This window comes from Pseudomonas sp. Colony2 (genome assembly GCF_019382755.1).
Lineage (GTDB): Bacteria > Pseudomonadota > Gammaproteobacteria > Pseudomonadales > Pseudomonadaceae > Aquipseudomonas.
On the sequence record NZ_CP080030.1, the window covers coordinates 3,197,434 to 3,238,783 of the forward strand.

33 protein-coding genes are annotated in these 41,350 nt (G+C 62.3%); 21 read left to right on the forward strand and 12 right to left on the reverse strand.

The genetic code is table 11. From position 1 onward, the window contains the following. The 7 genes from JV201_RS12910 to gloB form a co-directional block, all read right to left on the reverse strand. A partial coding sequence (locus tag JV201_RS12910; protein WP_219407029.1) for an ABC transporter ATP-binding protein occupies positions 1-1,590 on the reverse strand: 1,590 nt, incomplete at its 3' end. A gap of 1 nt (position 1,591) precedes the next feature. Further along, entirely contained in the window at positions 1,592-2,611 is a 1,020-nt protein-coding gene (locus JV201_RS12915; RefSeq protein WP_008435209.1) for an ABC transporter permease, read from the reverse strand. Between the two features lies 1 nt (position 2,612). Then, entirely contained in the window at positions 2,613-3,686 is a 1,074-nt protein-coding gene (locus tag JV201_RS12920) for a microcin C ABC transporter permease YejB (protein WP_008435207.1), read from the reverse strand. A gap of 1 nt (position 3,687) precedes the next feature. Continuing rightward, complete coding sequence (locus JV201_RS12925; RefSeq protein WP_102605660.1) at positions 3,688-5,526, reverse strand: extracellular solute-binding protein; 1,839 nt, start codon at positions 5,524-5,526, stop codon at positions 3,688-3,690. After that, on the reverse strand, positions 5,523-7,352 hold the full coding sequence (locus tag JV201_RS12930; protein ID WP_008435204.1) for an extracellular solute-binding protein: 1,830 nt from the start codon (positions 7,350-7,352) through the stop codon (positions 5,523-5,525). Before JV201_RS12930 ends, JV201_RS12925 begins: the two co-directional genes overlap by 4 nt. Before the next feature lie 168 nt (positions 7,353-7,520). After that, positions 7,521-8,933, reverse strand: a complete 1,413-nt coding sequence (locus tag JV201_RS12935) for a lytic transglycosylase domain-containing protein (protein ID WP_008435202.1) — start codon at positions 8,931-8,933, stop codon at positions 7,521-7,523. Between the two features lie 98 nt (positions 8,934-9,031). Beyond that, entirely contained in the window at positions 9,032-9,799 is a 768-nt protein-coding gene (gene gloB, locus JV201_RS12940; RefSeq protein WP_219407030.1) for a hydroxyacylglutathione hydrolase, read from the reverse strand. 65 nt (positions 9,800-9,864) lie between these two features. On the opposite strand from gloB, the gene JV201_RS12945 reads away from it, so the two are divergent. The 3 genes from JV201_RS12945 to dnaQ all read left to right on the forward strand — a co-directional run bounded on the left by JV201_RS12945 (position 9,865) and on the right by dnaQ (position 11,987). Beyond that, on the forward strand, positions 9,865-10,623 hold the full coding sequence (locus JV201_RS12945; protein ID WP_008435200.1) for a class I SAM-dependent methyltransferase: 759 nt from the start codon (positions 9,865-9,867) through the stop codon (positions 10,621-10,623). A gap of 101 nt (positions 10,624-10,724) precedes the next feature. Next, complete coding sequence (gene rnhA, locus JV201_RS12950) at positions 10,725-11,186, forward strand: ribonuclease HI (protein ID WP_219407031.1); 462 nt, start codon at positions 10,725-10,727, stop codon at positions 11,184-11,186. Positions 11,187-11,246: 60 nt separating this feature from the next. Next, on the forward strand, positions 11,247-11,987 hold the full coding sequence (gene dnaQ, locus JV201_RS12955) for a DNA polymerase III subunit epsilon (RefSeq protein ID WP_162835175.1): 741 nt from the start codon (positions 11,247-11,249) through the stop codon (positions 11,985-11,987). Positions 11,988-11,990: 3 nt separating this feature from the next. On the opposite strand, the gene JV201_RS12960 is transcribed toward dnaQ, so the two are convergent. Further along, positions 11,991-12,851, reverse strand: coding sequence for a LysR substrate-binding domain-containing protein (locus JV201_RS12960; RefSeq protein WP_003207477.1), 861 nt, complete (start codon positions 12,849-12,851; stop codon positions 11,991-11,993). A 239-nt stretch (positions 12,852-13,090) separates the two neighbouring features. On the opposite strand from JV201_RS12960, the gene JV201_RS12965 reads away from it, so the two are divergent. The 17 genes from JV201_RS12965 (at position 13,091) to JV201_RS13045 (ending at position 36,733) form a co-directional block, all read left to right on the forward strand. Next, positions 13,091-13,927: a transporter substrate-binding domain-containing protein gene (locus tag JV201_RS12965; RefSeq protein WP_008435195.1), complete on the forward strand. Its 837-nt coding sequence runs from the start codon at positions 13,091-13,093 to the stop codon at positions 13,925-13,927. A gap of 3 nt (positions 13,928-13,930) precedes the next feature. Further along, complete coding sequence (locus tag JV201_RS12970) at positions 13,931-14,737, forward strand: transporter substrate-binding domain-containing protein (RefSeq protein WP_102605662.1); 807 nt, start codon at positions 13,931-13,933, stop codon at positions 14,735-14,737. After that, on the forward strand, positions 14,730-16,151 hold the full coding sequence (locus JV201_RS12975) for an FAD-binding oxidoreductase (protein WP_219407032.1): 1,422 nt from the start codon (positions 14,730-14,732) through the stop codon (positions 16,149-16,151). Before JV201_RS12970 ends, JV201_RS12975 begins: the two co-directional genes overlap by 8 nt. Further along, positions 16,148-17,359 carry an aminotransferase class I/II-fold pyridoxal phosphate-dependent enzyme gene (locus JV201_RS12980; protein ID WP_219407033.1) on the forward strand — a complete coding sequence of 404 codons (1,212 nt, stop codon included), beginning with the start codon at positions 16,148-16,150 and terminating at the stop codon, positions 17,357-17,359. Before JV201_RS12975 ends, JV201_RS12980 begins: the two co-directional genes overlap by 4 nt. Then, positions 17,356-18,090, forward strand: coding sequence for an amino acid ABC transporter permease (locus tag JV201_RS12985; RefSeq protein ID WP_219407034.1), 735 nt, complete (start codon positions 17,356-17,358; stop codon positions 18,088-18,090). Before JV201_RS12980 ends, JV201_RS12985 begins: the two co-directional genes overlap by 4 nt. Further along, complete coding sequence (locus JV201_RS12990; protein WP_219407035.1) at positions 18,080-18,772, forward strand: amino acid ABC transporter permease; 693 nt, start codon at positions 18,080-18,082, stop codon at positions 18,770-18,772. The genes JV201_RS12985 and JV201_RS12990 overlap by 11 nt, the downstream gene beginning before the upstream one ends. After that, complete coding sequence (locus JV201_RS12995) at positions 18,759-19,583, forward strand: amino acid ABC transporter ATP-binding protein (protein WP_003207489.1); 825 nt, start codon at positions 18,759-18,761, stop codon at positions 19,581-19,583. Before JV201_RS12990 ends, JV201_RS12995 begins: the two co-directional genes overlap by 14 nt. Before the next feature lie 16 nt (positions 19,584-19,599). Then, positions 19,600-20,196: a cysteine dioxygenase gene (locus tag JV201_RS13000; protein ID WP_008435185.1), complete on the forward strand. Its 597-nt coding sequence runs from the start codon at positions 19,600-19,602 to the stop codon at positions 20,194-20,196. Between the two features lie 135 nt (positions 20,197-20,331). Next, complete coding sequence (locus JV201_RS13005; protein ID WP_032899376.1) at positions 20,332-20,979, forward strand: glutathione S-transferase family protein; 648 nt, start codon at positions 20,332-20,334, stop codon at positions 20,977-20,979. A 25-nt stretch (positions 20,980-21,004) separates the two neighbouring features. Next, the gene (gene metC / locus JV201_RS13010; protein ID WP_219407036.1) at positions 21,005-23,719 is read left to right on the forward strand and encodes a cystathionine beta-lyase; all 2,715 of its coding nucleotides are present in this window, start codon (positions 21,005-21,007) and stop codon (positions 23,717-23,719) included. 108 nt (positions 23,720-23,827) lie between these two features. After that, a complete protein-coding gene (gene tpx, locus JV201_RS13015) occupies positions 23,828-24,328 on the forward strand; it encodes a thiol peroxidase (RefSeq protein ID WP_134326424.1) in 501 nt (166 codons plus the stop codon). Between the two features lie 230 nt (positions 24,329-24,558). Beyond that, positions 24,559-25,869, forward strand: coding sequence for an MdtA/MuxA family multidrug efflux RND transporter periplasmic adaptor subunit (locus JV201_RS13020; RefSeq protein ID WP_178911521.1), 1,311 nt, complete (start codon positions 24,559-24,561; stop codon positions 25,867-25,869). Beyond that, the gene (locus JV201_RS13025) at positions 25,866-28,967 is read left to right on the forward strand and encodes an MdtB/MuxB family multidrug efflux RND transporter permease subunit (RefSeq protein WP_177021962.1); all 3,102 of its coding nucleotides are present in this window, start codon (positions 25,866-25,868) and stop codon (positions 28,965-28,967) included. Before JV201_RS13020 ends, JV201_RS13025 begins: the two co-directional genes overlap by 4 nt. Further along, positions 28,964-32,071: an efflux RND transporter permease subunit gene (locus JV201_RS13030; protein WP_102605669.1), complete on the forward strand. Its 3,108-nt coding sequence runs from the start codon at positions 28,964-28,966 to the stop codon at positions 32,069-32,071. Before JV201_RS13025 ends, JV201_RS13030 begins: the two co-directional genes overlap by 4 nt. Further along, the gene (locus JV201_RS13035; RefSeq protein ID WP_177044761.1) at positions 32,068-33,546 is read left to right on the forward strand and encodes an efflux transporter outer membrane subunit; all 1,479 of its coding nucleotides are present in this window, start codon (positions 32,068-32,070) and stop codon (positions 33,544-33,546) included. Before JV201_RS13030 ends, JV201_RS13035 begins: the two co-directional genes overlap by 4 nt. A 274-nt stretch (positions 33,547-33,820) precedes the next feature. Then, the gene (locus tag JV201_RS13040; RefSeq protein WP_003207505.1) at positions 33,821-35,914 is read left to right on the forward strand and encodes a bifunctional diguanylate cyclase/phosphodiesterase; all 2,094 of its coding nucleotides are present in this window, start codon (positions 33,821-33,823) and stop codon (positions 35,912-35,914) included. Positions 35,915-35,986: 72 nt separating this feature from the next. Then, complete coding sequence (locus tag JV201_RS13045; protein WP_008435175.1) at positions 35,987-36,733, forward strand: SDR family oxidoreductase; 747 nt, start codon at positions 35,987-35,989, stop codon at positions 36,731-36,733. Positions 36,734-36,782: 49 nt separating this feature from the next. On the opposite strand, the gene JV201_RS13050 is transcribed toward JV201_RS13045, so the two are convergent. From JV201_RS13050 to JV201_RS13065, 4 genes are all read right to left on the reverse strand, one after another. Then, positions 36,783-37,154, reverse strand: a complete 372-nt coding sequence (locus JV201_RS13050) for a hypothetical protein (protein ID WP_008435173.1) — start codon at positions 37,152-37,154, stop codon at positions 36,783-36,785. A gap of 188 nt (positions 37,155-37,342) precedes the next feature. Beyond that, complete coding sequence (gene mapR, locus JV201_RS13055; RefSeq protein ID WP_219407037.1) at positions 37,343-38,752, reverse strand: GntR family transcriptional regulator MpaR; 1,410 nt, start codon at positions 38,750-38,752, stop codon at positions 37,343-37,345. Positions 38,753-38,922: 170 nt separating this feature from the next. Then, the gene (gene ccoG / locus JV201_RS13060) at positions 38,923-40,338 is read right to left on the reverse strand and encodes a cytochrome c oxidase accessory protein CcoG (protein WP_177122927.1); all 1,416 of its coding nucleotides are present in this window, start codon (positions 40,336-40,338) and stop codon (positions 38,923-38,925) included. A gap of 184 nt (positions 40,339-40,522) precedes the next feature. Then, entirely contained in the window at positions 40,523-40,762 is a 240-nt protein-coding gene (locus JV201_RS13065) for a DUF3203 family protein (protein ID WP_003207514.1), read from the reverse strand. A gap of 120 nt (positions 40,763-40,882) precedes the next feature. Between JV201_RS13065 and JV201_RS13070 the strand changes: the two genes are divergently transcribed. After that, the coding region (locus tag JV201_RS13070; RefSeq protein ID WP_219407038.1) for an MgtC/SapB family protein at positions 40,883-41,350 on the forward strand (468 nt) is incomplete at its 3' end.

Below are 41,350 nucleotides of genomic sequence, written 5' to 3' on the forward strand. Positions count from 1 at the left end.
CAAAAACGCGGCCTCCAGCAGTTGCCGGGTGTAGGCATGCTGGGGGTTGGCGAAGATCGCGGGTGCATCTCCCTGTTCAACCGCCTGCCCGTGTTTTACCACCATCAGTTGGTGACTCAACGCCTTGACCACCGCCAGGTCGTGGCTGATGAACAGGTAGGTCAGGTTGTACTTGGCCTGCAGGTTGCGCAGCAGTTCCACCACCTGGCGCTGCACGGTACGGTCGAGGGCCGAGGTCGGCTCGTCCAGCAGAATCAGCCGGGGCTTGAGCACCAGGGCGCGGGCAATAGCGATGCGCTGGCGTTGGCCGCCGGAAAATTCGTGGGGGTAGCGATTGCGGGTTTCCGGGTCCAGGCCCACTTCCTTCAGCGCGGCGATAATCGCCGCTTCCTGCTCGGCGGCAGTGCCCATCTTGTGGATACGCAGGCCTTCGCCGACGATCTCGCTCACGCACATGCGCGGGCTCAGGCTGCCGAACGGGTCCTGGAACACCACCTGCATTTCCCGGCGCAGCGGGCGCACCTGTTGCTGGCTGAGCTTGTCCATCTGATGGCCTTCGAAGCGAATGCCACCCTTGCTCGCAATCAGCCGCAAAATTGCCAGGCCCAGGGTGGATTTGCCCGAGCCGCTTTCACCGACGATGCCCAGCGTCTGGCCCTGGGGCAGGCTGAAGTTGATGCCATCCACCGCCTTGACGTAATCGACGGTATTGCGCAGGAAGCCTTTCTTGATCGGGAACCAGACCTTCAGGTCATCGACTTCCAGCAACGGTGGGCCGACTTCATTGGTGGCGGGGCCGCCGCTGGGTTCCGCTGCCAGCAGCTCCTGGGTGTAAGGGTGCTGCGGCGCCTGGAACAGGCTTTCGCATTCGGCCTGCTCGACGATGCAGCCTTTTTGCATCACGCATACCCGGTGGGCAATGCGCCTTACCAGGTTCAAGTCGTGGCTGATCAACAGCAACGCCATGCCCAGGCGCGCCTGCAATTCCTTGAGCAGCTCCAGGATCTTCAGCTGCACGGTGACGTCGAGTGCCGTGGTCGGTTCGTCGGCGATCAGCAGTTCCGGCTCATTGGCCAGGGCCATGGCGATCATCACCCGCTGGCGCTGGCCGCCGGACAGCTCGTGGGGCAGCGCCTTGAGGCGTTTGTGGGGCTCGGGGATGCCCACCAGTTCCAGCAACTCCAGGGTGCGTTTGGTGGCCACCTTGCCGGTAAGCCCCTTGTGCAGGCCGAGCACTTCGTTGATCTGCTTCTCGATGGAGTGCAGCGGGTTCAACGAGGTCATCGGCTCCTGGAAAATCATCGCAATCCGGTTGCCGCGGATATGCCGGATGGTCTTTTCCTTCAGGGTCAGCAAATCGTGGTTGGCGTACTGGATCGTGCCCGACGGGTGACGTGCCAGCGGGTAGGGCAGCAGGCGCAATATCGAGTGCGCCGTGACCGACTTGCCCGAGCCGCTTTCGCCCACCAGTGCCAGGGTTTCGCCGCGCTTGATATCGAAGCTGACGTTGTTCACCACCCGCTGGTGGCTGTTGCCTACGACGAACTCGACGGAGAGGTCGCGGACTTCGATCAGATTGTCCTGATTCATCTCATTTCCTCGGGTCGAATGCATCGCGAGCGGACTCGCCGATAAACACCAGCAGACTCAACATGATCGCCAGCACGGCAAACGCACTCATGCCCAGCCACGGCGCCTGCAGGTTGGATTTGCCCTGGGCCACCAGTTCACCCAGGGACGGCGAGCCGGCCGGCAGGCCAAAACCCAGGAAGTCCAGCGCGGTGAGGGTGCCGATCGCGCCGGTCAGGATGAACGGCATGAAGGTCATGGTGGAGACCATGGCGTTGGGCAGGATATGGCGGAACATGATCGCGCCGTTCTGCATCCCCAGCGCCCGCGCCGCCCGCACATATTCCAGGTTACGCCCGCGCAGGAACTCGGCGCGCACCACGTCCACCAGGCTCATCCAGGAAAACAGCAGCATGATCCCCAGCAGCCACCAGAAGTTGGGTTGCACGAAGCTGGCGAGGATGATCAGCAGATACAGCACCGGCAAGCCGGACCAGATTTCCAGGAAACGCTGGCCGGCCAGGTCGACCCAACCACCGTAGAAGCCCTGCAACGCGCCGGCGATCACGCCGATGATCGAGCTGAGCACGGTGAGCGTCAGGGCAAACAGCACGGAAATCCTGAAGCCGTAGATCACCCGCGCCAGCACATCGCGGCCCTGGTCATCGGTGCCCAGCAGGTTGTCCCGTGACGGCGGGGCGGGGGCCGGAACTTTCAGGTCGTAGTTGATGCTCTGGTAGCTGTACGGAATCGGCGCCCACAACGTCCACGCGTCCTTGGCCTTGAGCAGCTCCTGGATATACGGGCTCTTGTAGTTGGCTTCCAGCGGGAATTCGCCGCCGAAGGTGGTCTCGGGGTAGCGCTTGAGCGCCGGGAAATACCAGTCGCCGTCGTAGTGCACCGCCAGCGGCTTGTCGTTGGCGATCAGCTCGGCGCCCAGGCTCAGGCCGAACAGGATCAAAAACAGCCACAGCGACCACCAGCCACGCTTGTTGGCCTTGAAACGCTCGAACCGGCGACGATTGAGGGGGGATAGATTCATCTCAATGCTCCCGGCTGGCGAAGTCGATGCGCGGATCGACCAGGGTGTAGGTGAGGTCGCCGATCAGCTTCACCACCAATCCCAGCAGGGTGAAGATAAACAGGGTGCCGAACACCACCGGGTAGTCGCGGTTGATCGCCGCTTCAAAGCTCATCAGGCCCAGCCCGTCGAGGGAGAAGATCACTTCCACCAGCAACGAACCGGTGAAGAAAATGCCGATGAAGGCCGACGGGAAGCCGGCAATCACCAGCAGCATCGCGTTGCGAAACACATGGCCGTACAGCACGCGGTGGTTGGTCAGGCCCTTGGCCTTGGCGGTGACCACGTACTGCTTGTTGATCTCGTCGAGGAAACTGTTTTTGGTCAGCAGGGTCATGGTGGCGAAGTTGCCGATCACCAGGGCGGTCACCGGCAGGGCAAGGTGCCAGAAGTAATCGAGGACCTTGCCGCCCCAGCTCAACTCGTCAAAGTTGTTGGACGTGAGCCCGCGTAACGGAAACCAGTCGAAGTAACTGCCGCCGGCGAACACCACGATCAGCAGGATCGCAAACAGGAACGCCGGGATCGCGTAGCCGACGATGATCGCCGAGCTGGTCCACACGTCGAAGTGGCTGCCGTGCCGCGTAGCCTTGGCGATCCCCAGGGGGATCGACACCAGGTACATGATCAGGGTGCTCCATAATCCGAGGGAGATGGACACCGGCATCTTTTCCTTGATCAGGTCGATGACCTTCGCATCGCGAAAGAAGCTGTCGCCAAAATCCAGCCGGGCGTAGTTCTTGACCATGATCCACAAGCGTTCCGGCGCCGACTTGTCGAAGCCGTACATCTTCTCGATTTCCTTCACCAGCGCCGGGTCCAGGCCCTGGGCGCCGCGGTAGCTGGAACCGGCCACCGAGACTTCGGCGCCGCCCCCGGCAATCCGGCTGGTGGCGCCTTCAAAGCCTTCGAGCTTGGCGATCATCTGCTCCACCGGGCCACCCGGGGCGGCCTGGATGATCACAAAGTTGATCAGCAAAATGCCGAACAGGGTCGGGATGATCAGCAGCAGTCGACGAAAAATATAGGCCAGCATCTCAGTCGCCCCCGCTCGCCGGATCGGCGCTCTGGTTGGTGTCCACGGTTATCGCAGGTTTCACGTCGGGTTTGCTCCACCAGGTGGCGGTGCCGACGTCATACCGTGGCGAGACCTTCGGATGGCCGAGGTGGTCCCAATACGCCACGCGGAAGGTCTTGATGTGCCAGTTGGGGATCACGTAGTAGCCGAACTGCAGCACGCGGTCGAGGGCCTTGGCGTGGGCCACCAGGCTCTTGCGCGAGTCGGAGTCGATGAGTTCTTCCACCAACTGGTCGATGGCCGGGTCTTTCAGGCCGATGTAGTTGCGGCTGCCGGGCTTGTCGGCGCTGGATGACTTCCAGTACTCGCGCTGCTCGTTACCGGGCGATGAGGATTGCGGGAAGCTGCCCACCACCATGTCGAAGTCCCGCGAACGGATGCGGTTGATGTACTGCGAGATGTCGACCCGGCGAATCACCAGGTCGATCCCCAGGTCTGCCAGGTTGCGCTTGAACGGCAACAGGATGCGTTCGAACTCGGTCTGTGCCAGCAGGAACTCGATGGTCACGGGCTTGCCGGTGGTGTCGACCATCTTGTCGTCGACGATCTTCCAGCCGGCCTCTTGCAGCAGTTGATAGGCCTCGCGCTGCTGGGTGCGGATCATGCCGCTGGCGTCGGTCTTCGATGGCTCGAAGGCTTCGGTAAACACCTGGGGCGGGATCTTGTCCCGCAGCGGTTCAAGAATCGCCAGCTCATCCGGGCCGGGCAGGCCGGTGGCGGCCATCTCGGAGTTTTCGAAATAGCTGCGGCTGCGGGTGTAGGCGCCGTTGAACAGTTGCTTGTTGCTCCATTCAAAGTCCAGCAACAGGCTGATGGCCTTGCGCACCCGCACATCCTGGAACATCGGTTTGCGGGTGTTGAACACGAAGCCCTGCATGCCGGTGGGGTTGCCGTTGGGGATTTCTTCCTTGATCAGGCGGCCCTGGGTGACGGCGGGGGTGTTGTAGGCATTGGCCCAGTTTTTCGCGCTGATTTCCAGCCAGTAATCGAACTGCCCGGCCTTGAGGGCTTCGAGGGCCACGGTGTTGTCGCGGTAGTAATCGGTGACCCGGTAATCGAAGTTGTAGAAACCCTTGTTGATCGGCAGGTCCTTGGCCCAGTAGTCCTTGACCCGCTCGTAGCGGACCGAGCGCCCGGCCTTGACCTCGGCCACCTTGTACGGGCCGCTGCCCAGCGGAATCTCCAGGTTGCCCTTGGAGAAGTCGCGGCCCTCCCAGTAATGCTTGGGCAACACTGTCAGTTGCCCAAGGATCAGCGGCAGTTCGCGGTTGTTGGTGCGCTTGAACTTGAACAGCACCCGCAGCGGGTCTTCGGCGATCACTTCGTCGACATCCGCGTAGTAGGTCTTGAAGATCGGCGAGCCGTCCTTCATCAGCGTCTGGAAGCTGAACACCACGTCTTCGGCACGGATCGGGTGGCCGTCGTGGAAGCGCGCTTCGGGGCGGATGTAGAAGCGCACCCAGCTGTTGTCCGGGGCCTTTTCGATCTTGCCGGCCACCAGCCCGTATTCGGTGATGGGTTCGTCCAGGCTTTGCTGGGCGAGGGTGTCGTAGATCAGGCCGATATCATCTGCCGGCACGCCCTTGCTGATGAATGGGTTGAGGCTGTCGAAGCTGCCCATGCTGGATACGCGGAAGGTGCCACCCTTGGGGGCATCCGGATTTACGTAGTCGACGTGTTTGAAATCGGCGGGGTACTTGGGCGGTTCGTTGTAGAGGGTCAGGGCATGTTGCGGGGCCGCATTGGCCGCGGCGCAAAACAGCAGGCTGCCAAGGATCGCAGTACGCAAAGGTATCATTGGGCTTTCTCCGAAGCTTTCAGCCACCATGCGCTCAGGCCCAGGCTGTAGGGCGGCGTGGTGACGAAGGCGAACCGGTTGCGGTACGCCAGGCGATGATAGTTGAGGTACCAGTTGGGAATACTGTAGTGCTGCCACAGCAGGACGCGGTCCAGCGCCCGGCCGGCGGCCAACTGTTCTTCACGGGTTTGCGCCGCCAGCAGTTGGTCCAGCAGGTGGTCGACCACCGGGTTGGCGATGCCTGCGTAATTCTTGCTGCCCTTGATCCCCGCCTGGCTGGAGTGGAAATACTGCCACTGCTCAAGGCCGGGGCTGAGGGTCTGGTTGAGGGTCATCAGAATCATGTCGAAGTCGAACTGATCGAGGCGTTGTTTGTACTGTGCGCGGTCTACCGTGCGCAAGCGGGCATCGACCCCGATGCTTGTCAGATTCTCGACATAGGGCTGCAGGATGCGCTCCAGGTTCGGGTTCACCAGCAGAATCTCCAGCCTCAGCGGCTGCCCGTCACTGTTGAGCAAGCGTTGCCCGGACAGCTTCCAGCCGGCGTCCGCCAACAATGCGAGGGCGCGGCGCATCGTGTCGCGAGGAATGCCGCGACCGTCGGTCTGGGGCAGGCTGAAGGGCTGGGTAAACAGGTTGGCCGGCAGTTGGTCGCGATAGGGCGACAGCATCAGCCACTCATGGCCGGTCGGCACGCCGGTAGCGGAGAATTCGCTGTTGGGGTAATAGCTGAGGCTGCGTTTATAGGCGCCGCTGAACAGGGTGCGGTTGGTCCACTCGAAATCGAACATCAGCCCCAACGCTTCGCGGACCTTGGCCTGGCTGAAGGCCGGGCGCCGGCTGTTCATGAACAGGCCCTGGCTCTGGGTCGGTATCTGGTGGGCGATCTGCGCCTTGATCACATCGCCGCGGTTGACCGCCGGGAAGTTGTAGCCATTGGCCCAGTTTTTCGCCTGGTGCTCGATATAGATATCGAACTCGCCGGCCTTGAACGCTTCGAAGGCCACGTCGCTGTCGCGGTAGAACTCCACCTCGACCTTGTCGTAGTTATACAAACCACGGTTGACCGCCAGGTCCTTGCCCCAGTAATCCTTGACCCGCTCGAACACCAGTTGTCGCCCGGGGCTGACCTTGCTGATGCGGTAAGGCCCGCTGCCCAGCGGCGGTTCGAACGTGGTGGCCTTGAAGTCGCGGTTTTTCCAGTAATGCTGGGGCAATACCGGTAGCTCGCCCAGGCGCAGGATCAGCAACGGGTTGCCGGCGCGCTTGAACACAAAACGAATGCGATGCCGGTTAAGAATGTCGACCCGGGCCACTTCCTGCAGGTTGGTGCGGTACTGCGGGTGGCCTTCGGTCAGCAGCGTGCGATAGGAAAACGCCACGTCGTAGGCGGTGATCGGCTTGCCATCGTGAAACCGCGCTTCAGGGCGCAGGTTGAACACTACCCAACTACGGTCCTCGCTGTATTCCACCGATTGGGCAATCAGGCCGTAACTGGAAGTCGGTTCATCGCCGGACGGGGCATATTGGCCGGTGCCGACCATCAACGGCTCATTGAGCTCGTTAACCCCATATTGCAGGAAATTGGCGGTGGAAACCGGGCTGGAACCCTTGAAGGTGTACGGGTTGAGGGTGTCGAACGTGCCAAACGCCATGACCCGCAAGGTGCCGCCCTTGGGCGCTGCGGGGTTTACCCAGTCGAAGTGGGTGAATTTGGCCGGGTACTTGAGCGTGCCGAACTGCGCATAACCGTGGCTCTCGGTAATGGTCGCGTTCGCGGAAAAGCTCAAGGCCAGACTTATTAGTAGAAGGAGGGGACGCTTCAAGTCAGGGATCCGATCCAGGCGGCTTGGGCTTTATGAACCGTACAGTAACAGCTTGTTCCGATTGGAAAAAGGCTGGCGCCGCAGGAGGGAGACTACAGGCTTGGATGGGGGTTGGCAGGGTGAAGAACAAAGGGGGAGCTGTTGCCAGTTCCCCCTCGTGTTTGCTGCTTAGCGCGGCCCGGAAACCACCAGCATCTGCCCAGGTTTCAGGGCCTGGCCAGTGCGTGGGTTCCAGCGCTTGAGATGTTGCATCTCGACGTTGAAGCGCTTGGCGACGATGTACAGCGAATCGCCTTTCTTGACCTTGTATTGCACCGGCTTCTTGCTGTCGGCCTTGGCCACCAGCTTGCGGGTGTCCTGCATCACCAGGGTCTGGCCGACCTTGAGCGCCTGCCCGTTGAGCTTGTTCCAGCGCTGCAGGTCATGTACATCGACCTTGTTGGCCTTGGCGATCAGCGTCAGGTTGTCGCCGCTGCGCACCTTGTAGTTGCGGGTGCGACCGGCAATGGCCTTGTGCTCAACGTCGTCGAACACCGGCTTTTTCGGACGCATGCTCAGCAATTCTTCGGGCTTCATCGCCGAAAGGCTGCTGGCCAGCAACTGCGCCTTGGACGTCGGCACCAGCAAATGCTGCGGGCCGTCCAGGGTGGTGCGCTGTTTCAAGGCCGGGTTGAGCTGGAACAGCTCGTCTTCGTCGATCTCGGCCAGCGCGGCGACCCGTGACAGGTCCATGCTGGTCTTGATTTCTACCACTTCGAAGTACGGCGTGTTGGCGATCGGGTTGAGGTTGACGCCATACGCCTCGGGGGCCAGCACCACCTGGGACAGCGCCAGGAACTTGGGCACGTAGTCCTTGGTTTCCTGGGGCAGTGGCAGGTTCCAGTAGTCCGTCGGCAAACCGAGCTTCTCGTTACGCTCGATGGCCCGGCTGACCGTGCCCTCACCGGCGTTGTAAGCCGCCAGGGCCAGCAACCAGTCGCCGTTGAACATGTCATGCAGGCGAGTCAGGTAGTCGAGGGCAGCGGTGGTGGAGGCGGTGATGTCGCGGCGGCCGTCGTAGGCGCGGGTCTGGCGCAGGTTGAAATAGCGCCCGGTGGCGGGAACGAACTGCCACAGGCCGACCGCATCGCTGCGGGAATAGGCCATTGGGTTGTAGGCACTTTCAATCACTGGCAGCAGCGCCAGCTCCAGCGGCATGTTGCGTTCTTCAAGGCGTTCGACGATGTAATGAATGTAGAGGCTGCCGCGTTCGCCGGCGTTCTCGAGGAAGGATGGGTTGCTGGCAAACCACAATCGTTGCTGTTCAATGCGCGGGTTGACGCCTAACCCGTCCTGCAATTGAAAGCCCCGGCGCATGCGTTCCCAGACATCCTGGGGCACTTCCGGGCTTGGCTTCTCTGATAGCCAAAGGGGTTTTTGCTTGATCTTGGCGGTAAGGTTTGGCTTGGGTTGCACGGTGGATTGTGCGGCAAAATGGGTCGATTGGCAGCCCGCCAGAGTAGCGGACACAGCCACCGCCACGGCTTGAGCCAGGCGGGTCAATGCGTCTGAATGGTTGGTTTTACGAATAGATGACGACATTGGCTGGAAGTAAGTTCCGGGCAAAAATGTCGGGCGATTCTAGAAAGCGCGTGGGTTGCGGTCAACCATTCAGAAATTACGTACTAAATTCCGCGCGCTTAGAACGTATCTTTCCACGACCTCAAGCTAGCAAACACCTCACTCCCGGCCCGGTTATCGCGGCCATTCCGTTCGTCCGCTTTTTCTTTAACGGATGTTTCAGAGGTCCGCAGAAAAGGGTTGGTGCGTTTTTCCAGGGCCAAAGTCGAAGGCAATGTTATCTGGCCGTTCGCCCGCAGTTGCCGCACGTTCTCCACCCGTTCGGCGATATCCGCGTTATGCGGTTCCACGGCCTGGGCGAATTTCAGGTTACTTTGTGTGTATTCGTGGGTGCAGTACACCAGCGTGTTGGCCGGCAAGGCCGCCAGGCGCTCCAGTGAGGTGTGCATTTGCTGCGGGGTGCCTTCGAACAGGCGGCCACAACCGGCGGCGAAGAGGGTGTCGCCACAGAACAGCACGCCCTCGTGATAAAAGGCGATGTGCCCCAGGGTATGGCCGGGTACGGCAAACACCTCGAAGTCCCAACCCAGCACGTTGATGCGGTCGTTATCCTGGAGTGCCACGTCCCGCGCCGGGATCTTTTCATTTGCCGGGCCGTAGACCGTGGCGCCTGAAACACTTTTAAGTTGCTCGACGCCGCCGACATGATCATGGTGATGGTGAGTCACCAGGATGTCGCTGAGGGTCCACTCGGGATGCTGCTGGAGCCAGGCCAGCACGGGCGCGGCATCACCGGGATCGACCACCGCGCAGCGCTTGTTCAGCTGATCCTGTAACAACCAGATGTAGTTATCGGTGAAGGCGGGCAGGGCACTGATCTGTATCATTCTTTGATTCGCCAAGCTGAACACATTGGTGCATCTTAGAGCTTCTTGGCGCGTTGGAGAATGCAATGACTGATAAAGCGTTCGCCCAGGCCGATCCCGAGTGGCTGGCACTGATCGGTGCCGCCCGTGAATGGCTGTCCGGGCCTGTCGGGCAATTTTTACTGGATGAAGAACGGCGCATGCTCGAAGACGAGCTGGGTCGGTTCTTTGGTGGTTACCTGGTGCATTACGGGCCGTCGGCACAAACCCCGCCGTCGGCACCCCAGGTGCAACGCAATGTGCGCCTGGGGGCGCCGCTGCCGGGGGTTGAAATCGTCTGCGAGGAGCAGGCCTGGCCGTTGAGCGAGCATGCGGCCGATGTGGTGGTGATGCAGCATGGCCTGGATTTCTGCCTGTCGCCCCACGGTTTGCTGCGCGAAGCGGCCAGCAGCGTGCGCCCTGGTGGCCATTTGCTGATCATTGGCATCAACCCCTGGAGCAGTTGGGGCTTGCGCCATGTGTTCGCCCATGACGGGCTGCGCCAGGCGCGCTGCATCTCGCCGTCGCGAGTCGGCGACTGGTTGAACCTGCTGGGCTTTGCGCTGGAGAAACGCCGCTTCGGGTGCTATCGTCCGCCGCTTGCGTCTGCCAAGTGGCAAGGCCGGCTGGCCGGCTGGGAACGCAGGGCCGGTGCCTGGCAATTGTCCGGCGGGGGTTTCTACCTGTTGGTGGCGCGCAAGATCGTCGTTGGCCTGCGCCCGGTGCGCCAGGTGCGTCGCGAGCCGATGGGCAAGCTGGTGCCGATGCCGATGGCCAAGGTCAATCGCAAGCAGAGCGAACAGTAAACATACCTTTTTGATTTCAGGTCGAGCCTCTCGACCTCGGGCACTTGTCGGTCGATTATCGGCAACCCGCTTTGATGGATCCCGCTTTAATGGACAGTGAAATGACCGATACCGTAGAACTCTTCACCGATGGCGCCTGCAAGGGCAACCCCGGCCCCGGCGGATGGGGCGCCTTGCTGGTGTGCAAGGGCGTGGAGAAGGAACTGTGGGGCGGTGAAGCCAACACCACCAACAACCGTATGGAACTGATGGGCGCGATCCGTGGCCTGGAAGAGCTCAAGCGCCGTTGCGACGTATTGCTGGTGACCGACTCCCAGTACGTGATGAAGGGCATCAACGAGTGGATGGTCAACTGGAAGAAGCGCGGCTGGAAGACTGCGGCCAAGGAGCCGGTGAAAAACGCCGACCTGTGGCAATTGCTCGATGAGCAATGCAATCGCCACAACATCACCTGGAAATGGGTGCGCGGGCACATCGGCCATCCCGGCAACGAGCGGGCCGACCAACTGGCCAACCGCGGTGTGGATGAAGTGCGCGGCACAAACAGAGCTGATGCCGTCTGACGTGTTAAGATCCCGCCCCTTGAAATGTACCAAACCGTTGAGAGCTGAACCCTGATGGCCATCCGATCTGTTGTACTCGATACCGAAACCACCGGCATGCCGGTGACCGACGGACACCGGATCATTGAAATCGGCTGTGTCGAACTGATGGGCCGCCGCCTCACCGGCCGGCACTTCCACGTCTACCTGCAACCGGATCGGGAAAGTGACGAAGGCGCCATCGGCGTCCACGGCATCACCAACGAATTCCTGGTGGGCAAGCCACGGTTTGCCGAAGTGGCGGATGAGTTCTTCGAGTTCATCAACGGCGCGCAACTGATCATCCATAACGCGGCGTTCGACGTTGGCTTCATCAACAACGAATTCGCGCTGATGGGGCAGACCGATCGGGCCGATATCACCCGGCACTGCTCGATCCTCGACACCTTGATGATGGCGCGTGAGCGTCACCCGGGCCAGCGCAACAGCCTCGACGCATTGTGCAAACGCTATGGCGTCGACAACTCCGGCCGTGAACTCCACGGCGCGTTGCTCGACTCCGAGATTCTCGCCGACGTCTACCTGACCATGACCGGTGGCCAGACCAGCCTGTCCCTGGCCGGTAATGCCTCGGACGGCAATGGTTCGGCGGAAGGCTCGGGCAATCGTCCTTCGGAAATCCGCCGCCTGCCAGCGGATCGCCAGCCCACCACGATTATTCGCGCCAGCGAGCAGGACATGGCCGAGCATGCAGCGCGCCTCGAGGCGATCGCCAAGTCTGCCGGCGCACCCGCGCTATGGACCCAATTGACCCAGCAATAACCGTCACCCCAGCGCCAGCCCCTGGCTGGCCCTGATCAGGTCATATGCCTTGCGCGCAATCGGGTTCGCCGTGTTCGGACGGATCCACAGGTAGTACGTGACCTCCGGCATCCTCGGCAATCCATCGTTTTCCCCCAATACCCGCATATCCGGCCCTAGCATCTCCATGCTCCGTGGGGTCACGCCCAGCCCTGCGCGGGTTGCCGCCTTGATCCCGATCAGGTTCGATGCCAGGTACGCCTGGCGCCACGGGATATTCGCCCGTTCCAGCGCCTCAAGGGCGTAGCGCCGATAAATGCTCGGCTCATCCACCAGAATCAATGGCAGCGGCTCGCTTGGCGAGTGAATGTATTGCGCCGAACAAATCCACCACACCGGCGAGGTGCGCAGTGCAAAGCCCTCCAGGTTGGCATCGGCGCGGGTGGAAATCACCATGTCGACCTTGCCCCGGTGCAGGTCATCCATCAGGAACGGGCTGCGCCCGACGTCGATCTCCAGGCGCAGGCGCGGTGCCGAGCGGGCGATGTGGCTGAGGATCGGCGGCAGGATGGTGTCGGCGATGTCGTGGGGCGAGCCGATACGCAGTACGCCGCTGAGGCTGCTTTCCCGCAAGGAATTGAGTGCATCGTCATTCAGCGAGAGCATCTGCCGCGCATGCCGCAACAGCTGCATCCCGGGTTCTGTCAGTTGTTTTTGCCGGCCACGTTTTTCAAACAGGCTGACGCCCACTTGTTGTTCCAGACGCTGCATATGCTGGGTGACGGAAGATTGTGTGCGTGCCAGGTGAGTGCCGGCTTCGGCAAAGCTGTGGTGGTCGACCACGGCGATAAAGGTGCGGAGCAGTTCAAGATCGAGGGTCGACATGGCCATTCCAGGGCGTTTTTATATCAAGGGTGCGAAGATAAACATTACAGATGTTTATGTTTTGTCGCGCTGGGTTTTTACGAGGGCTAATGAATTCGAGTATATGGCCAAAAGTCAGCGCGTCCATATACGGGAAGTTATAACGATATTAGATATTTGAATTTCCGTTAGCCCGGCACTCTCCCTAGCATGCCCCCACATCAGGTCGGGGTACGCCGATCGCTAATGAGGGGAGTTCCATGGGGTTTGTGCGCGCGGCGGTAAAACGAAGGTTGCCTGTGGTCCTGGGCGCGTTGATCGCCCTGGGCGGCAGCGCAGTGGCTCAGGCCGATGCGACCCTGGACAAGATCCAGCAGCGCCATGTGCTAGTGGTCGGCGTGCTGCTGTCTGGCGGGCCGTTTGGCGGCATCGACCCCACCACCCAGAAGCCCAGGGGCTTGAACGTCGACCTGGCCAACGAGCTGGGCCGTCAGTTGGGCGCCGAGGTGCAGCTGGTGCCGGTATTGCCGGCCAACCGTGTGCAGTTCCTGCAACAGGGCAAGGTCGACCTGCTGATCGCCAATATGGAATGGACCGCCGAGCGTGGCGAGATCCTCGGGTTCGTGCCGACGCCGTTCTACAAGATCGGCGGCACTGCTGCCGTACTCAAGGACAGCAAGATCACCCGCTGGGAAGATCTCAAGGACCAGCCGGTGTGCACCTCCCAGGGCAGCAGCTACGTCAAGCCGCTGACCGAACTGGGCGCGCAGATCAAGGCCTTCAAGAGCTCTTCGGAATCCCTGCTGGCCCTGCGCGGCAACAACTGCGTCGCTGCGGTGCATGACTCCACCCTGGTCAACCCGCTGATCAACGACAGCGCCGAATGGAAGGATTACCGCACCCTCAGTCCCGAGCTGAACCCGGCGCCATCGGTAATCTGGACCCGCCGTGGCGAGAGCGACACCCAGGCCAAACTCGACCCCATCGTCAAGGACCTGCACCGCAGCGGCTGGCTGATCGAAGCCCAGACCCGCAACCACATCACCCCGGCGTCCCCGGCGCTGGTGGAGTTGCAGAAACAGTTCAAGGGCGCCTGACACATGACATTGAGAACCCTGACTGCCTTGGGCCTGGCACTGTGCGCCAGCCTGGTCCACGCCGACGCCACCCTCGACAAGATCCAGCAACGCCACGCCATCAGCGTCGGCGTGATCCTCAGCGGTCCGCCGTTCGGCACCATCGACCCCAAGACCGGCGAACACCTGGGCTACAACGTCGAACTGGCCAAGGGCCTGGGCCAGGCGCTGGGTGTGGAGACCAGGACCGTTTCGGTACTGGCGCCCAACCGCGTGCAGTTCCTGCAACAGGGCAAGGTCGACGTGCTGATCGCCAACATGCAGTACACCGACGAACGCGCCGAGATTCTCGACTACGTGCCCACGCCCTATGAAGAGGTCGGCGGCGCGGCGTTGATCCGCAAAGGCGCCGGCATCACCCAGTGGGCCGACCTCAAGGGCAAGCCGGTGTGCGTGTCCCAGGGCAGCAACTTCATCAAGCCGTTGCAGGAAACCTACGGCGCGCAGATCAAGGCGTTCCGCAGCCAGTCCGAATCTTTGCTGTCGTTGCGCGGCAATGGCTGTGTGGCGGCGGTGCACGTCAGCCCGACCATGCACGCGCTGCTCGGCGATGCCGAATGGTCAGGCTACGAGATCCCGTTGCCAGGGGATTTGATCCCATCCAAATCCGTGATCTGGATCCGTAAAGGCGAACACGACACCCAGGCCAGGCTCGACGCCATCGTGCGCGACTGGCATCGCAGCGGCTGGTTGATCGCCCTCGGCGAACGTACCGGCATGGCTCCGTCCCAAGCCCTGCGTGATCTGCACGAGCAGTACAGCCATGAGTGAAGCGCTATTCGCCACCCTGCAACAACTGCTCGGCGCCGCCCATGTGCAGCGCAGCGAAGACGCCGCCCAGTACCTGACCGACAAACAGGGCCGCTACACCGGCCGGGTGATCGCCGTGGTGCACCCGGCCAACACCGAGGAAGTGGCCGCCGTGGTGCGTGCGTGTGTCGCCCTGGAAGCGCCCATCGTGGTCCAGGGCGGCAACACCGGCCTGATGGCGGGTGCCACACCGGATGCCAGCGGCCGCGCGGTATTGTTGCTGCTCGACCGCATGAACCGGGTGCGCGTGATCGATACCGACAACGACACCCTGACCGTCGAAGCCGGCTGCATCCTGCAAAACATCCAGGACGTGGCCCGTGAAGCCGGTCGCCTGTTTCCATTGAGTCTGGGCGCCGAAGGCAGTTGCACCATCGGCGGCAACCTTGGCACCAATGCAGGCGGCACCGCCGTGCTGCGTTATGGCAACACCCGCGAGTTGACCCTGGGCCTGGAAGTGGTGACCGCCGAAGGCGAAATCTGGAATGGCCTGCGAGGGTTGCGCAAGGACAACACCGGCTACGACCTGCGGGATTTGTACGTGGGCAGCGAAGGTACCCTCGGGATTATCACCGCCGCGACCCTGAAGCTGTTCCCGCTGCCCAAGGCCCAGGCGACAGCGCTGCTGGCGTTTGACGAGTTGGCCCAGGCGGTGGCGTTCCTGTCCCATGCCCGCGCCGGTTTTGGTGCAAACCTCACTGCATTCGAATTGCTCAGCGCCGATTGCCTGGCGTTGTTGCGCGAGCAATTTCCCGAGGGCCCGCAACCGTTTCTCAACGCCAGCCAACCCTGGTTTGCCTTGCTGGAGCTGTCGGATAACCACGGTGAAACCCACGCCCGCGAAGCCTTCGAAACGGTCCTCGGTGAAGCCTTCGAACAGTCACTGCTGGCCGACGCACTGATCGCCGAAAGCCTGGCGCAAAGCGAAGCGCTATGGCTGCTGCGGGAGAACATGAGCGAAGCGCAGAAGCGTGCCGGACGCAATATGAAGCACGATATCTCGGTGCCCATTTCGCAAATCGTCGCCTTCGTCGCCCATACCGATGCGCTGTTACAGACGCATTTCCCCGGTGTTCGCAACTTCACGTTCGGGCACCTGGGGGACGGCAACCTGCATTACAACGTGGCCCATCCGCTGGATTCAACGGTCGACGCGCACATGCGCAACTACGCCGAATTGAGCTTGCTGGTACATGACAGCGCCCATGCCCATGGCGGCTCCATCAGCGCCGAACACGGGATTGGCCAGCGCAAGGTCGGCCTGCTGGGCCGCTACAAAAGCCCGGTGGAACTGGACCTGATGCGCCGCATCAAGCGGGCCCTCGACCCGAAAAACCTGCTCAATCCCGGCAAAGTCATTGAGGTGCAGCCATGACCGTTCGGTTGTCCAAGCGGGTGCAGCGCGTATCGCTGTCGGCCAATGCGGCGGCCAAATCCCGCGCCACGGAACTGCGTGACGCCGGCCGCGACATCCTGGACCTGACCACCGGCGAGCCGGATTTCGATACCCCGGAGCACATCAAGCAAGCCGCCTGCGCAGCCATTACTGCGGGCGCCACCAAGTACACGCCGACACCCGGGGTAAAAGCCTTGCGCGTGGCCGTGCAACGAAAACTGGCCGAAGAAAACCACCTGGACTATTCGCTGCCGAATATCGTGATCGCCAACGGCGCGAAACAAATCATCTTCAACGCCTTCGCCGCAACCCTCGACGACGGCGATCAAGTGCTGGTGCCGACGCCTTACTGGCCGTCGTTCCCCGACAGCGTGCGCTTCAACGGTGGCGAGCCGGTTTTTATCGAGTGCGGGCTGGAGCAGGGCTGCAAACTGCTGCCCGCCCAGCTGGAGCAACACATCAATCAACGCACCCGCTGGCTGATCCTTAACGGCCCGGGCAACCCGAGCGGTGCGGTGTATAGCGAGGCTGAACTGCATGCGCTGGCCGAGGTGCTGCGTCGCCATCCCCAGGTGCTGGTGCTGCTGGATGAACTCTACGAACACATCCGCTTCGACGGGCGCCCGGCCCAGAGCCTGCTGAACGTCGCGCCGGATTTGCAGGACCGTTGCCTGCTGGTGGGCGGCGTGTCCAAGACCTACGCCATGACCGGCTGGCGCATCGGTTTCGGCGCCGGGCCGCAGGCCTTGACCCATGCAATGGCGGTTGTTCAGTCGCAATCCACCTCCGGTGCTTCCTCCGTGGGCCAGGCCGCTGCATTGGCTGCATTCACCGGCGGGCTGGGCTTTTTGGCCGAGCAGGTAGCGGCCTATCAACTGCGCCGGGACCTGTTGATGATGGCCCTCGGCACCGTCGAGGGCCTGGAAGTACTCGAACCCCAGGGCGGCTTTTTCGTGTTCGTGCGTTGCGCCGGGTTGCTTGGCCGCTATCGCCCGGACGGTCAGCGCCTGAACGATGATGGCGATGTCGTCGCGTACTTGCTGGAGGAGGGCGTCGCCGGAGTAGCGGGCAGTGCCTACGGCCTGTCGCCGTGGTTTCGCCTGTCCATCGCCACGGCGACCGACAGCGTGGCCGAGGCCGGCCGCCGTATCGCTGTCGCCTGCGGCAAGCTGCGGGGCGTCGAATGAGTCATTGGCTGGAGCTTTTTGTGCACTGGGCGGCCGGTATCGGCCTCAACTACAGCTTTCTGCTGGATGCCTATCAGCGCGGCACCCTGGAGCAGGGCGCGCTGACCACCGTGCTGTTGTGCGTGTTCACCATCGTCGGCAGTTTGCTGGCGGGGATCAGCCTCGCGGCGCTGCTGACTTCGGGCAATCCGTGGCTGGCCAAGCCGGCGCGGGTGTTTATCGAAGTGACCCGCAACACGCCTACGCTGGTTCAGCTGTACTGCGCATTCCTGGTGTTGAACATGCTGCTGACCCAGGCCGTCGGCGCGGCCAACCCGCTGACGCCGTTTGCCTGGGTGGTGATCGTGATCTCGTTGCACAAGGGCGCGTTCCACGCCGAAGCCCTGCGTGCCGGCATCGAGGCGGTACCTTCCGTGACCCTGGAAGCCGCTAGCTCCCTGGCCTTCAGCAGCCGGCAATTGCTGTGGAATGTGCAGTTGCCGTTGGCCCTGCGTTTCGCGCTGCCGTCGCTGATCAACAATCTGATCGACCTGGTGAAAATGACCGCCGTGGCCTCGGCCATCGCCGTGGGCGATATCACCTACGCCTCGATCATGATCTGGACCCAGAGCGACAATGTGCTGGAGCTGATGATTCTGATCCTGAGCTTTTTCGGCTTGCTGAGTTTTACCGTCAATTGTGTGGGGCGCTGGCTGGAAGCGCGCCTGAGGATGCCCGGCTATGGCCATTGATTCATTCCCGGTGCTGTCGGCGTTGCTGCAATGGTCGCCGGCGCTGGTCAGCGGTTTCGGCCAGAACATCCTGATCAGCCTGGTGGCGATTGGTCTCGGCTCGCTGCTGGGCCTGATAGTGGGCGCGTTGGCCCTGTCGCCATTGCGCCTGCTGCGCTTGCCGGCACGAGTCTGGGTGCAGATTTTCCGCAATGCGCCGTGGCTGGTGCTGATCTATTTCACCACCTACGTGTTTCCGTTCGAGATCCATATTGGCAGCAGCTACGTGTCGTTCCCGGACTGGGTCAAGGTGACGATTGGCCTGGCATTGCCGGCCAGCGCCAACGTGGCGGAGATCTTTCGCGGCGCCATCGGCTCGATCCCCAGCACCCAATGGGAAGCGGCGCGCTCACTGGCATTCACCCGCGGCCAGATATTCAGCTCGATCATCCTGCCCCAGTGCTTCAAGCGCATGTTGCCGCCGTGGATGAACCTCTACGCGGTGGTCACCATGGGCACCGCCCTGGCGTCGCTGGTGGGCGTGCACGACGTGATCGACACCGCACAGATCGCCAGCAACACCGTGAACATGACCGGCTTTACCGTGGTGATCTACCTCAGCCTGTTGGTCCTGTTCTTCGCCTACTGCTACCCGATTTCCCGTTTGACCCAACGCCTGGAGCGCCGTTATGCCTTCTATTGAACCCCTGGTCAGCCTGCGGGATTTGCAGCTGTCGTTCGGTGACAACCGGGTGCTCAAGGGCATCGACCTCGACGTGCATCGCGGCCAGGCGGTGTCGATCATCGGCCCGTCGGGCTCGGGCAAGTCGACCATCCTGCGTTGCATCACCGGCCTGTTGCAGCCTCAGCGCGGCACCATTCGCGTGGGCGAAACCCGGGTCGATACGCTGACCCAGGAAGCCCAGCGCATCGAGTTGCGCAAGCGTGTGGGTTTTGTATTCCAGCAATACAACCTGTTCCCGCATTTGTCCGTGCTGGAAAACCTGGTGATCGCCCCGCGCAAGGTGCTCGGTCGCAACCGTGCCGATGCCGAGAAAGATGCCCGGGCGCTGTTGGCCAAGGTGCGCATGGAGCACAAGGCCGATGCCTATCCGGGCCAATTGTCCGGCGGCCAACAGCAGCGGGTGGCGATTGCCCGGGCGTTGGCGATGCGCCCCGAGCTGATCCTGTTCGATGAAGTGACCTCGGCCCTGGACCCGGAAACCGTCGGTGAAGTACTGACGGTGATTCGCGAGCTGACCGAAGAAGGCATGACCTGCGTGCTGGTGACCCACGAAATGCGCTTTGCCGAAGAGATCAGCGACATCGTCTATTTCACCGAGAACGGCGTGATCGTCGAGCACGGCAGCGCCGAGCAGATCTTCCAGCGCCCCACCAGTGAACGGACCCAGGAATTCCTGCGCCATGCCTTGGGCGATCCCGGCCGTCGGCCGCCGATCGCCAACGATCCGTACCTGTTGACCAACCTGAGCCGCTACACCCTGTCCGTCTAACAAGAGGAACCTCGTCATGAGTACCGCAAACCGTGCCGCCGTTATCGAAGACTTCCTGCAGCAGATCCGCGTCATCAACCAGCGTGGCGTAGACCGCGCGGCCCTGGTGGAAATCGTCGGGCTGCTGGAAACCCTGGCCGAGCGCCGGGACCTGTTCAACTTCAGCGAGTTCCCCGCGCCGGTGCCGGGGCAGGGCAGTACCGCGTTCCGCTATCGCCTGAACGACGACGGCGACACGCCCACCCTGTACCTGAACTCGTTGCTGCCGGGCAAAAGCACCCTCCCGCACAACCACGAAACCTGGGCGATCATCAGTGCCGTTGAAGGCCAGGAAATCAACTACGTGTATGGCCGCAACGATGAAGGGCGTGAGGAAGGCTTCACCACCCTGACCCTTGAGAAAGAAGTCGTCGTGCAGCCGGGCACCTCTATCTCGTTCCTCGGTGAAGACCTGCACGGGATTCGCGTTGAGGGTGAGCAGGCGACCTTGCATTTCCACCTGTACGGCTTGCCGCTGGAATCCCTCAACGGCCGTTATGGCGTTGAAGCAGACGGCCGGATCCTCAACTACAACGCCTCGCAGATGGCGCCTTCAATCCGGGCCTATTCCTGAGCACAACACACATCAACTGTGGGAGCGGGCTTGCTCGCGAATGSGGTGKGTCAGCCAATGAATGCGTTTCTGACCCACCNCATTCGCGAGCAAGCCCGCTCCYACAATTAGATCCGCGTTCATCCAGGGTTTTTTATGATTGATCTGTATTACTGGCCTACGGGCAACGGCCTGAAAGTCGGCATCCTGCTGGAAGAGCTCGAGGCGGAGTACCGCCTGATTCCGGTCAACATCCGCGAAGGCGCGCAGAAGCAGGAAAGCTTCCAGCGCATCAGTGCGAATGGGCGGATTCCGGCGATTGTCGACCACCGCCTTGAAGCACCCCTGAGCCTGTTCGAGTCCGGGGCGATCCTGAACTACCTGGCGGACAAGGCCGGGCGCTTCCTGCCGCCCGCCGGCACCGCCGAGCGCCAGAAGGTCCAGGAATGGCTGTTCTGGCAGGTAGGGCATATCACCCCGTACCTGAGCCAGTTGCAGCTGTTCAAGGAGAAGGCCCCGGAACCGATTCCCTTTGCCCTGGACCTGCTGAACGCCGAAGCCACGCGCCTGTATCGGGTGCTGGAGCAGCGCCTGGCCGAGGTGCCGTATGTGGCGGGCGAATATTCGGTGGCCGACATGGCGATTTTCCCGTGGATCCAGCCCCTGCGCCAAGGCCAGGACCTGGCGGACTACCCGAACATCCAGGCCTGGCGTCTGCGCATCAAGGCGCGCCCGGCAGTCCAGCGGGCCTATGCCAAGGGCCGTGAAGTGGCCGCCGGCGAGCGTTCGCTGGCCTTGCAGTAACCCATCTATTTTTTGCGGGACTTCCATGAGCCAGACCATCACACCCGGGCAATTGCAACAATGGCTGTTTGACGGCCAGGAAATCGCCCTGTTCGACGTACGCGAGCACGGCCAATACGGCGAGGCCCACCTGTTTCACGGGGTGAACCTGCCCTATAGCCGCCTGGAACTGGAGGTGCAGCGCCTGGCACCGAATCCCCGGGTGCGCCTGGTGATCTACGACCAGGACGGCGGCGATGTGGCTGCGCGCACGGCACTGCGTTTGCAAGCGCTGGGCTACCGCCATGTGCATGTGCTGGAAGGTGGTGCGAACGCTTGGCAGGCGGCGGGTTTGCAGTTGTTCGCCGGGGTGCATGTGCCGTCGAAAGCCTTTGGCGAATTGGTGGAAGAGGCCAGCCACACACCCCACGTCACCGCGCAGCAACTGGCGGACTGGCAGGCCACGGGCGAGCCGTTGGTGGTGCTGGACGGTCGGCCGTTCGATGAATACCGCAAGATGACCATTCCCGGTTCCATCTGCTGCCCCAATGGTGAGCTGGGCTACCGCGTGCACGACCTGGTGCCGGATGAAACCACGCCGATCGTGGTCAACTGCGCCGGGCGTACCCGCAGCATTATCGGCGCCCAGACGTTGATCAACCTCGGGGTGAAGAACCCGGTTTATGCCCTGGAAAACGGTACCCAGGGTTGGTACCTGGCGGACTTCAAGCTGGAGCATGGCAGCACTCGGCGTTATGCCGACCAGGTCTCGACGGATCTGGGCCGGCAGCGCGAAGCTGCCCGGCAGTTGGCGGAGAGGGCTGGGGTGGTCAGTGTCAAGGCGGAGCAGGTCCGGCAATGGGCGGCGGACCCGGCCCGTAGCCTGTTCCTGTGCGATGTGCGTACCGCTGAAGAATTTGCCGCCGGCAGTTTGCCGGGGGCGCAACACACGCCGGGCGGGCAATTGATCCAGTCCACCGACCTGTACATCGGCGTGCGTCAGGCACGGGTGGTGCTGCTGGACAGTGATGGTGTGCGTGCGCCGATTGTCGCCAGTTGGCTGCGGCAGTTGGGGCATGAGGCGTATGTGCTGGAGGGCGGCGTCCACAGTGGATTGGCGCTGGAGGCCAAGGAGGCCGTGCCCTTTGACGCGCTGCCGCTGATCTCGGTGCAGGCGCTGGCCGATGCGCTGAAGGACGACACCGTGGACCTGGTGGACCTGCGCCCGAGCATGATCCATCGCAAGGGCCGGATTGTCGGTTCGCGCTGGTCGATTCGTTCGCGGTTGACCGCGGGTGGGCGTCCACTGGTGCTGCTGGCTGATGATCCGGCACTGGCCGCTTTTGCTGCGTTGGGCTTGGGCGGCGATGTGCGTTTGCTCGACGGCGGCTATGCCGCGTGGGTTGCGGCCGGTTTGCCGGTGATCGAGGATGCGCAAACGCCTCCGGACAACCAGTGCATCGACTTCCTGTTCTTCACCCACGACCGCCACAGCGGCAACAAGGACGCTGCCCGCCAATATCTCGCCTGGGAAATTGGCCTGTTGGCACAGATGAGCGAAGCGGAAATCGCCAGTCTCAAGCCGTTGTTGCCCGCGTCACGGGTGCGTACCCGGCTGATTCACGCGGCGCGTACCGAAGGCGGCAATGGTGGTCGGGCGGTGAACGTACCGATCACCCGCCTGAGCACCGTGCTGTTCGACAACCTGGCCCAGATGCGTGACGCGCGCTCCCGACGCGACAGTGAGCGGGTCCTGAGTTACGGCGCACGCGGCAATCCCACCGCTTTTGCCCTTGAAGACCTGGTCACCGAACTTGAGGGTGGCTATCGCACACGGCTGTATGGCACCGGGCTCGCCGCCGCGGCGCAGACGTTCCTGGCCTACCTGCGGCCCGGCGACCATGTGTTGATCACCGACGCCGTCTATTCGCCGGTGCGCAAACTGGCCCGGGAGTTCCTCCAGCCATTCGGCATCGAAGTCAGCTATTTCGCCCCGGACGGCAGCGGCCTGGAAGCGCAACTGCAGGCTAACACCAAAATGGTCTACGCCGAGGTGCCGGGTTCGCTGCTGTATGAGCTGTGTGACCTGCCCGCGCTAGCCGCACTGTGCAAGCCGCGGGGCATTCTGCTGGCGGTGGACAACACCTGGGGCTCGGCGTACCTGTACCGCCCGCTGGCGTTGGGTGCCGACATCTCGATCATGGCCTTGACCAAGTACCTTGGCGGCCACAGTGACGTGATGATGGGCAGCGTCTGCACCACCGAAGCGGCATGGCCGGCCCTGGCGAAAATGAGCGATACCTTTGGCAATGCAGTGAGTGCCGACGATGCCTACCTGATCCTGCGTGGCGCACGCACCCTGGCTTCCCGGCTGGACGTGCACGAGCGCCAGGCGTTGAAGATTGCCCAGTGGTTGCAGGCGCAGCCGCAGGTCAGGCGGGTGTTTCATCCGGCACTGGCGGAGCATCCTGGCCACGCGCTGTGGAAGCGTGACTTCAGCGGGAGCAACGGTTTGCTGTCCTTCGAACTCGACCGCGCGGATGCCGGCTACGTCGAACGGTTTATCGACGGCCTGCAGCTGTTTGGCCTGGGCGCATCCTGGGGCGGCTTTGAAAGCCTGGTGACCCTGGCCGATACACAGGATCGCCAGAACGCCGCCGACCGTGGATTGAACCCGGTGGTGCGCCTGCATGTGGGGCTGGAGGATGTGGAGGCGTTGATCGAGGACCTGCAGCTCGGGTTCGTGGCGGCGGGGCGTTGAGCCTCGCACCATGACAATTTGCGTCCGCCCATAGGTGCCCATCGAACTTTGTGTTTAACTTCGGCACCTGAAATTCGTTTCACTACCACCACTAGAAGGATTCCGTTCATGGCTCAAGTTACCCTCCGAGGCAACCCTGTCCAGGTCGAAGGCGATTTGCCGAAAGTCGGCGCCAAGGCGCCAGACTTCACCCTGACTGCCGGCGACCTGTCTGACGCGACCCTGGCGACTTTCGCCGGCAAGCGCAAAGTGCTGAACATTTTCCCAAGCGTTGATACCCCGACCTGCGCCACTTCGGTTCGCAAGTTCAACGCTCAGGTCAACGACGTGAACAACACCGTAGTGTTGTGCATCTCCACCGACCTGCCATTTGCCCAGGCGCGTTTCTGCGGTGCCGAAGGCCTGGAAAACGTGAAGAACCTGTCGGACTTCCGTGAGGCAGCCTTTGCTGTCGACTACGGTGTAGCGCTTGCTGATGGCCCGCTCCGCGGCCTGACCGCCCGTGCCGTCGTGGTACTGGACGAGAACGACAACGTACTGCACAGCGAACTGGTCAGCGAAATTGGCCAAGAGCCGAACTACGAGGCAGCCCTGGCTGTTTTGAAGTAACTGTTACTACGCATTACTGTCGTTTTGCAGTAACACGCGTGATGCAGTATTACGGCCTGGCCTAGTCCAGGCCGTTTTTATTTGTGCTTCAGATGCTTAGCCAGATAGCGAATGGACTAAGCACAGAAGTTAAAAGTTGTAATCCAAGGTAAATAGCCGGTAAAGGCGCTTTTCTTAACGCGCCCCAGTGCTTATCTTTCAGCCTCCCGAAGAAGAAGCTCTCGCACCCAATGGTTGATCACTCCATGCAATCCACCCCTCGTCACTCCCGCCGCTGGCTGTTCGGCCTTCTCGTGCTGCTGGTCATTGCCGGCCTGTGCTGGAAGTTCTGGCCTGGCACCAGCCACAAGGACAGCGCCGAGAAGAAGCCCGCCGGGCATGCCGGCAAGTCGGGGATGATGCGCCCGGGCTTTGGGGGTTCCACTGGCCCGGTGCCGGTGCGTGTGGCGCCGGCGGTGCTGGGCGAATTCCCGGTGTACTACAAGGCGCTGGGTACGGTGACGGCACTCAACACCATCAATGTGCGCAGCCGGGTTGGCGGAGAGCTGGTCAAGATCGCCTTTGAAGAGGGGCAGATGGTCAAGGCCGGTGACCTGCTGGCGGAAATCGACCCGCGCAGTTACCAGAATGCCTTGCTCCAGGCCCAGGGCACGTTGCTGCAGAACCAGGCCCAGCTGAAAAACGCCCAGGTCGACGTGCAGCGTTATCGCGACCTGTATGCCCAGGACAGTATCGCCAAGCAGACCCTGGACACCGCCGAAGCACTGGTGTTGCAGTACCAGGGCACGGTCAAGACCAACCAGGGCGCGGTGGATGACGCCAAGCTCAACCTCGAATTCACCAAGATCCGCGCCCCGATCACCGGTCGTGTCGGCCTGCGCCAGGTAGACGTGGGCAACCTCGTCGCCGCCAACGACACCACCTTCCTGGCGGTGATCACCCAGACCCAACCCATCAGCGTGGTCTTCACGTTGCCGGAAAACACCCTGGAAACCGTGCTGGCGCGTTATCACGCCGGCAACAAGCTGCCGGTGGAAGCCTGGGACCGTGGCGATGTCGCGGTGAAAGCCACGGGCGTGCTGCAAAGCCTCGATAACCAGATCGACGTCACCACCGGCACCCTGAAATTCAAGGCGCGGTTCGATAACAAGGACCAGGCGCTGTTCCCCAACCAGTTCGTGAACGTGCACTTGCTGGCCGACACCCTGCACAACGTGGTGCTGGCGCCGTCGGCAGCGATTCAGTTCGGCAATACCGGCACCTTCGTCTACGTGCTCGATGGCGACAAGAAGGTCAAGGTGCGTCCGCTGGTGATCGGTGATTCCGACGGCGACAACACCGTGATCAAGCAAGGCCTGGCCGCCGGCGACCGCGTGGTGCTGGAAGGCACCGACCGCCTGAAGGACGGCAGCGACATTGAAGTGGTCAACGACAGCACTGAAGTGCCGACCACGCCGACCGAACACCTCCAGGGTCAACCGGCAGCCAAGACGCAACAAGGCCCGGCTGATGCCGCCAAGGCGCAAAAGGGCGGCGCATGAACCTCTCGCGGCTGTTCATCCTTCGCCCGGTAGCCACTACCCTGAGCATGCTGGCCATTGTCCTGGCCGGCGTGATCGCTTATCGCCTGCTGCCGGTCTCGGCCTTGCCCCAGGTGGATTACCCGACCATCCGGGTGATGACCCTGTACCCCGGCGCCAGTCCGGACGTAATGACCAGCGCGGTCACGGCGCCCCTTGAGCGTCAGTTCGGGCAGATGCCCGGCCTGACCCAGATGGCGTCCACCAGCTCCGGCGGCGCCTCGGTGCTGACCCTGCGTTTCAACCTCGACATCAACATGGATGTCGCTGAGCAACAGGTGCAGGCCGCGATCAACGCCGCCACCAACCTGCTGCCCAAGGACCTGCCGGCGCCGCCGGTGTACAACAAGGTCAACCCGGCGGATACCCCGGTGCTGACCCTGGCCATCACCTCCAAGACCATGTTGCTGCCCAAGCTCAATGACCTGGTCGACACGCGCATGGCGCAGAAGATCGCGCAGATCAGCGGCGTCGGCATGGTCAGCATCGCCGGCGGCCAGCGCCAGGCGGTGCGGATCAAGGTCAACCCCGAGGCCCTGGCGGCCAACGGCCTGAACCTGTCGGACGTGCGCACCCTGATCGCCGCCTCCAACGTCAACCAGCCCAAGGGTAACTTTGACGGCCCCACGCGGGTGTCGATGCTCGACGCCAACGACCAGTTGGTCTCGCCCAAGGAATACGCCGAACTGATCCTCGCCTACAACAACGGCGCGCCGTTGCGGCTCAAGGATGTGGCGCAGATCGTCGACGGCGCCGAGAACGAACGCCTCGCGGCCTGGGCCAACGAAAACCAGGCGGTCCTGCTGAACATCCAGCGCCAGCCCGGGGCCAACGTCATCGAGGTGGTGGACCGGATCAAGGCGCTGTTGCCAAGCATCACCGACAACCTGCCGGCGGGCCTGGACGTGACGGTGCTTACCGACCGTACCCAGACCATCCGGGCCTCGGTCAAGGATGTACAACACGAATTGCTGATCGCCATTGCCCTGGTGGTGATGGTGACGTTCCTGTTCCTGCGCCGCTTCAGCGCGACCATTATTCCGTCCATCGCCGTGCCGCTGTCCCTGGTGGGCACCTTCGGCGTGATGTACCTCGCCGGTTTCTCCATCAACAACCTGACGCTGATGGCGCTGACCATCGCCACCGGTTTTGTGGTGGACGACGCCATCGTGATGCTGGAGAACATTTCCCGCTACATCGAGGAAGGCGATACACCGCTCAATGCGGCGCTCAAGGGCGCCAAGCAGATCGGCTTCACCCTGATTTCCCTGACCCTGTCGCTGATCGCGGTATTGATCCCGCTGCTGTTCATGGCGGACGTGGTGGGGCGCTTGTTCCGTGAATTCGCGATCACCCTGGCGGTGGCGATCCTGATTTCCCTGGTGGTGTCCCTGACCCTGACGCCGATGATGTGCGCGCGGTTGCTCAAGCGTGAGCCGAAAGAGGACGAGCAGGGCCGTTTCTACAAGGCCAGCGGCGCCTGGATCGACTGGCTGATCGAGGCCTACGGGCGCAAGTTGCAGTGGGTGCTCAGGCATCAGCCGCTGACCCTGCTGGTGGCCATCGCCACCCTGGGCCTGACCGTGGTGTTGTACATGGTAGTGCCCAAGGGCTTCTTCCCGGTGCAGGACACCGGCGTGATCCAGGGCATTTCCGAAGCGCCACAGTCGATTTCCTTTGCGGCGATGAGCCAGCGCCAGCAGGAACTGGCGAAGATCATCCTCGAAGACCCGGCGGTGGAGAGCCTGTCGTCCTATATCGGGGTAGACGGTGATAACGCCACCCTCAACAGTGGTCGCCTGCTGATCAACCTCAAGCCCCACGGTGAACGGGACCTGAGCGCGGCGCAGATCATCACGCGCCTGCAGCCGCAGTTGGACAAGCTGGTGGGGATTCGCCTGTTCATGCAGCCGGTGCAGGACCTGACCATCGAAGACCGCGTCAGCCGTACCCAGTACCAGTTCAGCATGTCCTCGCCGGACGCCGAGCTGCTGGCCTTGTGGAGTGAAAAGCTGGTACACGCCCTCAGCCAGTTGCCGGAACTCTCCGACGTCGCCAGCGACCTGCAGGACAAGGGCCTGCAGGTGTACCTGGTGATCGACCGTGACGCCGCATCGCGCCTTGGCGTGTCGGTGTCGACCATCACCGACGCGCTGTACGACGCGTTCGGCCAGCGGCAGATATCCACCATCTACACCCAGGCCAGCCAGTACCGCGTGGTATTGCAGGCCCAGTCCGGTGAAACCCTCGGCCCGGACGCCCTGAACCAGATCCATGTGAAAACCACCGACGGCGGCCAGGTGCGGCTGTCGAGCCTGGCCCATGTGGAACAGCGCCAGGCCCAGTTGGCAATCGCGCATATCGGTCAGTTCCCGGCGGTGATGATGTCGTTCAACCTGGCCCCCGGCGTGGCGCTGGGCAAGGGCGTCGAACTGATCAACCAGACCCAGAAAGACATCGGCATGCCGGTGGGCGTGCAGACCCAGTTCCAGGGCGCGGCCCAGGCATTCGAGGCTTCGCTGTCGAGCACCTTGCTGCTGATCCTGGCGGCGGTGGTGACCATGTACATCGTGCTCGGGGTGCTCTACGAGAGCTACATCCACCCGATCACCATCCTCTCGACCCTGCCGTCGGCAGCGGTGGGCGCCTTGCTGGCCTTGCTGCTCAGTGGCAACGACCTGGGGATGATCGCGATCATCGGCATCATCCTGCTGATCGGCATCGTGAAGAAGAACGCGATCATGATGATCGACTTTGCCCTCGACGCTGAGCGCAACCAGGGCCTGGACCCGCAAACCGCGATCTACCAGGCGGCGCTGTTGCGCTTCCGGCCGATCCTGATGACCACCCTGGCGGCGCTGTTCGGTGCCGTGCCGTTGATGCTCGCCACCGGCTCCGGCGCCGAGTTGCGCCAGCCGCTTGGCTTGGTGATGGTGGGCGGGTTGCTGGTGAGCCAGGTGTTGACCCTGTTTACCACCCCGGTGATCTACCTGTATTTCGACCGCCTCGGCCGTCGCTGGCGCAAAGAGCCGGTGCGCCTGGAGCCGGTTGAGTCATGAACCTGTCCGGACCTTTCATTCGCCGGCCGGTAGCCACCATGCTGCTGAGCCTGGCGATCATGCTGCTGGGCGGCGTCAGCTTCAACCTGTTGCCGGTGTCGCCATTGCCGCAGATCGATTTCCCGGTGATCGTGGTGTCGGCCAGCTTGCCGGGGGCCAGCCCCGAGGTGATGGCGTCTACGGTGGCCACGCCGCTGGAGCGTTCCTTCGGCGCGATTGCCGGCATTACCACCATGAGCAGTTCGTCGAGCCAGGGTTCGACCCGGGTGATCCTGGCGTTCGACTCCAATCGCGACATCAACGGCGCGGCGCGGGAAGTGCAGGCGGCGATCAACGCCTCGCGTAACCTGCTGCCCAGCGGCATGCGCAGCATGCCCACCTACAAGAAGATCAACCCGTCCCAGGCGCCCATCATGGTGCTGTCCCTGACCTCGGACGTGTTGCCCAAGGGCCAGTTGTACGACCTGGCATCGACCATCCTGTCCCAGAGCCTGTCCCAGGTGCCGGGCGTGGGTGAAGTGCAGATCGGCGGCAGCTCGTTGCCCGCCGTGCGTATCGAACTGGAACCCAAGGCCCTCGACCAGTACGGCGTGGCCCTGGACGATGTGCGGAATACCATCGCCAATGCCAACGTGCGCCGGCCCAAGGGTTCGCTGGAGGACAGCCAGCGCAACTGGCAGATCCAGGCCAACGACCAGCTGGAAAAGGCCAAGGACTATGAACCGCTGCTGATCCGCTACCAGAATGGCGCGGCCTTGCGCCTGGGGGATGTGGCGAAGATCAGCGACGGCGTCGAGGACCGCTACAACAGCGGCTTCTTCAACAATGACTCGGCGGTGCTGCTGGTGATCAACCGCCAGTCCGGCGCCAACATCATCGAGACGGTGAAGCAGATCAAGGCACAACTGCCGGCCTTGCAGGCGGTGTTGCCGTCCAGCGTCAAGCTGAACCTGGCCATGGACCGTTCGCCAGTGATCACCGCCACCTTGCACGAAGCCGAGATGACCCTGCTGATTGCCGTGGCCCTGGTGATCCTGGTGGTGTACCTGTTCCTCGGCAACTTCCGCGCCTCGCTGATTCCCACCCTGGCGGTGCCGGTGTCGCTGGTGGGTACGTTTGCAGTGATGTACCTGTTCGGCTTTTCCCTGAACAACCTGTCGCTGATGGCGCTGATCCTCGCCACCGGCCTGGTGGTGGACGATGCCATCGTGGTGCTGGAGAACATTTCCCGGCACATCGACGAGGGTGTGCCGCCGATGAGGGCGGCGTATCTGGGAGCCCAGGAAGTCGGCTTCACCTTGCTGTCGATGAACGTCTCGCTGGTGGCGGTGTTCCTCTCGATCCTGTTCATGGGCGGGATCGTCACCAGCCTGTTCCGCGAGTTTTCCATCACCCTGGCGGCGGCGATCATCGTCTCGCTGGTGGTGTCGCTGACCCTGACCCCGATGCTCTGCGCCCGCTGGCTCAAGCCCCATGTCAAAGGCCAGGAAACAGGCTTGCAGCGCTGGAGCCAGAAGATCAACGACCGCATGGTGGCAGGCTACGCCCGCAGCCTGGACTGGGTGCTGCGCCACAAGCGCCTGACGCTGCTCAGCCTGTTGGTGACCATCGGGGTCAACGTCGCGCTGTATGTGGTGGTGCCGAAAACCTTCATGCCCCAGCAGGACACCGGGCAACTGATCGGCTTTGTGCGTGGCGATGACGGGCTGTCATTCAGTGTGATGCAGCCGAAGATGGAAATTTTCCGCAAGGCGGTCCTGCAGGACCCCGCGGTGTTGAGCGTGGCAGGTTTTATTGGCGGCAACAGCGGCACCAACAACGCGGTGATGCTGGTGCGGCTCAAGCCCATCAGCGAACGCAAGATTTCTGCCCAGGCGGTGATCGAGCGCATGCGCAAGAATGTGCCACTGGTGCCCGGCGGGCGCCTGATGCTGATGGCTGACCAGGACCTGCAATTCGGCGGCGGCCGCGACCAGACCACCTCGCAGTATTCCTACATCCTGCAAAGCGGCGACCTGGCGGCCTTGCGCCTGTGGTACCCGAAAGTGGTTGCCGCGTTGCGTGAGCTGCCGGAGCTGACCGCCATCGATGCCCGTGAAGGACGTGGGGCGGCCCAGGTGACGTTGATTGTCGACCGCGACCAGGCCAAGCGCCTGGGCATTGACATGGACATGGTCACTGCCGTGCTCAACAACGCCTACAGTCAGCGGCAGATTTCCACCATCTACGACAGCCTCAACCAGTACCAGGTGGTGATGGAGGTCAATCCGAAGTACGCCCAGGACCCGATCACCCTCAATCAGATGCAGGTGATCACGTCCACCGGTGCGCGCGTGCCGCTGTCGGCCATCGCTCACTATGAGAACAGCCTGGCGGACGACCGGGTCAGCCATGAAGGCCAGTTCGCCTCGGAAAACATTGCGTTTGATATGTCGCCCGGCGTCACGGTGGAGCAGGGCACGGCCGCCATTGAGCGGGCGATTGCCAAGGTCGGCCTGCCGGAAGAGGTGATCGCGAAGATGGCCGGTACGGCCGACGCCTTCGCCGCCACCCAGAAAGGCCAGCCGTTCATGATCCTCGGTGCACTGGTAGCGGTGTACCTGGTATTGGGGATTCTGTATGAGAGCTATATCCACCCGCTGACCATTCTGTCGACCTTGCCGTCGGCGGGGGTGGGCGCCTTGCTTTCGATTTACCTGCTGGGGGGCGAGTTCAGCCTGATCTCGCTGCTGGGGCTGTTCCTGCTGATCGGGGTGGTGAAGAAAAACGCGATCCTGATGATCGACCTTGCGCTGCAACTGGAACGCAAGGACGGCATGAGCCCGCTGGAATCGATCCGCGCCGCCTGCCTGGTGCGGCTGCGCCCGATCCTGATGACCACGCTGGCGGCGATTCTTGGCGCCGTGCCGCTGCTGCTCAGCACGGCCGAAGGCGCGGAAATGCGCCAGCCCCTGGGCCTGACGATTATCGGCGGGCTGGTGTTCAGCCAGATCCTGACCCTCTACACCACCCCTGTGGTTTACCTTTATCTCGACCGCCTGCGCCACCGTTTCAACGGTTGGCGCGGAGTGCGTACCGATGCTGCCCTGGACACTGCGCTATGACCGATTCAACGTTTCCCACCGTGCAACGTCTGGCGATGACTCGCGGCTCAAAGCTGCTGAGCCTGGCCCTGTGCGGCGTGATGCTCAGCGCCTGCGCCGTCGGCCCGGACTACAAACGCCCCGAATTGACCGAGCCTGCCCAGTACAAAGAGGCCCAGGGCTGGCGCCAGGCCGCGCCCAGCGACTCGCTGGCCCGGGGCGCCTGGTGGGAGCTGTACGGCGACAAACAACTGAATGAGCTGGTAGAAAAACTCAACAGCTCCAACCAGACCGTGGCCCAGGCCGAGGCGCGTTATCGCCAGGCTGCCTCGCAGGTGCGCAGTGCCCGTGGGGCGTTCTTCCCCACGGTTGACCTGAGTGCCTCGAAAAGCCGGGCCAGCCAGGGTACCGGCAGCAGTAACGCCAGCCTCAGCAGCTCCAGCAGCGGTATTCGCGACACCCTCAACACCCAGTTGGGCGTGAGCTGGGAAGCCGATATCTGGGGCAAACTGCGCCGGGGCCTGGAAGCCAATGAAGCCAGCGCCGAAGCCAGCGCGGCGGATCTCGCGGCGATGCGCCTGAGCCAGCAATCGGAACTGGTGCAGGATTACCTGCAACTGCGGGTCATGGACGAACAGACCCGTTTGCTGCAAGCCACGGTGGACACCTACCAGCGCTCCCTGCAGATGACCCAGAACCAATACCGCGCCGGTGTCTCGGGCAAGGACGCCATCGCCCAGGCCCAGACCCAGCTGAAAAGCACCCAGGCCAGCATGATCGACCTGATCTGGCAGCGGGCGCAGCTGGAAAACGCAATTGCCGTGCTGATCGGTGTGCCGCCGGCCAACTTCAACCTGGCGGTGAGCACGGACATTCCGGCGCTGCCGCAGATTCCGGTGAGCCTGCCGTCGCAACTGCTGGAGCGCCGCCCGGATATCGCTCAGGCGGAGCGCTCGGTGATCGCGGCCAACGCCAACATCGGCGTGGCCAAGACCGCCTACTACCCGGACCTGACCCTGAGCCTGGCCGGCGGCTACTCCAGCAGCACCTACGCCGACTGGATCAGCCTGCCGAACCGCTTCTGGTCGGTGGGGCCGAAACTCGCCATGACCCTGTTCGACGGGGGCCAGCGTTCGGCCGAAGTTGACCGCGCCGAGGCGTCCTACGATGAAACCGTGGCCAAGTACCGCCAGACCGTACTCGACGGTTTCCGCGAGGTGGAAAACTACATGGTCCAGCTCAAGGTCCTGGAAGACGAGGCGGTCGTGAGTAACGAGGCCCTCGAAGCGGCCCGGGAATCCCTGCGCCTGACCCAGAACCAGTACAAGGCCGGGTTGATCGCCTATCTCGATGTGGTCACCGTGCAAGCCACCGCCCTGAGCAACGAGCGTACGGTGCTGACCCTGCTGCAAACCCGGCTGGTTGCCAGTGTGCAATTGATCGCTGCACTGGGCGGTGGTTGGGATGGGCAAATGCAGCTGAGCGACAAGAAGTAAACCCCGCTCTAGCTGGTGTACGGGCTTGTGTGGGAGCGGGCTTGCTCGCGAAAACGGTGGGGCAGTCAACTGTGTATGAACTGACCCGCCGCTTTCGCGAGCAAGCCCGCTCCCACAAGGGTTCTGCGGTGTTTTTGAGCCAGCGGATTGGCGTCAAATTTTGAATGATGGCTATACGACAATATTTCAGGTGTACAAGATTTATTCTCGCTACAATCCCTGACTTTTCAGCCCGGCACGGATGCCGTTCGGCCCATAGGTCACGAGAAGTCCCATGCTCACCGGTAGTTATTCCCCCGCCCTGGTCCTGATTTCCCTGTTCGTCGCGATCCTCGCATCCTATACGGCGTTGGACCTGACCGGCCGCATCGCCACTGCCAGGGGCCGCGCGGTGTACCTGTGGATGGGCGGCGGCGCGCTGGCGATGGGCGTGGGCATCTGGTCGATGCACTTTATCGGCATGCTCGCCTTCCGCCTGCCCATCAGCCTCGGCTATGACGTCGGCATCACGGCGCTGTCGTTGTTGATCGCGATCCTGTCCAGCGGTTTTGCCTTGTGGCTGGTGAGCCAGCCGCGTTTGCCGGCGTGGCAACTGGCATTTGGCGCATTGATCATGGGCGCCGGCATCAGCGCCATGCACTACACCGGCATGGCCGCCATGCGCATGACCCCCGGCATCGACTACGACCCCACGCTGTTCACCGCCTCGTTGCTGATTGCCGTGGGTGCGTCGGCGGCGGCGTTGTGGATTGCCTTCAACCTGCGGCGCAACACGCCGTATGTGCGGTTGGCCCGAGGAGGGGCGGCGATGGTGATGGGCGTGGCGATTGTCGGCATGCACTACACCGGCATGGCCGCCGCGCGTTTCGCCGATGGCAGCTTCTGCGGCGCGGCCCTGGACGGCTTGAGTGGCAAGGGCCTGGATAACCTGGTGCTGGTCACCACCCTGGCAGTGTTGATCATCGCGCTGCTGACCTCCCTGGCCGATGCCCGCCTGGAAGCCCGCACCGCGGTGTTGGCCGACTCCCTGACCCAGGCCAACCAGGAACTCACCCACCTGGCCCTGCACGACATGCTCACCGGCTTGCCCAATCGCACCCTGCTCGCCGACCGGATCCAGCAGGCGATACAGCGGGTGAACGAAGAGGGCGGCTGCTTCGCGCTGATGTTTATCGACCTGGACGGCTTCAAGCCGGTGAATGACGCTTTTGGTCACCACATGGGCGACCAGCTGTTGCAGCAAGTCGGCCTGCGCCTGCGCGAAGACTTGCGCAGCCAGGACACCCTGGCCCGCATCGGCGGTGACGAGTTTGTATTGCTGGTGCAATTGGGCCAGCCCGACGATGCGTTGCGCCTGGCCGAGCGCCAGGTGGGCATGATCAACCAGGCCTTCCACGTCGCCGAGCATGAGCTGAAAATCTCCGCCAGCATCGGCATCGCACTGTTCCCCGGCAACGGCGCCACGCCCCAGGAACTGCTGATGAACGCCGACGCGGCGATGTATCACGCCAAGGGCATGGGCAAGAACGGCTACAGCTTTTTCGACGTGTCGATGAACACCAATGCGCGCAAGCAACTGCAACTGCTGCAGGACTTGCGCAATGCCGTGGAGCACGAGCAGTTCCGGCTTTATTACCAGCCCAAGTTCGACGCCATCAGCGGCCGCCCGGTCGGTGCCGAGGCGCTGCTGCGCTGGGAGCACCCGCAACAAGGCCTGTTGTTGCCGGACAAGTTTATCGAGCTGGCGGAAAAGACCGGGCTGATCATCCCCATCGGCGAATGGGTACTCAACGAAGCCTGCCGCCAGATGCAGGTGTGGTATGCCCAGGGCTATCACGACTGGCGCATTGCCGTGAACCTGTCGGCGTTGCAGTTCTGCCACGCCGGACTGGTCAAGAGTGTCGCCGCTGCCCTGGAGCGCCACCGCTTGCCAGCCAACAGCCTGACCCTGGAAATCACCGAAACCACCGCCATGAGCGATGCCGACGCGAGCATGACGGTGTTGCAAAAGCTTTCGGACATGGGCGTCGACCTGTCCATCGACGACTTCGGTACCGGCTATTCGAGCCTGATGTACCTCAAGCGTCTGCCGGCCAATGAGCTGAAGATCGACCGGGGCTTCGTGCGTGACCTGGAGCACGACAGCGACGACGCCGCTATCGTCTCGGCCATCGTCGCCCTCGGTCAGGCCCTGGGCCTGCGCATTGTGGCCGAGGGTGTAGAGACCGACTCACAGCAGAGCTTCCTCACCCGGCTGGGCTGCGATTCGCTTCAGGGGTATCTGCTGGGGCATCCGTTGCCGGCCGAGGGTTTCATGGCCGACATCCAGCGCGCCGAGCAGGTGGTGAGTGTGCATTCGGTGATGTGAGCCCATGCAAAACCTGCAGGGCGCAGGTAGTATTGGATCCATCAGCTCACGTTGAACCAGGAGACCTTACACATGGACAAAGTCGTCGTCATCACCGGTGGCAGTCGTGGGATCGGCGCCGCCACGGCGCTGCTGGCCGCCGCCCAAGGCTATCGCATCTGTATCAATTACCAGGCCGATGAAGACGCCGCCCACCGCGTACTTGAGCAAGTGCGTGCCCTCGGCGCCCAGGCGATTGCCGTGCGGGCTGATGTCAGCATTGAAGACGAAGTGATTGGCCTGTTCCACCGGGTCGATACCGAACTGGGCCGGGTGACGGCACTGGTCAACAACGCAGGTACCGTCGGGCACAAGTCGCGGGTCGATGAGATGTCCGAGTTCCGCATTCTGAAGACCCTCAGGACCAATGTGTTGGGGCCGATCCTGTGTGCCAAGCATGCGCTGCTGCGCATGTCGCCCAAGCATGGCGGGCAGGGCGGCAGCATCGTCAACGTTTCATCGGCCGCCGCGCGGTTGGGCTCGCCGGGGGAATATGTGGATTACGCCGCGTCCAAGGGCGCGCTGGATACCTTCACTCTCGGGCTCTCCAAGGAAGTGGCGGGCGAGGGGATCCGGGTCAATGGCGTGCGTCCCGGGTTTATTTTCACCGACTTCCACGCCCTGAGCGGCGACCCGGATCGGGTCAGCAAGCTTGAACCGGGCATCCCCATGGCCCGTGGCGGGCGTGCAGAGGAAGTCGCGGAAGGGATTATCTGGCTGCTCTCGGACAAGGCGTCCTATGCGACGGGAACCTTTCTTGACCTGGCGGGCGGTCGTTAGTTTTGTACCGCCTGTGGCGAGGGGCACGCCGCTCGCCACAGCCCAGGTATCAGGCGCCGCGCAGCGCTTCATAGCCCCTGAGGGAAAACGCCTTGAGCAGGCTGGCCTCCGAGTCTGGATGAATGGCGTAGCCGTGATTCGAAAAACCGTCCAGGACACCGTTGCGGCTATGGCTGGCGCTTAATTTGAGATCGTCCACGTTGTCGATAAATCGCAGTACCTTATCCAGGTTGTAGGTGGCGTCGGCGCGAGAGTCCGGGTCTTGGTTGGCCGCGCTCCAGTCACCCACCTGGCGCTTCAGGTCATCGCTCACTTCGTAGTGGTCGCGGTTATCCAGGAAGTTCTTCAGCACAGGGCTTTGTTCGGTAATCTGGTCACTCGATCGATGATCTCCCGCGGGGCGCCCGGTAGCGCCTGTCATTTCGCGCACCTGTTGCTGCTCTGCGGCACGCATATAGTGGGGAGGAACGGGAAGGGGTCGCAGGCCGGCAGCTGAAGAAATAGTCATAAGGCATCTCTGATGTGAACCAAGTGAATGCGCTCTTTCTATCGTAAGAAATAGCGCACTCCTGTGTGGTTCTTAGCCCGGCTACGGTTCCCATCCGTAGGTTAAAACGACCGCACAATCTTCCCCAGCGTCTCCATCGCCTTCTCACACGACTCATCCCACGGGCTGCCGTAGTTCAAGCGAATGCAGTTCCTGAAGCGCTGTGTCGGCGAGAAGATCGGTCCCGGTGCGATGCTGATGCCCTGGGCCAGCGCCATCTGGAACAACTTCAACGAGTCGGTTTGTTCCGGCAATTCCAGCCACAGGAAGTACCCGCCGGCAGGCTGGCTGACCCGTGTCTGCGCCGGGAAATAGCGCGCGATGGCGGCGAGCATGGCGCTTTGCTGTTCTTCCAGCGCGTAACGCAATTTACGCAGGTGCCGGTCGTACCCGCCGTGTTGCAGGTAATCGGCAATCGCCGCCTGGGCGGGCATCGAGGCACACAGCGACGTCATCAATTTCAGCCGCTCGATCTTCTGCGCATAACGTCCGGCGGCGACCCAGCCGATGCGGTAGCCCGGAGCCAGGCTCTTGGCGAACGAGCCGCAATGCATCACCAGGCCTTCGGTGTCGAACGCCTTCGCCGGTTTGGGCGCCTGTTGACCGTAGTACAACTCGGCGTACACGTCGTCTTCGATCAGCGGCACCTGGTGGCTGCGCAGTAACTCCACCAGTTCCTGTTTCCGGGCCTCGGGCATGGTTGCGCCCATCGGGTTCTGGAAACTGGTCATGCACCAGCAGGCCTTGATCGGGTAACGCTCCAGGCTTTGCGCCAGCACCTTGAGGTCGATGCCATCGCGCGGGTGTACGGGGATTTCCACCGCCTTGAGTTTCAGGCGCTCGAGGATTTGCAGGCTGGCGTAGAACGCCGGTGCTTCGATGGCCACCAGGTCGCCCGGCTCGGTCACGGCTTGCAGGCACAGGTTCAGTGCTTCAAGGGCGCCGTTGGTGATCAACAGTTCTTCCATGGGCAGCATCAGCCCGCCCACCATGTAGCGCAAGGCGATTTGCCGACGCAGTTGCGGGTTGCCCGGCGACATGTCGGTGACCACCATGCGCGGGTCCATTTCCCGGCTGGCGCTCGCCAGGGAACGGGCCAGGCGTTGCAGCGGGAACAGCGTCGGGCTGGGGAAGGCCGAGCCGAAGGGCACGGTTTGCGGGTCCTTGATGGAATCGAGCACCGAGAACACCAATTCGCTGACGTCCACCTCGGTGGACTCGTGCACATGGGCACTCACCACCGGCTCGGAAAACGGGCTGGGCGCATGGGTGTTGACGAAGTACCCGGAGCGCGGCCGGGCGCGGATCAGCCCGCGTCGCTCCAGCAGGTAGTACGCCTGGAACACCGTGGACGGGCTGACACCGTAGGTCTGGCTGGCATAACGCACCGACGGCAAGCGCTGGCCGGGCCCGAGCACGCCGGAGCGGATCAGTTCTGCGATGTCGTCGGCGAATTTTTCGTAGCGTTTCATTGGGGCTCAGTGCTTTGAACAGATTTTGCTGATTGAACACAGATCAAACGGTGGGAGCGGGCTTGCTCGCGAAAGCAATCTTTCAGTTGATGTATCCATTGACTGGCACACCGCTTTCGCGAGCAAGCCCGCTCCCACATTTGATCTCCAATGTTGCTGAAAGCTTGGGCTCAGCGATTCAATGGCGCCACAAACCGGCTGTCCGCCGCGCTGTAAATCCACGGCTCATCCACATCCGAGACCTTGAAGCGGATCGTCTGCGAACTGCTGGCCGGCTTCTCTGCGGTCATCGCCACCGACACCGGCACATCGGTAATCTCACCTGGTGCCAGGCTGATCTCGGTCTTGCCCTGCAGCTGGAAGCCGTCGCCGTCCATCAGCTCCAGGCGGTAATCCTGGCGCTGCTGGGTCTTGTTGATGACCTTGAGGCTGTAGATGTTCTCGATCAAGCCGTCACTGTTCTCGCGGAACATCCCCCGGTCCTTGGTCACGTCCAGCGACACCATCGGGCGTTCTACCAGCGCCACCACCAGCGCGCCGATCATCACCAGCAGCACGGCACTGTAGCCGATCAGGCGTGGCCTGAGCAGATGGGTCTTGCCACCTTGCAACTGATGCTCCGAGGTGTAGCTGACCAGGCCGCGGGCATAGCCCATTTTATCCATGATCGAATCACAGGCATCGATACACGCGGCGCAGCCGATGCATTCCATTTGCAGGCCGTCACGGATGTCGATGCCGGTGGGGCATACCTGCACGCACAGCTGGCAGTCGATGCAATCACCCAGGCCGACGTCCGCCGGTTGCACGTCTCGTTTGCGCGGGCCACGGTTCTCGCCGCGGGCTACGTCGTAGGAAATGGTCAGGGTGTCCTTGTCGAACATCACACTCTGGAACCGCGCATACGGGCACATGTGCATGCACACCGCTTCCCGCAGCCAGCCGGCGTTGATGTAGGTGGCGCCGGTAAAGAACAGCACCCAGAACAGGCTTACGCCGCCCATCTGCCAGGTCAGCAGCTCCTCGGCCAGCGGCCGGATCGGCGTGAAGTAGCCGACAAATGTCAGCCCGGTCAGCACGCTGATCCCCAGCCACAGCGCGTGCTTGGCCGAGCGCCGCGCCAGCTTGTCCAGGCTCCAGGGCGCAGCTTGCAGCTTGATGCGTTGGTTTCGCTCGCCTTCAGTGACCTTTTCGCACCACATGAACAACCAGGTAAACGAGCTTTGCGGGCAGGTATAGCCACACCACACACGCCCTGCGAATACGGTGATGGCGAACAGGCCGAACGCGCAGATGATCAACAGCGCCGACAGCAGGATGAAATCCTGGGGCCAGAACGTGGCACCGAAGATGTGGAATTTGCTTTCAGCCAGGTCCCATAACACCGCCTGCCGTCCGCCCCAGTTCAGCCACACGGTGCCGAAAAATGCCAGGAACAGAAAGCCTGCGCCTGCCACGCGCAAGGTACGGAACAGGCCGGTAAAACTGCGGGTGTGAATCAGGTTGTCGCTGGATTTGGCCTTCATCTTCTTTGGATGTGCAGGCTCAAACACTTCTACGGTTCGGACGGGGATTCTATCGCTCATGGTCTTTCGCTCATCAGCCTCCATCAGGCAGATGAACTATGACCGGCGCTCTGTTTGCATAACAGACTCAGGTATGGCGATAAAAAGCGGATCAGATGGGCCGCCCGTGCATGCCTGCGACAATGTGCTGCACCCGGTGGTGCGCGGGGTGCAGCGCTTTTGAGGCGGGGCTGATCCAGGTCAATCAAATCACCGAATCACCGTCGGTAGCTTTCAAGTGCTTACGGCCGTCTTTGGCACCCGCTACGGTCAATGCGTCGGCTTCGGCTTCGGTGATATAGGTGCGGTCACCGTTCAGCTTCACGAACGACATGGATTTCTCGCTGTCGGTTTCGACCGTGACATGGGTGGCTTCCAGTTGTTTCTCGTGGCCGTCCACATCGACGGTGAAGAAACATTGCTGACCTTCGATACGTACGGGCATATCGATCTCCTTTTTGTGGGCAATTACCGATTAGGGTGGGATGCGCAGGCAATGGTTCTGCGCAACTGACTGACGGTCGATGCTGTCCATGTTCTATCGACCCCCAACAAGGAAACGTCCATGGACGCCTGGTGGCATGAAGTCTGGGTAACCCTGCAAGCGGAATTTGCCGATATCGGCGATGCCCGGCAGCTCACGCAAATCACCGTTCGGCTGCTGATTGCGGCGATATTGGGCGGGATCCTGGGTTACGAGCGCGAACAGAAAGGCAAGGCCGCCGGGGTACGCACCCACATGCTCGTGGCCCTGGGCGCCGCGCTGTTCGTGTTGGTGCCGAGCATGTCCGGCTCCCAGGCAGACGCCATGAGCCGAGTGCTGCAGGGCGTGATCGCGGGTATCGGCTTTCTTGGCGCCGGCACCATCCTAAAGGGCAAGGAAGACGAGGAGGGTCAGCACGTCAAAGGCCTGACCACCGCCGCCGGCTTGTGGATGACCGCCGCCATTGGGGTGGCGGCGGGAATGGGGCGGGAATCCACGGCGGTACTCAGCACGTTGTTGGCCTTGGCGGTGTTCAGTGTGATGCCAAGA

Coding starts and splice junctions, on each gene's coding strand:
- JV201_RS12985 (WP_219407034.1), top strand. CDS start 17,356: ATGAGTCATTGGCTGGAGCTTTTTGTGCACTGGGCGGCCGGTATCGGC.
- metC (WP_219407036.1), top strand. CDS start 21,005: ATGAGCCAGACCATCACACCCGGGCAATTGCAACAATGGCTGTTTGAC.
- JV201_RS13025 (WP_177021962.1), top strand. CDS start 25,866: ATGAACCTCTCGCGGCTGTTCATCCTTCGCCCGGTAGCCACTACCCTG.
- JV201_RS12945 (WP_008435200.1), top strand. CDS start 9,865: ATGACTGATAAAGCGTTCGCCCAGGCCGATCCCGAGTGGCTGGCACTG.
- JV201_RS12925 (WP_102605660.1), bottom strand. CDS start 5,526: ATGATACCTTTGCGTACTGCGATCCTTGGCAGCCTGCTGTTTTGCGCC.
- JV201_RS12995 (WP_003207489.1), top strand. CDS start 18,759: ATGCCTTCTATTGAACCCCTGGTCAGCCTGCGGGATTTGCAGCTGTCG.
- JV201_RS13005 (WP_032899376.1), top strand. CDS start 20,332: ATGATTGATCTGTATTACTGGCCTACGGGCAACGGCCTGAAAGTCGGC.
- JV201_RS12990 (WP_219407035.1), top strand. CDS start 18,080: ATGGCCATTGATTCATTCCCGGTGCTGTCGGCGTTGCTGCAATGGTCG.
- JV201_RS12975 (WP_219407032.1), top strand. CDS start 14,730: ATGAGTGAAGCGCTATTCGCCACCCTGCAACAACTGCTCGGCGCCGCC.
- JV201_RS13000 (WP_008435185.1), top strand. CDS start 19,600: ATGAGTACCGCAAACCGTGCCGCCGTTATCGAAGACTTCCTGCAGCAG.
- JV201_RS13030 (WP_102605669.1), top strand. CDS start 28,964: ATGAACCTGTCCGGACCTTTCATTCGCCGGCCGGTAGCCACCATGCTG.
- JV201_RS12960 (WP_003207477.1), bottom strand. CDS start 12,851: ATGTCGACCCTCGATCTTGAACTGCTCCGCACCTTTATCGCCGTGGTC.
- JV201_RS12935 (WP_008435202.1), bottom strand. CDS start 8,933: ATGTCGTCATCTATTCGTAAAACCAACCATTCAGACGCATTGACCCGC.
- rnhA (WP_219407031.1), top strand. CDS start 10,725: ATGACCGATACCGTAGAACTCTTCACCGATGGCGCCTGCAAGGGCAAC.
- JV201_RS13045 (WP_008435175.1), top strand. CDS start 35,987: ATGGACAAAGTCGTCGTCATCACCGGTGGCAGTCGTGGGATCGGCGCC.
- tpx (WP_134326424.1), top strand. CDS start 23,828: ATGGCTCAAGTTACCCTCCGAGGCAACCCTGTCCAGGTCGAAGGCGAT.
- JV201_RS12980 (WP_219407033.1), top strand. CDS start 16,148: ATGACCGTTCGGTTGTCCAAGCGGGTGCAGCGCGTATCGCTGTCGGCC.
- JV201_RS13065 (WP_003207514.1), bottom strand. CDS start 40,762: ATGCCCGTACGTATCGAAGGTCAGCAATGTTTCTTCACCGTCGATGTG.
- JV201_RS13040 (WP_003207505.1), top strand. CDS start 33,821: ATGCTCACCGGTAGTTATTCCCCCGCCCTGGTCCTGATTTCCCTGTTC.
- JV201_RS12965 (WP_008435195.1), top strand. CDS start 13,091: ATGGGGTTTGTGCGCGCGGCGGTAAAACGAAGGTTGCCTGTGGTCCTG.
- JV201_RS13020 (WP_178911521.1), top strand. CDS start 24,559: ATGGTTGATCACTCCATGCAATCCACCCCTCGTCACTCCCGCCGCTGG.
- JV201_RS13050 (WP_008435173.1), bottom strand. CDS start 37,154: ATGACAGGCGCTACCGGGCGCCCCGCGGGAGATCATCGATCGAGTGAC.
- JV201_RS12920 (WP_008435207.1), bottom strand. CDS start 3,686: ATGCTGGCCTATATTTTTCGTCGACTGCTGCTGATCATCCCGACCCTG.
- gloB (WP_219407030.1), bottom strand. CDS start 9,799: ATGATACAGATCAGTGCCCTGCCCGCCTTCACCGATAACTACATCTGG.
- ccoG (WP_177122927.1), bottom strand. CDS start 40,338: ATGAGCGATAGAATCCCCGTCCGAACCGTAGAAGTGTTTGAGCCTGCA.
- JV201_RS12970 (WP_102605662.1), top strand. CDS start 13,931: ATGACATTGAGAACCCTGACTGCCTTGGGCCTGGCACTGTGCGCCAGC.
- mapR (WP_219407037.1), bottom strand. CDS start 38,752: ATGAAACGCTACGAAAAATTCGCCGACGACATCGCAGAACTGATCCGC.
- JV201_RS12915 (WP_008435209.1), bottom strand. CDS start 2,611: ATGAATCTATCCCCCCTCAATCGTCGCCGGTTCGAGCGTTTCAAGGCC.
- JV201_RS13035 (WP_177044761.1), top strand. CDS start 32,068: ATGACCGATTCAACGTTTCCCACCGTGCAACGTCTGGCGATGACTCGC.